We start from the raw sequence: 57,671 nt of genomic DNA, 5'->3' as shown, positions 1-57,671 counted from the left end.
TGCCTAATCCTCCGGCATGCAGGTCTGGGCGAGCGCATTGGCAAAAGGATCTGCGATGATGCTTGCATGCCTTTTTCCGTGACTTTTTTGAAGACCCCTCCGATGCAGTTGACCCGCCACCTTGATGCCAATGCCACGCTGGTTTCGCTGATCGAACCGCTGGCGCTCCGCGACGGTTACAGCCAGACCGGGCTGCCCGGTGTGCAGGTGTTGCGCGCCAGTTGTGACGTCGCGCGTGGCCCGCACATTTATGAGCCGAGCCTGATGATCATCGCCCAGGGCAGCAAGCTGGCGTTCCTCGGTCCGCGCACTATGGAATATGGCGCCGGGCACTACCTGATTCAGGCGCTGCCGGTGCCATTCGAGTGCGAAACCTTTGCCTTGCCGGATGCGCCGTTGCTGGGGGTGTCGGTAGCGATCGACCGGGTGCTGCTCGGCGAGCTGGTACTGACCATGGGGCTGGCGCCCGGGCGGCATATCCCGGCGCAAACGCCGGAGTCGATGACCTCGGTGGTGCTCGACGATGACATGCGCGGCTGCGTCGAACGCTTGTTACGCTGCCTGCACGATCCGCTGGAGCGGCAGATTCTCGGGCCGGCGCGGGTGCGTGAATTGTTGTTCACTGCGTTGCGCGGGCCGCAGGCCGATGTGTTGCGCGCGCTGGTCGAGCAGCAGGGACAGTTCGCCCGGGTTGCGGCGTCGATCAGTCATCTGCATGCGCATTACACCGAGCCGCTGAATGTCGAGACCCTGGCCAGTTGCGCCAACATGAGTGTTTCGACCTTCCACGAGCACTTCAAGCGCAGCACGTTGCTGTCGCCGGTGCAGTACCTGAAGCGCTTGCGGTTGCTCAAGGCGCAGACCTTGCTGATCGCCGAGGGGCTGGGCGTGGCGCAGGTCGCGCATCGGGTGGGGTATCAGAGCACGTCGCAGTTCAGTCGCGAGTACAAGCGCTACTTCGAGCGCAGCCCGGGTGACGAACGCGTTGCCTGAGTCTGCACAAATCCTTTGTAGGAGTGAGCCTGCTCGCGATAGCGGTGTGTCAGTCAACGATGATGCTGGCTGATACAACGCTATCGCGAGCAGGCTCACTCCTACAGTAGTTTTGTGGTGAAACAAAAAGCTATGAGCAACAAAAAGGCCCCCAATTCGGGAGCCTCGTTGTTCAGCTATACGACTTACATGTTCGGGTAAGTCGGGCCGCCGGCGCCTTCCGGCGTGACCCAGGTGATGTTCTGCGAAGGATCCTTGATGTCACAGGTCTTGCAGTGCACGCAGTTCTGAGCGTTGATCTGGAAGCGCTTCTCGCCGTCTTCCTTGGTGATCACTTCGTACACACCGGCCGGGCAGTAGCGCTGCGCCGGTTCGTCGTACAGCGGCAGGTTCTTGCTGATCGGGATGCTCGGGTCGGTCAGCTTCAGGTGGCAAGGCTGTTCTTCTTCGTGGTTGGTACCGGAGATGAACACTGAGCTCAGTTTGTCGAAGCTGAGTTTGCCGTCCGGCTTCGGATAGTCGATTTTCTTGCAGTCGGCCGCGAGCTTGAGGCAAGCGTAATCCGGCTTGGTGTCGTGCAGGGTGAACGGCAGTTTGCCGCCGAAGATGTTCTGGTCCAGCCAGTTGAAACCACCGCCGACGATCGCGCCGAACTTGTGGATCGCCGGGCCGAAGTTGCGGCTGGCGAACAGTTCGTCGTAGAGCCAGCTCTTTTTGAACGCGTCGACGTAGGACGTCAGCTCTTCAGTGCCGTCCTTTTCAGCGAACAGAGCGTCAGCTACCGATTCTGCGGCAAGCATGCCGGACTTCATCGCGGTGTGGCTGCCCTTGATCTTGGCGAAGTTCAGGGTGCCGAGGTCGCAGCCGATCAGCGCGCCGCCCTTGAAGACCATTTTCGGCAGCGAGTTCAGGCCACCTTTGCAGATTGCGCGAGCGCCGTAGCTGATGCGCTTGCCGCCTTCCAGGTACTGAGCCAGCACCGGGTGATGCTTGAGGCGCTGGAACTCGTCGAACGGCGACAGGTAAGTGTTGCTGTAGGACAGGTCAACGATCAGACCGACCACGACCTGGTTGTTTTCCAGGTGATAGAGGAACGAGCCACCAGTGTTCTCGGTGCCCATGATGTCCAGCGGCCAGCCGGCGGTGTGCACCACCAGGCCTGGCTGATGTTTGGCCGGGTCGATTTCCCAGATTTCTTTCAGGCCGATGCCGTAGTGCTGGGCGTCGGCATCGCTGTCGAGGTTGTAGCGCTTGATCAGTTGCTTGCCGATGTGGCCACGGCAGCCTTCGGCGAACAGCGTGTACTTGCCACGCAGTTCCATGCCCGGGGTGTACAGGCCTTCTTTCGGGTTGCCTTCACGGTCGACGCCCAGATCACCGGTGATGATCCCGCGCACGATGCCACTTTCGTCGATCAATGCTTCCTGAGCGGCGAAGCCCGGGTAGATTTCCACGCCCAGGTTCTCGGCCTGCTGAGCCAGCCAGCGGCACAGGTTACCCAGGGAAATAATGTAATTGCCTTCGTTGTGCATGGTCTTGGGCACAAAGAAGTCAGGGATTTTCTGCGCGCTTTCGGCGTTTTTCAGCACGAAAATATCGTCGCGGGTGACCGGAGTGTTCAGCGGGGCGCCGAGTTCTTTCCAGTCCGGGAACAGTTCGTTCAGAGCGCGTGGTTCGAATACGGCGCCGGAAAGGATGTGTGCGCCGACTTCGGAGCCTTTTTCGACCACGCAGACGCTGATTTCCTTACCGGCTTCGGCGGCCTTCTGCTTCAGACGGCAGGCGGCGGACAGGCCAGCGGGGCCGGCACCGACGATGACCACGTCGAATTCCATGTATTCGCGTTCCACAGGCTATCTCCTACTCAAGGCTCAACAGTTTTTTTTCTAATTTGGAGGTTCGGTGTCGCATCCGTTATTGCCTTTACGTTAACGTCAAGGGTAATAATGGGCAAACCAACTTTCTCTCTAGGCGGCGCATTATATCTACACCACTCCGAGCGTCCAATACAAACGTTTGTTTGAATTGGCTCCAGCCCAGAGAAATCAAAGAAGCGCGGCTTATGAACGACCATTTTGCCGTATTGACCGGAATAGGCGTTCCGGTCAAGATACGGGCGGTTTTGCGCTCGTCGTAGGCAGACTGGCGGTTTCAAGAGCACCTCTAAAGACAGGGCACAGGCAGTTGAAGGTGATGCGCAGCGCAGGTCCGGCGCGCAGTTTACACACCGTGCAGATCCATGACTTGTTGGTCACCACTGACGAACGGTCATCGCCCCCAGCCGGCGTTTTTAGAGGTGCCCTTGTGCCCGATGAGCATCAACCGCCAGGTTCGCCTAGGCGACTTTCTTTTCACCGGAGAGTAACGAGGAATCCATGAAGGTTCTTGTAGCTGTCAAACGCGTTGTGGATTACAACGTCAAGGTTCGCGTCAAGGCGGACAATTCCGGCGTCGATCTCGCCAACGTCAAGATGTCGATGAACCCGTTCTGCGAAATCGCAGTGGAAGAAGCCGTACGCCTGAAAGAGAAAGGTGTTGCGACTGAAATCGTCGTCGTCTCCATCGGCCCGTCCACCGCTCAGGAACAGCTGCGTACCGCACTGGCTCTGGGTGCCGACCGCGCCATCCTCGTCGAATCCGCTGAAGACCTGACTTCGCTGGCCGTGGCCAAGCTGCTCAAGGCAGTGGTCGACAAGGAACAGCCTCAACTGGTGATCCTGGGCAAACAGGCCATCGACAGCGACAACAACCAGACCGGTCAGATGCTCGCTGCATTGAGCGGCTACGGTCAGGGCACTTTCGCCTCGAAAGTCGAAGTCTCCGGCGACAGCGTTGCCGTGACCCGCGAAATCGACGGCGGCGCGCAGACCGTTTCGCTGAAACTGCCGGCCATCGTCACCACCGACCTGCGTTTGAACGAGCCGCGCTACGCGTCCCTGCCAAACATCATGAAAGCCAAGAAGAAGCCTCTCGAAGTGCTGACTCCGGACGCGTTGGGCGTTTCCACCGCTTCCACCAACAAGACCCTGAAAGTCGAAGCGCCGGCTGCACGCAGCGCGGGCATCAAGGTCAAGTCGGTGGCTGAACTGGTCGAGAAACTGAAAAACGAAGCGAAGGTAATCTAAATGACTATCTTGGTTATTGCTGAACACGACAACAAAGTGCTGGCCCCGGCCACGCTGAACACTGTTGCTGCTGCTGCCAAAATCGGCGGCGACATCCACGTGCTGGTTGCAGGTCAAGGCGCTGGCGCCGTGGCTGAAGCTGCGGCAAAAATCGCTGGTGTGAGTAAAGTCCTGAATGCTGACAATGCCGCTTACGCGCATCAGTTGCCAGAAAACGTTGCTCCGCTGGTTGCTGAGCTGGGCAAGGGTTACAGCCACATCCTGGCTGCCGCCACTTCCAACGGCAAAAACATCCTGCCGCGCGTAGCCGCTGCACTGGACGTTGACCAGATCTCCGAGATCATCTCGGTGGAAAGCGCTGACACCTTCAAGCGCCCGATCTACGCCGGTAACGCCATCGCTACCGTGCAGTCGACTGCTCCAATCAAAGTGATCACCGTACGTGCCACCGGTTTCGACCCGGTTGCTGCTGAAGGTGGTTCGGCTGCTGTTGAAGCGGTTGCTGCTGCGCACGACGCCGGCACTTCCAGCTTCGTCAGCGAAGAACTGGCCAAGTCCGATCGTCCTGAACTGACTGCTGCCAAGATCGTCGTTTCCGGCGGCCGCGGCATGCAGAACGGCGACAACTTCAAACACCTGTACGCCCTGGCCGACAAGCTGGGCGCTGCCGTCGGTGCTTCGCGCGCCGCGGTCGACGCAGGTTTCGTTCCGAACGACATGCAGGTCGGTCAGACCGGCAAGATCGTTGCGCCTCAGCTGTACATCGCCGTCGGTATCTCCGGCGCGATTCAGCACCTGGCCGGCATGAAAGACTCCAAGGTGATCGTTGCGATCAACAAGGACGAAGAAGCGCCGATCTTCCAGGTGGCCGATTACGGCCTGGTGGCGGATCTGTTCGAAGCAGTCCCTGAGCTGGAGAAGCTGGTCTAATCCGGCGGCTTCACTTATAAAGAGCCCGGCCTTCTGGTCGGGCTTTTTTTTGTTTCGGATTTGAGTGGAGCGTGTTGCCATGGATCTGCGCCGCAGGTTGTTATTGGGATTGATCCTCTTGCCGGGGATGGCTGCGGCTGCCGGCAAATGCGAGCGCCTCGTCGTTACCGGCAGCCCGGACGCACCGCCGTACCTGTGGCAGGACCCGCAGAACCCTAAACAGTTGATCGGCGCCAGTGCCGACCTGTTGCAGCAAGTGGCCAAGGACCTCGGCATCAAGGTCGAGCTGCTTTACGCCGGCAAACGCGCGCAGGCCCTCGATGAGGTGCGCAGTGGGCGCATGGACATGCTGGCCGACACGCCGCTGATGTTCAACGAGCTGGAAAACCTCGACTACATCTATCCGCCACTGCTGGAAAACGACTACCTGGTGTGGACGCGCAAAGGCTCGACGCTGATCTACCGCGAAGCCAAAGACCTGCACGGGCACACTGGCGGACTGTCGGAAAAGTCTCGAATGACTCACGAATTCGGTACTTTCGCCGAGCAGAATCTGACCCTGACGCGCACGGCAAACATCACTCAGGCCTTTCAGAAACTTCTGCTGGGTGAAGTGGAATATGTACTCGCCGGGCGCTACTCGGGCATGGCTGCCGCGCAGGCATTGGGCATGGCCAATGACCTGCTGGCCTTCGAGCAACCGATCGACCGACCGGGCCTGTTCCTCGCGGTTTCGCACAACTCGGCCTGCAACGATCCGTGGTTGCGCGGACAGCTCGCTAAAAAGATGACAGAATTGCCCGCGTCCGGACTGACCGAAGCCGCGCTGCAACGCAACATCGAGCGCTGGAAGGCGCAGCAGCAACAGCCGCAGCCATCTGTCAGTGCCCCAAAACAGTAGGGATTCTTAGTGAGTATTCGACCTCTTTTCGCGGCCATGGCCGTTCTGGCCCTGGCCGGCTGCGCCAACGATCCGGCACCCAATGAACAAATGCGTCTGACCGAGCAGGCCATCGCCCAGGCCAAGGCCGTGGGTGCGACCGCCGATGAAATGCCGGAAATGAAACTGGCCGAAGACAAGTTCAACCGGGCCAAGGGCAACATGGCCGATGAGTCGTTCAAGAACGCGCGCATGCGTTCCGAGCAGGCCGAGCTGGATGCGCGTCTGGCCGAAGCCAAAGTGCTGACGCAAAAGAGCGAAGAGCAATTGAATGTGCTGAACACCCGCATCATCCGTCTGCGCAAGCAACTGGGAGATGCCCAATGAACCTCAAGTCAAAAGCCCTCGGCGGACTGATTCTGGCCGGTTGCGCGAGCCTCTACGGCTGCGCCGGCCAACACAGCGAAGCCGCCCTGCAGCAGGCCAGCAGCGACTTCCAGAAGGTCAAGGAAGACTCCAACGTGCTGCGCATCGCGCCGAAAGACGTGATCCGCGCGGGTGAGTCGCTGGCCCGGGCCGATCGGCTGTCGACCTATTGGGGCAGCGGCTGGGACGTTGCGCATTACGCTTACCTGAGCCAGCGCTACAGCGAAATCGCCCGCGAGCACACCACTCTGGTGCTCAACGAAGAGCGTGCGGCGAAGCTCGAGCTGGAACGCCAGCGCCTGCAACTGGCCCTTCGCGAGTCCAAACTGCTGAGCGTGCAGCAGCAGGGCAAGTGGCTCGAAGAGCAGATCGTCGCGCTGGCCACTACTCAGACCGATCGCGGCCTGGTGATGACCCTCGGCGATGTGCTGTTCGACACCGGCGAAGCGGAGCTGAAGAACTCGGCTAACCGCGTAGTGTTGAAAATTGTGCAGTTCCTGCAGCTCAACCCGAAACGCGTGGTGCGTATCGAGGGCTACACCGACAGCACCGGCGGCAAACAGGAAAACCTCAAGCTGTCGCGTGATCGCGCACAAGCGGTGGCCGATGTGCTGATGGACCTCGGCATCGAGGACAAGCGCATTCAGGTCGAAGGTTACGGCGACGAGTACCCGGTGGACGCCAACGCTTCCGAGCGCGGGCGGGCACAGAATCGTCGGGTGGAAATTGTGTTCTCCGACGAAAAAGGCCAGCTCGGCGCCGCCCGCTGAGGGCTGCGTCTCTGGAAAGCCCGGGCTGTCATGCAGCGCCGGGCTTTTTTACGTCTGTCGATTGGCGCGCAAATCCATACAGTTGTAGCTGACACCGCACTGTATGGTTGACTAAAGTGGCAACTGTCCCAGTACACTTCTAAACTGTTCCGGTATTGTTTCATACAAGAATAAAATGCCCGTGAAATCGAGTGCTGCGTCATGACCAATCTCTTGCTCTACCAACGTATTGCTCAACAACTGGCTGAAGACATCCGCCGTGGCGTCTATCAGCCCGGGGAACGCGTGCCGTCGGTGCGCAAGATGAGTTCGCAGCTCAATGTCAGCCATGCGACGGTGTTGCAGGCTTACGCCAATCTCGAAGACCAGGGCCTGATCCGTGCGCGGCCGCAGTCCGGTTACTACGTGCACCAGACACCGGCGCTGACGGCGCCGACGCCGGATATCGCCCGGGTCGAACGGCCAGGGCTGGTCACTCGCGCCAGCATCATTCAGCAAGTGTTGGTCGAATCGCGTCGCGAAGGCGTATTTCCCTTGGGCGCGGCGGTGCCGAGTGTCGAATATTTGCCGGTTCGCGCCCTGCATCAGCAATTGGCCAAAGTCACCCGTTTCCATAGCCCGCGGGCATTCAGTTACATGTTCAGCCCCGGTTTTGAACCGTTGCGCCGGCAAGTGGCTATCCGCATGCGCGACGCCGGCGTCGTGGTCGATCCGTCAGAAGTGGTGATTACCCACGGTTGTGTCGATGCGTTGCAGATGTCGTTGCGCGTGTTGACCCGTCCGGGTGACCTGATTGCCGCCGAGTCGCCGACCTATTACGGCTTGCTGCAACTGGCCGACCTGCTGGGCCTGAAAGTGATCGAGATTCCCAGCGATCCAGCCACCGGCATGAGCCTTGAGGCTTTGCAACTGGCCGCCAACCAATGGTCGATCAAGGCGCTGGTGCTGACCACGCGACTGAGTAATCCACTGGGCGGCACCATGCCCGAAGAGCGGCAGAAACAATTGCTGCGTCTGGCCTCGGACTTCGATATCCAGATTGTCGAAGATGACATCTATGGCGAATTGATGTTCGAACAGGGCCGCACCAAAGCCCTGAAAGCCTATGACCGGCTCGACCGGGTGATCTACTGCTCGAGCTTCTCCAAAACGTTGTCGCCGGGAGTGCGTGTCGGCTGGATGATTGCCGGCAAGTATCAGCAGGAAATCCAGCGCCTGCAGACGTTCACCACGCACTCGGCGTGCAGCGTGACGCAAATGGCGATAGCCGCTTATCTGGAAAATGGCGGTTATGACCGGCATTTACGGTACATCCGCCAGGAATACCGAAAAAACCTCAGCGCCTTCCAGCTGGCGGTGCAGCAGTACTTCCCCGAAGGCACGCAAATGACCCGGCCCACCGGCGGTTTCATCCTCTGGGTGAGTCTGCCGGGCAGGGTCAATACCCAGGAATTGCACGTGCGCGCATTGCAGCAGGGCATCAGCATCGCGCCGGGGCTGATCTTCAGTAATACCGAGCAGTTCAATCACTGTATCCGCCTCAATTGCGGCACACCGTGGAATCGCGAGGCGGAAAGGGCGCTGATGACCCTCGGTTTACTGGCGACTCAACTGTGCCAGGAAACTGCTGGCGGATTTTGAACGAGCGGTGCGTCGTGCTTGTCTTGTGACGCTCAACAAGCGAGCATATGGCCCTCTGCCGTTAGTGTTGTTGGGTTCATGAAAGCGATTTTTCCTGCCGCCTGGATTTTGCTTGGTGTGTTGACGATGGGCCACGTGCCCGGTGTCTTGGCAGCCGCCGTTCAGGAAAAAACCGCAACGTCTGCCCCGGTGAGCAAAGCGGTCGCCAGCAAAAAAGCCGCAGCAGATAAGAATGCTCAGGATAAAAAGGCCCAGCAGAAGAAAACCGCCCCGGTGAAGAAACGGCCTCCGGTCGCTTCCAAGTCGAAACCGGCCAGTGAGGTGGTGAAAACCAGATTGCCGCCAGCCAAGCTGGATCTGAGCCTGCCCAAGGACATGGTCCAGCAGCTCAAACCGGCCGGTACCGTGCCGATGCCCAAACACGACGCGATCCTGCCGCAGATGTTTGGCGAGAAGAACAGCGGATTCCAGCTCAACGGCCGTCTGCTCAGCAACGAAATGCAGTTGCAACTGCGCAACGAAGAACGCCGCGAAGTCGAAGGCGCAGCGCTGGATTTCGAGTTCAAGCAGTAAATTCAATCGATCCGTGACCCGCAGACCAGACGCTTTGTCGGAGACTGGTCAGTCACATTCAGTTATCGGTAAAAACCCCGGTTCAGGGAATTTGAAACAACCGTTTTAGCGGTTACTCTGTCCGTGTCTCTTTAACACATTGCCCGTCGCGAGGACTTGCTCGTCATGAAATGCCGTGAAGGCTGTGGCGCTTGCTGTATTGCCCCTTCCATCAGTTCTGCCATTCCGGGCATGCCCAATGGCAAACCCGCCGGCGAACGTTGCGTGCAGCTGTCGGTCGAAAACCTGTGCAATATTTTCGGTCAACCGGAGCGTCCGGCGGTCTGTTCCGGCTTCGCGGCTGATGTCGAAGTCTGTGGCAGCAGCTCGGAAGAAGCGATCAAACTGATCGGCTGGTGGGAGCAGATGACAGCGGCGTGATGTGTCAAACGAACGGAACTTCAACAATAAGGAATAAGACTATGGGTTCGCTGCATCGTATCGCTGTGTTGTGTGGTTTGACGGCCGTGCTGGCCACTTCGGTTGCTCAGGCCGAGGACTGGAAAGTCGCCAAGGAGCAGGACGGGATCAAGGTCTCGCTGGCCGAAGTGCCGGGTTCCGATTACAAGTCCTATCAGGGTGTTGCCCTGATGAAGACCACCGTTGCCAAACTGCGTGCCTTGCAGGAAGACGTGTCCGCAGCTTGCGCCTGGATTCACGAGTGCAAGACCCAGAAGCTGCTCAAGCATGAAGGCGATCAGAGCTGGACCTACACCCAGTTCAATACGCCGTGGCCAGTGACTCCGCGTGATTCGGTGCTGCACATCACCACCGTTGAAGGTGCCGATGGCAGCCTGACCCGCAACCTCGAAGGCGTACCGAAGTACATTCCCGAAGAGAAAGGCTTTGTCCGTGTCGCCCAGGTCAAAGGTTTCTGGAAGTTCGTGCCCAAAGGTGATCAGGTCGAAGTGACTTATCAGGTACACACCGAGCCAGGCGGCAGCGTGCCGAGCATGATTGCCAACAAGTTTGTGGTCGACGCGCCGTTCAACACCCTTAAATCCCTGAAAGAACGCGCCGAGAAGTAATCCTCGCGCTTTGCGCAAAACGCCCCGATCGATTCGGGGCGTTTTTGTTTTGTCGCTATATTGTGTTTCCAGATATGCGTTGAACGAAATTTTCACAAAGCGTTCCAGACAATTCGCCCGCGCAATTCACGTCGTCCCTATGCGGCAGCCGGTATGAAAGAGTCGGGCAGTGGGGCAGTAATCAATGGCAATGCTGCCGTTGATCGTGCAACATTTGCGCACCGCGCACGCCCCGGGGCCTGGATAGGCCAATAGAGGGCATGGCGCAGCTGTATTTTGCAACTTCAACTTCCAATGGGTCCTAAAACGACATGGCAAACCCGGACGCCCTGAATCAGCAGCGATCTTCCACTCGCCTGCTGCAACCGACCGTCAAATCGCATCTGGCCTACACACTGTTGTGTGCCCTGGTCATGATGGTGATGTTTTCCGTGCTGCGCCTCGCGCTGCTGGTCTACAACCGCGAGATGATCCTCGACACCCCGGCTTCGACCTTCCTCGAAGCCTTCGCCAACGGCCTGCGTTTCGACCTGCGCCTGGTGGTCTACATCTGCGTTCCGCTGCTGCTGGCACTGTTCAGTGCGCGGGCGATGGCTGCTCGCGGCTTCTTCCGTCTGTGGCTGACCGTTGCATCCAGTATCGCGCTGTTCCTCGGCCTGATGGAAATGGACTTCTACCGCGAGTTTCACCAGCGCCTCAACGGCCTGGTGTTCCAGTACGTGAAGGAAGACCCGAAAACCGTAATGAGCATGCTCTGGTACGGTTTTCCGGTGGTGCGCTACCTGCTGGCGTGGGCCGTTGGCACTGTGATCCTGACCCTGGCCTTCAAGGGCGCCGACCGCGCGACCCGTCCACGCGGTCCGTTCAGTGGCGGCAACGTCGGCACCCGTCAGGTGGCGCCGTGGTACACCCGCCTCGCGGTGTTCGTGGTCTGCCTGCTGATCTGCGTGGTGGCTGCCCGTGGCACCCTGCGTCAGGGCCCGCCGCTGCGCTGGGGTGACGTGTACACCACCGAATCGAACTTCGCCAACCAGCTCGGCCTCAACGGCACACTGTCGCTGATTGCGGCCGCCAAGGACCGCATGGGCGAAGATCGCAACAACATCTGGAAAGCCACGCTGCCGCAGGAACAAGCGCAGAAAGTCGTGCGCGAGATGCTGGTGATGCCGGACGACAAACTGGTCGATGCCGACATCGCTGCCGTGCGTCGTGACTACACGCCACCTGCCGACAAGACCCTGCCGATCAAGAACGTGGTCGTGATCCTGATGGAAAGCATGGCCGGTCACTCGGTGGGCGCCCTGGGCGCGCCGGGCAACATCACGCCGTACCTCGACAAACTGTCGAAGGAAGGCCTGCTGTTCGACCGTTTCTTCTCCAACGGCACCCATACCCACCAGGGTATGTTCGCTACCATGGCGTGCTTCCCGAACCTGCCGGGTTTCGAATACCTGATGCAGACCCCGGAAGGCAGCCACAAGCTCTCCGGCCTGCCGCAACTGCTCAGCGCGCGCAAGTATGACGACGTCTACGTCTACAACGGTGACTTCGCCTGGGACAACCAGTCGGGCTTCTTCAGCAACCAGGGCATGACCAACTTCGTTGGCCGTAACGACTTCGTCAACCCGGTGTTCTCTGATCCGACCTGGGGCGTGTCCGACCAGGACATGTTCGACCGCGGTCTGGTGGAACTGAAGGCGCGGGAAAACGGCAAGCCGTTCTACGCGCTGCTGCAAACCCTGTCCAACCACACGCCGTACGCCTTGCCGACGCCATTGCCGGTCGAGCGCGTGACCGATCGCGGCACGCTCAACGAACACCTGACCGCCATGCGTTACGCCGACTGGGCACTGGGTCAGTTCTTCGAGAAGGCGCGCAAAGAGCCGTACTTCAAGGAAACCCTGTTCGTGATTGTCGGCGACCATGGTTTCGGCAACGAGCGTCAGATCACCGAAATGGACCTGGGCCGCTTCAACGTGCCGATGCTGATGATCGCACCGGGCATTCAGGAGAAGTTCGGTACCCGTGACCACACCGTGGGCACCCAGATCGACATCGTACCGACCATCATGGGCCGTCTCGGCGGCGAAGTGCGTCATCAGTGCTGGGGCCGCGACTTGCTCAACCTGCCGGCAGGCGACACCGGTTTCGGTGTGATCAAGCCGTCGGGCAGCGAGCAGACCACGGCCATCGTGACTGCCGACCAGATCCTGGTGCTGCCGAAAGAGAAGGAAATGGCGCCGAAGATCTATCAGTACCAACTGGGCGCGAACCCTTCTGCCGAGATCATTCCGGACGCCCCGCGTACCGCAGAATTGAAGCTCAAGCTTGAAGCGTTCCTGCAAACAGCGACCAAGAGCCTGATGGACAACACCGCCGGTGTGGTCAACGGCAAGCCAGACTGATAAACCGCTGCATGAAAAAGAGGCCCCTGAGGGCCTCTTTTTTTGTCTTGGGGTTTTATATCCTGCCCAGTAACAGCAAGACCAACAGCACCACCAATACCACGCCGATAATGCCCGACGGGCCATAACCCCAACTTCTGGAGTGCGGGAAGACCGGCAGACCACCGATCAGCAACAGGATCAGGATAATGATAAGAATTGTGCCCATGTCGATTTCCTTGTTGATAGTGTTCGAGAAGTCTTGGTATTCAAGGGCGACTGGAGATTAATTAAATCCAGACGGCTTACAAATTCCGACTGGCACGAATGACAGAAAATTCAAAGTTTTTTTAATGTATTTAGGCCGCAGGTTTATTTCCTTTTTCCCGCCTCGCAAGTTCAGAACTCTGTCGCTTCAAACGAATCCAACGCGCCACGGTTTGCCCCCACCATTCAGCAATCTGATGGAGCGTGGGTGGTCGCGGATCCTTCGCTACACTCCGCGCATCTCCTACGGAACAACAAGGCTGTCTGCTATGCAAAATCGCATGATGATCACTGGCGCGGGCTCAGGTTTAGGTCGCGAAATCGCGCTGCGCTGGGCCCGTGAAGGCTGGCAACTGGCCTTGTCCGACGTCAGCGAGCCTGGCCTGCAGGAAACCTTGAAGCAGGTGCGCGAGGCCGGTGGCGACGGTTTCACCCAGCGTTGCGATGTGCGCGACTACAGCCAGCTCACCGCGTTTGCCCAGGCCTGCGAAGTGAAGCTGGGCGGCATCGATGTCATCGTCAACAACGCGGGTGTGGCGTCCGGCGGGTTCTTCAGCGAACTGTCGCTGGAGGACTGGGACTGGCAGATCGCAATCAACCTGATGGGCGTGGTCAAGGGTTGCAAGGCGTTCCTGCCGCTGCTGGAGCAGAGCAAAGGCAAGATCATTAACATCGCCTCGATGGCGGCGTTGATGCAAGGCCCGGCCATGAGTAATTACAACGTGGCCAAGGCCGGTGTGGTGGCATTGTCCGAAAGCCTGCTGGTCGAACTGGCGCAACAGGAAGTTGGTGTGCATGTGGTCTGCCCGTCGTTCTTCCAGACCAACTTGCTCGATTCGTTCCGTGGCCCGACCCCGGCGATGAAAGCGCAGGTTGGCAAGTTGCTGGAAAGTTCGCCGATCAGCGCAGCCGACATTGCTGACTACATCTACCAGCAAGTGGCCGCCGGCGAGTTCATGATTCTGCCGCACGAGCAGGGGCGTATGGCCTGGGCGATCAAGCAGAAGAACCCGCAACTGATCTACAACGAAATGACCACCATGGCCGATAAAATGCGCGCCAAGACCAAACAAACCAACGGCTGAACTTGCCCAGTGGGTGTCGCGTCGTTAGGGTGGCCGCAATGGTCACCCTGTCGAGACGCATCAATGCTCAATTACCTGTGGTTCTTCCTCGCGGCGCTGTTTGAAATCGCCGGTTGTTTCGCTTTTTTCATGTGGCTGCGCCAGGGCAAAAGTGCCTTGTGGGTCATTCCAGCGCTGCTCAGCCTGACCCTGTTCGCCCTGTTGCTCACCCGTGTTGAAGCGGCTTACGCCGGTCGCGCCTATGCCGCGTATGGCGGGATCTACATCGTGGCGTCGATCGGCTGGCTGGCGGTGGTCGAGCGCGTGCGCCCGCTGGGTTCGGACTGGATCGGCGTGGCGCTGTGCGTGATCGGGGCGAGCGTGATTCTGTTCGGTCCGCGTTTTTCCGCCGCTTGAGACGAGACTGTTTAGCGATTTGCAGGAAATGTCTGACGGGCGCAGCGCTTTAGGGTGTAGGGCAAGACTGAATTGCTCGCCACGCATTGTCGAGCGGGCGCCGACCGCGCATCTTCAGGGCTGGCTAACCCTGAAGGACGAACTCCATGCTTGTACTCAGCCGTGTTGTGGGCGAGTTGATTTCCATCGGTGACGACATTTCCGTGCGCGTTTTGTCGGTCAACGGTTCCAGCGTGCGCTTTGGTGTCGAAGCACCGCAGAAGGTCAATGTGCACCGCTCTGAAGTCTACGAGCGGATTCAGCGCAAACAGGCCACTGAAAAAGTCCGCTGAAGTCTCAGTCGAACAGATGCTTGGGCACGTCATGTTTGAGCATCAATTGGCATTGCTCGCTTTCCGGGTCGAACACGATCAGTGCCTGGCCTTTGGTCAGTGCCTGGCGCACGCGCAGCACGCGGGTTTCCAACGGTGTGTCATCACCGTTGTCGGTGCCGTCGCGGGTGACGAAGTCCTCGATCAGACGGGTGAGGGTGTCGACTTCAAGAGCGTCGTAGGGGATCAGCATGGGCACCTCGGTTCAATCAATGTCGGGATGCTACGGCGATTGCCGGTTGGCTGCCAGTTTTTGCGTTGACCGCACCAGCCTCTTCGCGAGCAAGCCCGCTCCCACATGGGAACGCATTCCAAATGTGGGAGCGGGCTTGCTCGCGAAGAGGCCGGTACAGACAACAATTATCTATCTAGTCGGAACGCTGCCCGACCAGACTGTCCACCGGCGGCACCCGCGTATCGCTCTCCATCTGCGTGTCGTGTTCAATCTGATGACTGAAGCGATCCAGCGAAGCATTCGCCGGCGCTGCATCGCTGGCGAACACCGGCGGACTCAAAATGTAGGCGCCCAACAACCGGCTCAACGCCGCCAGACTGTCGATGTGCGTGCGCTCATAGCCATGGGTTGCATCACAACCAAACGCCAGCAGCGCCGTACGAATATCGTGCCCGGCGGTCACCGCCGAGTGCGCATCGCTGAAGTAGTAGCGGAACAGGTCACGGCGCACCGGCAGCTCGTTTTCACTGGCCAGGCGCAGTAAATGCCGCGACAGGTGATAGTCGTAAGGCCCGCCGGAATCCTGCATCGCCACGCTCACTGCGTGTTCGCTGGAATGTTGGCCCGGCGCGACCGGTGCAATGTCGATGCCGACGAACTCGCTGACATCCCACGGCAAGGCCGCCGCTGCGCCGCTACCGGTTTCTTCGGTGATGGTGAACAGCGGATGGCAGTCGATCATCAATTCCTGACCGCTGTCGACGATGGCTTTGAGCGAGGCGAGCAACGCCGCGACCCCTGCCTTGTCATCCAGGTGACGGGCGCTGATATGACCGCTGTCGGTGAACTCCGGCAGCGGGTCGAACGCCACCACATCGCCGACGCTGATGCCCAGTGAGTCGCAATCGGCCTTGGTTGCGCAGTACGCGTCCAGGCGCAATTCGACGTGATCCCAACTGATCGGCATCTCGTCCACAGCGGTATTGAACGCGTGCCCGGAAGCCATCAGCGGCAGCACGCTGCCGCGAATCACGCCGTTGTCGGTGAACAGGCTGACCCGGCTGCCCTCGGCAAACCGGCTCGACCAGCAGCCGACCGGGGCCAGAGTCAGGCGGCCGTTGTCCTTCACCGCACGCACGGCGGCACCGATGGTGTCCAGGTGCGCGGAGACGGCGCGGTCGGGGCTGTTCTTCTTGCCCTTGAGGGTGGCGCGGATCGTGCCGCGACGGGTCATTTCGAAGGGAATGCCGAGTTCCTCCAGACGCTCGGCGACGTAGCGCACGATGGTGTCGGTGAACCCGGTGGGGCTGGGAATGGCGAGCATTTCCAGGAGGACTTTCTGCAGGTAGTTCAGATCCGGTTCGGGGATTTGCGTGGTCATGGAAACTCCTGATGGGTTGAGCACTGATCGTTCCCACGCTCTGCGTGGGAATGCAGCCAGGGACGCTCTGCGTCCCAAGAGCGGACGCAGAGCGTCCAGTGAGGCGTTCCCACGCAGAGCGTGGGAACGATCAGGAAAGGGTTAAATGGCCGGCTGACTGTGCGGAAACAACAAATCGACAAACCGCTCTGCCGTCGGCTGCGGTTCGTGGTTGGCCAGTCCCGCGCGTTCGTTGGCTTCGATAAACACGTACTCCGGCTGATCCGCCGCCGGCACCATCAAGTCGAGGCCAACCATCGGAATGTCCAGCGCCCGCGCCGCCCGTACGGCGGCATCGACCAGGGTCGGATGCAGAATCGCCGTGACGTCCTCCAGCGTGCCGCCGGTGTGCAGATTGGCGGTGCGGCGCACGAACAGATGCTCGCCGGCCGGCAGGATGCTGCTGTAGTCATACCCGGCCGCGTGCAGGGTGCGCTGGGTTTCCTGATCCAGTGGGATCTTGCTCTCGCCACCAGTGGCAGCTTGCCGGCGTCGGCTCTGGGCCTCGATCAGCGCGCCAATCGAATGGTGCCCGTCGCCGACCACTTCAGCGGGACGGCGAATCGCCGCCGCTACCACCTCAAAACCGATCACCAGAATTCGCAGGTCCAGCCCTTCGTGGAAACTTTCAAGCAGCACACGGCTGTCAAAATGTTTGGCGGACTCGATGGCCTGCTGCACCTCCTCGATGCTCTGCAGATCCACCGCCACACCTTGACCCTGTTCACCATCCAGTGGCTTGACCACCACCCGCTGATGCTCGTCGAGAAACGCCAGGTTGTCGTCGGCATTGCCTGCCAATTGCTGCGAGGGCAGCTTGAGGCCGGCGGCCTTCAACACTTTGTGGGTCAGGCTTTTGTCCTGACACAAACTCATGCTGATCGCACTGGTCAGGTCGCTCAGCGATTCGCGGCAACGCACCCGACGCCCGCCGTGACTGAGGGTGAACAGCCCGGCATCGGCGTCATCCACTTGCACATCGATGCCACGGCGATGCGCTTCTTCGACAATGATCCGTGCATACGGATTGAACTGCGCCTCCGGCCCCGGGCCGAGGAACAAAGGTTGGTTGATGCCGTTCTTGCGCTTGATGGCGAAGGTCGAGAGGTTGCGAAAACCGAGCTTGGCGTAGAGGTTCTTCGCCTGACGGTTGTCGTGCAGCACCGACAGGTCCAGATAGCTCAGACCGCGGCTCATGAAGTGCTCGATCAAGTGCCGCACCAGCACTTCGCCGACACCGGGGCGCGAGCATTGCGGATCGACCGCCAGGCACCACAGGCTGCTACCGTGTTCCGGGTCATTGAACGCTTTCTGATGATTGAGGCCCATGACGCTGCCGATCACCGCGCCGCTGTCTTCGTCTTCGGCCAGCCAGTACACCGGGCCACCCTGATGATGCGGGGTCAGCCGCGTGGCGTCGATCGGCAGCATGCCGCGAGCTTGATACAACTGATTGACGGCCTGCCAGTCCGCTTCGCTCTGCGCCCGGCGAATCCGGAAGCCGCGAAACACCCGGGTGGCCTGTCGGTAATCGCTGAACCACAGGCGCAGGGTGTCGGACGGATCGAGAAACAACTGAGCCGGTTCCAGGCCCAGAATCTGTTGCGGCGCGGCGACGTACAGGGCGATATCGCGCTCGCCGGGCTGCTCGTTGAGCAGTTCCTGCGCAAGCGTCGCCGGGTCAGGAAAGGTGTGGCCGATCAGCAGCCGGCCCCAACCGCAATGCACGGCGATGGGGTCGGCGCCGAGTTCGCTGCCGTCTTCGGCCAGACGCGCCTGCAAGCGTTCATACGACGGTGTCTGACCGCGCAACAGGCGTTGGCTGATAGCCGTGGCGTGAGGTTTCATCGATCAGATTCCTTGTTCACTGAGCCACAGGTTCAGGGCTGCGAGTTGCCACAGTTTCGAGCCGCGCAACGGCGTCAATTGGCCTTGTGGATCCGTCAGCAGTCTGTCGAGCATGGCCGGGTTGAACAGGCCGCGATCCTGGCTCGGATCCAGCAGCAGTTCACGCACCCAGTTCAACGTGTCGCCCTGCAAGTGCTTGAGGCCGGGTACTGGAAAGTAGCCTTTCTTGCGGTCGATCACTTCACTTGGAATCACCAGGCGTGCCGCTTCTTTCAGCACCTGTTTGCCGCCATCGGGCAGCTTGAACTGCCCGGGAATCCGCGCCGAGAGTTCCACCAGGCGATAGTCGAGAAATGGTGTGCGTGCTTCCAGACCCCAGGCCATGGTCATGTTGTCGACGCGTTTGACCGGGTCATCCACCAGCATCACCGTGCTGTCCAGCCGCAGGGCTTTGTCCACCGCGGCATTGGCGCCGGGTTGGGCGAAATGTTCCTTCACGAAGTCGCCGGCCGCGTCATTGGCGGTCAGCCATTTCGGCTGGACGGTGGCGGCGTAGTCGTCGTAGCTACGGTCGAAAAACGCCGCGCGATAGGCCGCGTACGGATCGGCCGCGCCATCGACCTGCGGGTACCAGTGATAGCCGGCAAACAGTTCGTCGGCACCCTGGCCGCTTTGCACCACCTTGCAGTGCTTGGCCACTTCGCGGGACAACAGGTAGAAGGCGATGCAGTCGTGGCTGACCATCGGCTCGCTCATCGCGCGGAACGCAGCGGGCAGTTGCTCGATGATCTCTTTTTCGTCGATGCGCAACTGATGGTGCTGGGTGCCGTAGTGCTTGGCGATCAAGTCCGAATACTGGAACTCGTCACCGCGCTCGCCGCCAGCGTCCTGGAAACCGATGGAAAAGGTCGACAGGTTTTCCACGCCGACTTCACGCAACAGCCCGACCAGCATGCTCGAATCGACACCGCCGGAAAGCAGCACGCCGACATCCACCGCCGCCCGTTGACGGATCGCCACGGCTTCGCGGGTGCTGTCGAGCACGCGGTCACGCCAGTCTTCGAGGGTCAGGTTTTTCTCGTCGTCGTGTGGGCCGTAGGGCAGGGTCCACCAGGTTTTCTGCTCGGTGCTGCCATCGGCTTCAACGCGCATCCAGGTCGCAGGCGGCAGCTTTTCGATGCCCGCGAGCAAGGTGCGTGGAGCGGGCACCACAGCGTGGAAATTCAGGTAGTGATTGAGCGCCACCGGATCGAGGATCGGGTTGATGTCGCCACCCTTGAGCAGTGCCGGCAGGGCTGAGGCGAAACGCAAACGCTGACCGGTGCGCGACAGGTACAACGGCTTCACGCCGAGCCGGTCGCGAGCGATGAACAGGCGCTGGGCATCGCGCTCCCAGATGGCAAAGGCAAACATGCCGTTGAGTTTCGGCAGTAGTGCTTCGCCCCAGGCGTGGTAGCCCTTGAGCAGCACTTCGGTGTCGCCACCGGAATAGAAGGCGTAACCGAGCGCTTCGAGTTCGCCGCGCAGTTCCGGGAAGTTGTAGATCGCGCCGTTGAAGGCCAGGGACAAGCCCAGTTGGCTGTCGATCATCGGCTGCGCCGAGCCGTCCGACAGGTCCATGATTTTCAGGCGACGATGACCCAGGGCAATCGGCCCTTGGGCATGAAAGCCCCACGCGTCGGGGCCACGAGGGGCCAGGTGATGGGTGATTCGCTCAATGGCTGCAAGGTCTGCAGGTTGATGATCAAAACGTAACTCGCCAGCTAATCCGCACATAAAGTCCTTACCGGTTTTTCCGTTGGGGATGGGTGATTCCGCGTCCGGCCAAAATGGCCGGTACTCAGAAACTGACCCGCTGCAGATGTGGGAGTTTTAGAACGATGAGTTATAAGTGGGCGCGACTGACCAGCGGCCAGCCACGATTTTTCACTTGCCGCGAATCAACTTGCGCAGCGCGAAACGGTTGGGATGGCAGGCCTCGGCGACGCTCCTGGGCAGTGGCAGCGGCTCGTTGTCCAGCCACGCGGCCAACAGCTCACCGGACAGCGGCGCGGTGATCAGCCCGCGTGAGCCGTGGCCACTGTTGATGTACAGACCGTCGAGCCACGGGCAGGTAATGTCCGGCACTTGTCGCGCATCCTTGCTCAACGTCGCGTAGGCCTGATCGAACGCTTCGCGATCCGCCAGCGGGCCGACAATCGGCAGATAATCAGGGCTGGTGCAGCGGAAGGCGGCACGGCCCTCCAGTGTTTCTGCAGACAGTTCGGCGATGTGCAGACGCGCCAGCAGATCGCCGGAAATTTCTTCGAGCATCGCCAGATTGCCCAGATGTTCGGCGGTGGTCGGGGTCAGGTCATCGCTGGTGAAGTCGAAGCTGGCGCCGAGGGTGTGTTCGCCAAGGCGTGCCGGCGCCACATAACCTTCGGCGCAGACCACGGTGTTCAGCGCCTGACTCTCGGCGGTTTGTGGCAGGCGCGTGATCTGTCCGCGAATGCGCTTGAGCGGCAGTTCGGCACTTTGCACAAAGCGTTTGATCTCCGCTGCGCCGGCCAATACCACCACCGGAGCGCTGGCGAGCAGGCGGTCGCCAGCGAAGGCGTGCCATTGGCCCTCGACCTGGCGCAGTTCCAGCGCGTCGTGATGCTTGAGCAATTCGATGTTCGGTTGCGCGGCTTGCGCCCGGCACAGCGCCGGCGGATGCACCCAACCACCTTCTGGGTAGTACAAGCCGCCGTGGGCCAGACCAATGCCGGCCTGAATCTCGGCTTGCGGTTGATCGAGCCAGTGCACCAGATCTTCCGGGAACGCCGCGGCCAGTTGCGCTTGACGCTCGGCTTCCTTGGCATTGAAGGCCAATTGCAGCACGCCGCAATCGTCCCAGTCCCTGCCGCGTTGCAGGGTTTGCAGCAGACGGCGGGTGTAGCCGAAACCGCTGACGATCAGTTGCGACAACGCAGTGCCGTGGGCCGACAGCTTCAGGTACAGCACACCCTGTGGATTGCCCGACGCCTCCTGCGCCACGTCGGCATGCCGTTCCAGCAGGCTGACCTGCCAGCCGCGCGCCGCGAGACTGGCGGCGGTGGCGCAACCGGCCAGCCCGGCGCCGATCACCAGCGCCCGACGTTCACTGGTCAGCGGGGCAGGGCGGGCGAACCACGGTTTGTTAGGCAGCGGTGGCGCGACGTCCTGCGGCCAGCCGAGAAACTCGCCGCGCAGGATTTCCCACTTGTGGCCGATGCCCGGCGTGCGTTTCATCTTGAACCCGGCCGCATTGAGCAAACGCCGTACCCAACCAGTGCTGGTGAAGGTGCTGATGGTCGAGCCGGGCGCGGCCAGCCGCGCCAGCTCGATGAACAGTTCGGCGGTCCACATGTCCGGGTTTTTTGCCGGGGCGAAACCGTCGAGAAACCACGCGTCGATCTGCGCATCGAGCTGCGGCAGTTGCTCCAGCGCATCGCCGATCAACAACGTCAGCGTCACTCGACCGTCAGCGAGCATGATCCGCTGAAAGCCTTGGTGGATGGCCACGTAATGGGTCAGCAACTGATCGGCCAGCGGCTTGAGCTCCGGCCACAAGGCCAAGGCTCGTTGCAGGTCGGCCGGAGTCAGCGGGTACTTTTCGACGCTGACAAAATGCAGACGGGCGCCGGCCACCGCCTGTTGCTCGAACAACTGCCAGGCGCAGAGAAAATTCAGCCCGGTGCCAAAGCCGGTTTCGCCGATCACCAGTCGCCCGTGTGCCGGTAGCGCGGCAAAGCGCTCGGCCAGACGGTTCTGCTCGAGGAACACATACCGCGTTTCTTCCAGGCCCGACTGGTCGGAAAAATACACGTCATCGAACACTCGCGAACGCGGGCGTCCGTGGTCATCCCAGTCGAGTTGGGCGTGGGGCAATACAGGTTTCATGGCAGGCTCGGCAACGACAAGGCGGCCATTCTAGCCGATCGCGGGGAGGCTGCTTGATCCATGGCAAGGCTGGGTTGTGCCGTCTCGAAGACAATCGATGATTTGGGCGCTGATCAGAGCAACCTGTGGCGAGGGGATTTGTCCCCGATCGACTGCGTAGCAGTCGCAATCCCGCTACCGGCATGCATCTGAGCGTTGAATGGCTTTGGGGCCGCTGCGCTGCCCATCGGGGATAAATCCCCTCACCACAGAGTTTTTCTTGAAGCCAAAAGGAGCGGAATTTCTCTGCCGCGCCCATGCCCAATCCGCTAGTCTTGCTGAATCCTGGAAGGAGCCGTCCCCATGTTTGAATCCGCTGAAATCGGTCACGCCATCGACAAAGAGACTTACGAGGCCGCCGTTCCTGCCTTGCGTGAAGCATTGCTGGAAGCCCAGTTCGAGTTGCAGCAGCAGAAGCGTTTCCCGGTGATCATTTTGATCAACGGCATCGAAGGCGCGGGCAAGGGCGAAACCGTCAAGTTGCTCAACGAGTGGATGGACCCGCGCCTGATCGAGGTCCGCACCTTCGATCAGCAGACCGACGAAGAGCTGGCGCGACCACCTGCCTGGCGTTACTGGCGGATGCTCCCGGCCAAGGGGCGGATGGGGGTGTTTTTCGGCAACTGGTACAGCCAGATGCTCCAGGGGCGAGTCCACGGTTTGTTCAAGGATCCGCGTCTGGATCAGGCAATCAACGCCGCCGAGCGTCTGGAAAAGATGCTCTGCGATGAAGGCGCGCTGATCTTCAAGTTCTGGTTTCACCTGTCCAAGAAACAGATGAAGGCCCGCCTCAAGGCGCTGGCCGACGACCCGCTGCACAGCTGGCGCATCAGCCCGCTGGACTGGCAGCAATCTGAAACCTACGACAAGTTCGTCAAATACGGCGAGCGTGTGCTGCGCCGCACCAGCCGCGATTACGCGCCGTGGCACATCATCGAAGGCATGGACGCCAATTACCGCAGTCTGGCGGTCGGCAAGATTCTGCTCGAAGGTTTGCAGAATGCCTTGAAACGCCCGGATGTTCATACCGAGGAAGTCAACGCCGCACCGCTGGGCACCGCAGTCGATCAACTGAACCTGCTCGACAGTCTCGACCTGAACCGGCAGTTGGAAAAGAAAGACTACGAAGAACAACTGATCACCGAGCAGGCGAGGCTGTCCGGGTTGATGCGCGACAAGCGCATGCGCCGCCACGCCTTGGTGGCAGTGTTCGAAGGCAATGATGCGGCGGGCAAGGGCGGGGCAATTCGCCGTGTCGCCGCGGCGCTCGATCCGCGCCAGTACAGCATCGTGCCGATTGCTGCGCCAACCGAAGAGGAGCGCGCGCAGCCGTACTTGTGGCGTTTCTGGCGGCATCTGCCGGCGCGGGGCAAGTTCACCGTGTTCGATCGCTCCTGGTATGGCCGGGTGCTGGTGGAGCGGGTCGAGGGCTTTTGCAGCCCGGCCGACTGGCTGCGGGCCTACAGCGAAATCAATGACTTCGAAGAGCAGATCGCCGACGCCGGGGTGATCGTCGTCAAGTTCTGGCTGGCGATCGACAAGGACACGCAGATGGAGCGGTTCCAGGCCCGGGAACAGATTCCGTTCAAGCGCTTCAAGATCACCGAGGACGACTGGCGCAACCGCGACAAGTGGGACGCTTATCGTGCGGCCGTGGGCGACATGGTCGACCGCACCAGCACCGAGATTTCGCCGTGGACACTGGTCGAGGCCAATGACAAGCGCTGGGCGCGAGTCAAGGTGCTGCGCACGATCAACCGCGCCCTCGAAGAGGCGTTCGAGAAGTCCGACAAGCGCGCGAAAAAGCACAAGGACTGAACCGATGGACACGCATACGCGGGGTGAATGATTGTCGCGGTCGGCGGCGGGGTGGACTTATCCTCGGTTCACTCTCCTGCGACAACAACAATTGAGGTATGCCATGCGTGAAGTGGTGATCGTCGACAGCGTGCGGACCGGCTTGGCCAAGTCCTTTCGCGGCAAGTTCAACCAGACCCGTCCCGACGACATGGCGGCCCATTGCGTCAACGCGCTGCTGTCGCGCAACGACATCGACCCGGCCAGCGTCGAGGACTGCATCGTCGGTGCCGGCTCCAACGAGGGCGCGCAGGGTTACAACATCGGCCGCAACGTGGCGGTGCTCTCGCGCCTGGGCACGAATGTGGCCGGCATGACCCTCAATCGCTTTTGCTCTTCGGGTCTGCAGGCGATTGCGATTGCTGCCAACCAGATCGCTTCCGGTTGCAGCGACATCATTGTTGCCGGTGGCGTCGAGTCGATCAGCCTGACCCTGAAAAGCGTCAACACCGATCACCTGATCAACCCGCTGCTCAAGCAGCAGGTGCCGGGCATCTATTACACGATGGGCCAGACCGCCGAAGTGGTCGCGCGCCGTTATGACGTCAGCCGCGAGGCACAGGACCGCTACGCGCAGCAAAGCCAGCTGCGCACCGCCCAGGCGCAGGCCGCCGGGCTGTTCAATGATGAAATCGTGCCGATGGCGGTCAAGTACCGGGTCGAGGACAAAAACAGCGGTGAGGTGCAGATCCTCGACAGCATCGTCGATCACGACGACTGCAACCGGCCGGACACCACCTACGAAAGCCTCGCTGGACTGAAACCGGTGTTTGCCGAGGACGGTTCAGTGACGGCCGGCAACTCGTCACAGCTGTCTGACGGTGCGTCGATGACCCTGGTGATGAGCCTGGAAAAAGCCCTGCAACTGGGACTCAAGCCCAAGGCGTTTTTCCGCGGTTTCACTGTGGCTGGCTGCGAGCCGGACGAGATGGGCATCGGTCCGGTGTTCTCGGTGCCGAAACTGCTCAAGGCCAAAGGCCTGCAAGTGGCGGATATCGACCTGTGGGAACTCAACGAGGCGTTTGCTTCGCAGTGTCTGTACGCCCGCGACCGTCTGGAGATCGATAACAACCAATACAACGTCAACGGCGGCTCGATTTCCATCGGCCACCCGTTCGGCATGACCGGGTCGCGGCAGGTCGGGCATCTCGTGCGTGAGTTGCAGCGGCGCAATTTGCGCTACGGCATTGTGACCATGTGCGTGGGGGGCGGGATGGGGGCGACGGGGTTGTTTGAGGCGGTGCGCTGACCCTGCAGATTTGTATTGCCTGTCAGGACGCCTTCGCGAGCAAGCCCGCTCCCACATTAGTACGGTGTACACCGATCAAAATGTGGGAGCGGGCTTGCTCGCGAAGGCTTCAACTCGGTTCATCGGTTGGAATCCAGAACCTGCATCCGCGCGATATACGCCTTTATTTCCTGCTCGGCTGTCTCCGGCCTGTCGAACGGCCCCTCAAGGGTGTTCTCCCGCGTGCAGAAAAACAGTTCGCCATTGACCCGACACATCCGGTCGCTGCGAAAGTGCGTGGCGGGGGCGCTGTCCTGGGCGCGCATTCCGTACATGATCGGCCTCCTTGAGTGATGCGCTGAAAGGGTTTCAATGAGCTTATGCCTGAAGCACTTGGCACGCCCGGGCAAGCGATCAACGGTGATTCGTCAATTTAATGCTGCGACCTGCACAGTTTCATTCGCGGCCTGGCCCGAACTGTCCCTGTGTTGCGCCTGCGTGCGGGCCTAGAATGACCGCTCTTGTCAGCAGGCATTGGGGTTCGCATGCACATTTCATCCGGTCGCTGGGTCTACGGTCTGTTCCTGGCGCTGCTGACGGCGTTTCTGTGGGGCATCCTGCCGATCAAGCTCAAGCAAGTGCTGCAGGTGATGGACCCGATCACGGTGACCTGGTTTCGCCTGTTGGTCTCCGGCGGTTGCCTGTTCATATATCTGGCCTCGGTCAAGCGCCTGCCGAGCCGTAAAGTGCTCGGCCCCCGGGGCGGCTGGCTGGTGCTGATGGCGGTGCTCGGGCTGGTGGGCAACTACGTGCTGTACCTGATGGGCCTCAACCTGCTCAGCCCCGGCACCGCGCAACTGGTGGTGCAGATGGGGCCGATCATGTTGCTGATCGCCAGCCTGTTCGTGTTCAAGGAGCGTTTCAGCATCGGTCAGGGGATTGGTCTGGCGGTGCTGCTGATCGGTTTTGTGCTGTTCTTCAATCAGCGGCTGGCGGAGCTGCTGACCTCATTGTCGGATTACACCGCAGGCGTTTTGCTGGTGCTGTTGGCGTCGACGGTGTGGACCTTCTACGCGCTGGGCCAGAAGCAATTGCTCACGGTGTGGAATTCGCTGCAGGTGATGATGGTGATCTATCTGTTCTGCGCGCTGTTGCTGACGCCGTGGGTGCATCCGCTCGAAGCGCTGGAACTGAGCCCGGTGCAAGGCTGGCTGCTGCTGGCGTGCTGCATGAACACGCTGATTGCCTACGGCGCATTTGCCGAAGCGCTGGCACATTGGGAAGCGTCACGGGTCAGTGCGACATTGGCGATCACGCCGTTGGTGACGTTTGGCGCGGTGGCGATTGCGGCGGGGATCTGGCCCGAATATGTGCATGCCGAGCAGATCAATGGGCTTGGGTATGGTGGGGCGGTGCTGGTGGTGTTGGGGTCAGCGCTGGTGGCGTTGGGGCCTTCGTTGATTGCCGGGTTGAAAGCGCGGCGAATGAAGATGGCAGCCAGTTAGACCGCGTCATCGTTCTTCGCGAGCAAGCCCGCTCCCACATTGGATCGCATTCCCCACATGGGATTGCGGTCAACTGTGGGAGCGAGCCTGCTCGCGAAGACGGACTTTCAGGCGCTACAAATCTCAGCCCTTGGCGCCGGCCTCGATCATGTTCTCCGGCCGCACCCAGGCGTCGAACTCTTCATCGGTCAGATACCCCAACGCCAACGCCGCCTCACGCAAGGTCAGGCCTTCGCTGTAAGCCTTCTTGGCGATTTCTGCCGACCTGTCGTAACCGATGTGCGGGTTCAACGCCGTCACCAGCATCAGTCCGCGTTCCAGGTGTTTGGCCATGACTTCGGCGTCGGGCTCAAGACCGGCGATGCAGTGCTGCTGGAAGTTGCTGCAACCGTCGGCGAGCAGGCGGATCGATTGCAGCAGGTTGTGGATGATCACCGGTTTGAACACGTTCAGTTGCAGGTGGCCCTGACTCGCGGCGATGCCGATGGTGACGTCGTTACCCAGCACTTGGCAGGCGAGCATCGACAGCGCTTCGCACTGGGTCGGGTTGACCTTGCCGGGCATGATCGAGCTGCCTGGCTCGTTCGCCGGCAGTCGCACTTCGGCAAAACCTGCCCGAGGGCCGGAGCCGAGCAAGCGCAGGTCGTTGGCGATTTTCATCAGGGCCACGGCGAGGGTCTTCAGGGCGCCGGACAGGCTGGTCAATGGTTCATGTCCGGCCAGTGCGGCAAACTTGTTCGGCGCGGTGACGAACGGGAGGCCGGACAGGGCGGCGAGTTCTGCGGCAATCGCTTCGCCAAAACCGTGCGGCGAATTCAGACCGGTGCCGACCGCGGTGCCGCCCTGCGCCAGTTCGCACACCGCTGGCAGCGCTGAGCGGATCGCCCGCTCGGCGTAATCCAGCTGCGCGATAAACCCGGACAGTTCCTGACCGAAGGTGATCGGCGTCGCGTCCATCATGTGCGTGCGGCCGGTCTTGACCAGTTTCATGTGGCGTGCCGCCAGTTCGGCCAGACCGCCGGACAGCTCGGCGATGGCCGGCAGCAATTGCTCCTGCACGGCTTTGGCGGTGGCGATGCTCATGGCGGTGGGGAAGCAGTCGTTGGAGCTTTGTGAGCGGTTGACGTGATCGTTGGGGTGCACCGGCGTCTTGCCGCCGCGCGGGTTGCCGGCCAGTTCGTTGGCGCGGCCGGCGATCACTTCGTTGACGTTCATGTTGCTTTGGGTGCCGCTGCCGGTCTGCCAGACCACCAGCGGGAACTGGTCGTCGTGCTGGCCGTCGAGGACTTCGTCGGCGGCTTGTTCGATCAGGCGGGCGATGTCGGCGGGCAGGTCGCCGTTGCGGTCGTTGACCCGGGCGGCGGCTTTCTTGATCAGGGCCAGGGCGTGCAGTACCGGCAGCGGCATGCGTTCCTGACCAATGGCGAAGTTGATCAGCGAGCGTTGCGTCTGAGCACCCCAGTAGGCGTCGTCCGGGACTTCGATCTGGCCCAGGCTGTCGGTTTCGATACGGCTCATCGTGCACACTCCTGTTGGTCTGTTTGCGCAGTTTAGGCCCGGTCAGGCCCAGGTGGTTCCCTCGAACCGATTGTTGACCGGTAAAACCCCGTCAATCAAGCACGGCAAGGGCTGGGGGTTGAGCCACGAGGTTTTTTAGGCGCAGAATGGTCGCCCTTGGGGTTTTACCTCGCCTAGCTGAAAAGGAAACTCGATGACTCGTCTTCGTGCCATCTGCACCGCGGTTGCACTGGTTTGCGCCAGCGGCCAGGTGCTTGCCGATACCGCCAGCCACAACGCCAGTGCTGAAGCTTTCTTGACCCTGGCGCACGCTGACAAGCTGGGCACTCCGGTGTACATGCAAGTGCAGCAAATGTTCGCTCAGCGTTTTGAGCAGACCAAAGCCCCGGAAGCCAAGAAAGCCGTACTGGAAACCTATCAGGCCAAGGCCAACGCTGCGCTGGACCAAGCCATTGGCTGGAACAAGCTGAAACCGGACATGGTCAAGCTCTACACCAGCAACTTCAGCGAATCCGAGCTGAAGGATCTGGTCGCGTTCTACCAGTCGCCACTGGGCAAGAAAGTCCTCGAAAAAATGCCGCAGCTGACTCAGCAATCGGCCCAGATGACCCAAGCCAAACTGGAAAGCGCCGTGCCGGTCGTCAACAAGCTGCTCGACGACATGACCAACGAGCTGGCACCGAAAGGCGCTGCACCGGCCAAGAAGAAGTAAGCGGAGTTCGTGATGACCATGCAACAACGCATCGAATCGACGCTGGCGCTGCTTCAGCCCGAACATCTGCAAGTGCTGGATGAAAGCCACATGCACAGTCGCGGGTTACAGACCCACTTCAAGGCTGTGGTGGTCAGTGCGCAGTTCGATGGCCTCAATCGGGTCAAGCGCCACCAGAAAGTCTACGGCACGCTTGGCGAGCTGATGGGCGAATTCCATGCGTTGGCGCTGCACACCTACACGCCGCAGGAATGGGCAGAGATCGGCGCCGCTCCGGCGTCGCCGACCTGTGCCGGCGGAAGCAAACATTAAGATCAAAAGATCGCAGCCTGCGGCAGCTCCTACAGGAGACTGCCGCTGGTGGTGATGTTTTTGCTAGAATCCGCAACGCGCCGCTCATCCGGCGCGTTTTTTTTTGAATCCGGTTCACCCTTTGCGAGGGTAGCCACCTGGAGAAATACCCATGACACAACCGATTGTCGTGGCGGCACTGTATAAGTTCGTCACCCTCGAAGATTACGTCAACCTGCGCGAGCCACTGCTGCAAGCGATGGTCGACAATGGCATCAAAGGCACCCTGCTGATCGCCGAAGAAGGCATCAACGGCACGGTGTCCGGCAGCCGTGAAGGCATCGATGGCCTGCTCGCCTGGCTGAAAAACGACCCGCGCATGATCGATATCGACCACAAAGAGTCGTACTGCGACGAGCAGCCGTTCTACCGCACCAAGGTCAAGCTGAAGAAAGAGATCGTCACCCTCGGCGTCGAAGGCGTGGACCCGAACAAAAAGGTCGGCACCTACGTTGATCCGCAAGACTGGAACGCGTTGATCAGCGACCCCGAAGTGCTGTTGATCGACACGCGCAACGATTACGAAGTGTCGATCGGTACCTTCGAAGGCGCCATCGATCCGAAAACCACCAGTTTTCGTGAATTTCCCGACTACATCAAAGAGCACTTCGACCCGGCCGTGCACAAGAAGGTCGCGATGTTCTGCACCGGTGGCATTCGCTGCGAGAAAGCCTCGAGCTACATGCTGGGCGAGGGTTTCGAAGAGGTTTACCACCTCAAGGGCGGCATCCTGAAGTACCTCGAAGAGGTGCCGCAGGAAGAAACCAAATGGCAGGGCGACTGCTTCGTGTTCGACAACCGCGTGACCGTGCGTCACGACCTCAGCGAAGGCGACTACGATCAATGTCATGCCTGCCGCACACCGGTCAGTGTTGAAGATCGCGCCTGCGAGCACTACGTCGCCGGCATCAGCTGCCCGCATTGCTGGGACACGCTGAGCGAGAAAACCCGCCGCAGCGCCATCGATCGGCAGAAGCAGATCGAACTGGCCAAGGCGCGCAACATGCCGCACCCGATCGGCTACAACTATAAGCAAGCATCCACCGAGGTCTGATCATGTCTGCGCGCCTGCTCTATGTGATGGATCCGATGTGTTCCTGGTGCTGGGGGTTCGCTCCGGTCGCCAAGGCATTGGTCGAGCAGGCGCAGGCAGCCGGGGTCGAGCTGCACCTGGTGGTCGGTGGGTTGCGCACCGGCAGCGGTGCGGCGCTGGAACCGACCACGCGGCGCTACATCCTTGAGCACTGGCAGGCGGTCACCGAGGCCACCGGTCAGCCGTTCAAGTTCGACGGCGCGTTGCCCGACGGTTTTGTCTATGACACCGAGCCTGCCTGCCGGGCGATCGTCACCGCGCGCAGCCTCGCGCCGGATTGCGCGTGGACACTGGTCGGCCTGATCCAGCAGGCGTTCTACGCTGAAGGTCGCGATGTGACCCAGGCCGGTGTGCTGGTGGAACTGGCAGAGCAGGCAGGCGTACCACGTATCGAATTTGCCGCGCTGTTCGATCATGCCGATCAGCACAAGGCGACTCAGGCCGATTTCAGTTGGGTGCAGGATCTGGGCATCGCCGGTTTCCCGACCTTGCTCGCCGAACGCAACGGCCAACTGGCGCTGCTGACCAACGGCTACCAACCACTCAGTGAACTCTCGCCGTTACTCGGTCGCTGGCTGGAGCGCGCAGCCTGTGCCTGACCGGGCCGATGACACGCCAGCCGTAAAGCGTGTCGACCGGCTGAGCTGGGCAGAAGTCCGGCGACTGGCACTGCATCACAAAAAATCCCTGTGGATCGCCAACGGCGTCGCCGTCCTGGCGACGCTGTGCAGCGTACCGATTCCGTTGTTGTTGCCATTGCTGGTGGACGAAGTCCTGCTCGGGCATGGCGATGCTGCACTGAAAATCATGAACCACGTGTTGCCGTCGATGTGGCAGCAGGCAGCGGGTTACATCGGCCTGATGCTGGTGGTCACCCTGACCCTGCGCTGCAGTGCCCTGTGCTTTGGCGTGTTGCAGGCGCGACTGTTTGCACGGTTGGCCAAGGACATCGTCTACCGCATTCGTGTGCGTCTGATCGAGCGCCTCAAACGTATCTCCCTCGGTGAATACGAAAGTCTCGGCAGCGGCACCGTGACCACGCACCTGGTCACCGATCTGGACACTCTCGACAAGTTCGTCGGCGAAACCCTCAGCCGTTTTCTGGTGGCGATGCTGACCCTGGTCGGTACCGCGAGCATCCTGATGTGGATGCACTGGAAACTGGCGCTGCTGATCCTGCTGTTCAACCCGTTGGTGATCTACGCCACGGTGCAGTTGGGCAAGCGGGTCAAGCACCTGAAGAAACTGGAAAACGACAGCACCTCGCGCTTCACTCAGGCCCTGAGCGAGACCCTCGATGCGATCCAGGAAGTGCGCGCCGGCAACCGTCAGGGCTTCTTTCTCGGGCGACTCGGATTGCGCGCGCAGGAAGTGCGCAATTACGCAGTCAACTCGCAGTGGAAGACCGATGCGTCGAACCGCGCCAGCGGTCTGCTGTTTCAGTTCGGTATCGACATCTTTCGCGCCGCAGCCATGCTCACGGTGCTGTTCTCCGACCTGTCGATCGGCCAGATGCTCGCGGTGTTCAGTTACCTGTGGTTCATGATCGGCCCGGTCGAACAACTGCTCAATCTGCAATACGCCTACTACGCAGCGGGCGGTGCGCTGACGCGGATCAACGAACTGCTGGCGCGCGCCGATGAGCCGCAATATCCCGGCGGCGTCGATCCGTTCAAGGGCCGCGAGACCGTGGGCATTCAGGTTCAGGGTTTGAGCTTCGGGTATGGCGATGAGCTGGTGCTGGATCAACTGGATCTGTCGATTGCACCCGGTGAAAAAGTCGCAATTGTCGGCGCCAGTGGCGGTGGTAAAAGTACCCTTGTGCAGTTGCTGTTGGGGCTCTATACGCCAGTGTCCGGGACTATCCGCTTCGGTGGTTCGACCCAGCAGGAAATCGGCCTGGAGCTGGTCAGGGAAAACGTCGCCGTGGTGCTGCAACACCCGGCGCTGTTCAACGACACCGTGCGCGCCAACCTGACCATGGGCCGCACCCGCAGCGACGATGCCTGCTGGCAGGCACTGGAAATCGCCCAGCTGGAACCGGCAATTCGCGCACTGCCGGACGGCCTCGACAGCATTGTCGGCCGCTCCGGTGTGCGCCTTTCCGGTGGTCAGCGCCAGCGCCTGGCGATCGCGCGGATGATCCTTGCCGAGCCGAAAGTGGTGATCCTCGACGAAGCCACCTCGGCCCTCGATGCCGCCACCGAGTACAACCTGCATCAGGCCATGGCACGCTTTCTCAATGGCCGCACCACGCTGATCATTGCCCACCGCCTCTCAGCGGTGAAGCAGGCGGATCGGGTGCTGGTGTTCGATGGCGGGCAAGTGGCCGAGGACGGCGACCATCAGCAACTGATCGCTGATGGCGGCTTGTACGCCAAGCTGTACGGGCATCTGCAGCGCCTTTAGGTCAGCCCCACAAAACCTGCAGGGCATCGGCCGCGCCGTCGTAACCAAACTCCTTGATCACCACTGAACACGATTCGCACGGGCGCATGGTCGTCGCGATGTCGACTGCGCGTATTTCTTTCGGGTCCGGGTATTTTTCGCGAATCACTCTGATCAACTTGCTTTCGCTGTCCAGTGAAGTGGGGCGGCTGGTCTGGGTCGGCTGATAGGTTTTCAACTCCTTGATGGTCAGCGGCACCGCCAACAGTTGACCCTGTTCGGTCACCTCCAGCGAAGTGCGCGGGAAGGCCGGGTTGTAATCGATGTTGATGTAGGTGGTCTGACCGATCCGCACGTGATTGGCGCCCATGTGCCGAAACAGCGGCAGGCGCTGCGTGCTGCCTTGCGCGCCGGAGACGCTGACGTAGATTTCACGCTGGCCGCTGGCGGTGGTGACTTCGGCGAACGCGATGTTGCGTGCGTTGACCGGGCGCTCGCGCACGGGCAGCAGGTTCTGCAATTTCTGCATGGCGCCATCGATGCGCAGCGCCGCGTTGGCATTGGCCGGCTGCACGGTGGGTGACAGGAACAGTGTGTCGAAAATTTCCGCGGTTTTTTCTCGAAAGGCCTGCGGTGCTTCTTTGCTGCGTGCCCAGGTGGCGGCACCTTCGGGCAGGCGCGTGACGATCATCCGGGTGGAGTGATCGAACATCAGCGCCTCGCCCGGACTGGTGTCGACTTTCAGCCATTTCATGTTGTTCGCAGGGTTTGCCTGGGTGCCGATGGGAATCGCGATCTGTTCCATGGTGTGCATGGCGCGTTGCACGGCTTCGAGGCCATGGATATGCGCGACATTGTTGGCATGCAGCGAACCGGTGTAGACGGTCAGCAGTTCCGCGCCCAACGTGCCGTCGGCCAGTTCGGCAGGTGTCAGGCGTGTGAAGGTCAACGGGTTGCCGGGAATGTCGCCCTTGGCAATGCTGGCGAGGTAGTACTCATGGTGGTTCACCCGAAAGAACACGTGAGCGCAGGACTCGTCGAGGGCCGGCACGAGCACCGCACCGACCTGATGCGAATCGTTGATTCCATCGTAGGTGCCACCCGTCTTGATGCGGGCGAAAATCCCTTTGCGAAACTGTAGCGTGGCCTGAATCTGTTGCCGCGGCACCAGCCTGCCACGACTGAACCCCAGGCGATACAGGTCACCGGTGAACAGTGTCGGGCGGTTGTCGACGATGCGATAGAGCTTGGCGTCGACGGCCAGGAACGTTCCATTTTGCCGGGGCAGCGGGGCCGGTTCCGAGACTCGCTCGCCGAACCATGGTGCATAGCCTTTTTCCTTGTCGATCGTGCCAAGGGGCGGTGTTGGTGCCGGCTCTGCGGTGATATAGCTGACGCGGCAGTCGCCTGCTGGCCCGGGTGCGCGCCGGATACGGCATGGCAACAGCTTCCAGTGCTGACTCTCGTCGAGAAGATCGACGCGGCGCAGTTCATCGCCGTCGAGTCGATAGGGCACGTCGTCGATCAGCACCGTGGTCCGTCCACTCATTTCGGGCAGATGTTCCACACGGGTGTTCTGCGGCAGATCGATGACGATTTGATCGTCGGTTTTCGTCACCCCACGGTAGTACGAGCGCCCGAGTGAAAACTCATGTTCCTGCGCTATCAGTCGCGGCCCATAGGGGCGGTTGGAGAATGGGTCGAGCAGGTGATGCCGGATCCCGCTGACGGCAACGTTGCGCACCGGTACATCGTCAATGCCCCTGACCACGGCCAGGTGATCGGCCGGGCTCAGGGGTTTCCAGCTTCCGGCATCCAGCGTTTGCGGCAGGCTGTGCAGCAAATCGTATTCACCGCTTCTGCCGGCCAGTCTTTTCAGGCGCAATAGCGCACGGTTTTCCAGGTGTGCAGCGGCCCGCACCGCGCTGATCACGCCGCGGCCACCGAGCTTGAACAAGGCCGGCGCCGCGTCCAGCGGGTTGAGATTTCTCAGGCTGGCAACCACCAGGTTTTTCGACAGTTGCGCCATGCGCGGCAGGGCGACACGAATCGCCATTTTTCCTGCCACCGCGGCCAGGCGAATGCTGCCGGCGATGAACTTGCCCAATGGAATCGCGAATGAAACGATGTCGAGCAGCAGCCCGAGCACGCCCATCAAGCGTGTGCCGGGGCTGTTTGATTGCAGGTCGTCGAGACTGCCCCAGAACGGGATGAATGCCTTGAGCCCGAAGATCCAGTGTTGCTTGTTGTATTCCCGCTCGAAGCGGGTTTCGCCCCAGGCTTCGCGGCGCAGCGCCTGTTCATCGACATAGAACAACCGGGTGGCGACGAAAGAGGCGATCTGTCCGGTTCGCGCCGAGGTGAAGTTCAGGTTCGGTACGCCTGGGTGAAGGACCGACGGCAGCGTTGACGGTGCGAGTGCATTGCCCAACGGTTCGAGGATGGCGACGCACCTGGCCTGCGGTTTGGGTATTGAGCCGTTCCGGTGTGCATCGTGATCGAACGGCAGCGGGCGAGCGGCGATACGACTGATGCTCTGGCCCTTGGTTCTCCCGCGTTTTGGTGGCAGTGGCGGCAACAGAAACCCGCCGACATGCCCGACTGTCAGGTCCGAACGTTTGCGGATCATGCCGGCGCGCGGCAGGCACTCGTAGAAGCTCGATGTCCCCTCATAAGTGGCCTGTAACACAAACCCCATGCGTGTCCTGTGGGGCAGGATGTTTTCCGGTGTTTCCAGATGAGCCTCGATGTGACGGGTCTGCTTCCTGAGGCTCAGGATTCTCACTTCACCCTGTTCCAGCGCCTGACGATCAGCCGATGGCAGTGTGACCAGTTGACTCTTGATCAGGTACTCATAGGCACTTTTGGTCTTGGCCAGATAGGTATCGAACTGCGAGTCGAACACGGTCTTGATATCGGGCAAAGTGCAATCGGTCGGGAACCTCGACAACCGTCGGCCAGGGGGTTGGCTCGGGCCTGTGCTGTCGACAAATCCGCTTTGCAGTTTGCGTTGTGCACTCAGGCTGATCCATTCGCTGGCACGCCTGCCATCGTCGCTGACGTACCAGCGGGCATCGGCGGTCAGCCCGCCGCCGGCATACACCTCCAGCAACGGCCAAGTGGGTAGCGCGACGTCGGGGGTGTCGAGAATGTTGCGTCGATGACGGCTGGCGGATTGATGATGGTGGCGCTTGAGGTGGATTTTCCTGTGGTCGTAAAGGTCATTGGCCAGCGCGCGCTCCAGCAACTGTCTGGCCAGTGGCAGGCGTTGCGGTGGCTCGACATCCAGTTGCAGGATTGCCTTGTTCAGTTGCGCCTCGTGATCCTCCAGCGCTTGCATGGCAGGCTGCACGGTTTGTGGCTCGTCCGAGGGCGTCAATGCGCCCGTCGCCAGCGCCCAGGTTTGCGCCGCTGGCGCACGCGTCGCGGCAATCAGGGCTTGCAAGTCGGCGCTGGCGTTTGCGCTTTTCGTCAGGGGCAGGTCAAGCAACTGTTGAAACGTCAGATAACGCAGCAGCTCTGGATCAAGGGCGTGGGCGAGGTGGGTGCCATGCACGAAGTTCACCCAGACCGTCGAACTGGCATAGGGCAAGTCTTCAGGAATGTCGCGGACTTGAAACTCCAGTGGGAAGCGCGTCAGACATATCCATCCCAGCAGGTGTTTCTCAATCGCCGTCGACGTGCGGCGGGAGTCTTCCAGATGTTGCAGGAAATCCCGGCGAAGGGTGGTGTAGCTCCTTCCGTAGTGAGCCCGTTGTTCAAGTGCAAAACCAGCCACTGTGGTCGAGCTGCCGTCGTGGGCCGCCTCGTACCACAGGCACAATGCTTCAAGTAGCAGGCGTGCGCCGACGTCAGGAAGAGTCTGCTCATCAGGCTGTGCGCCATACCACTGCAGTTTTTGCAGAATACGCAGGCCCAGATCCTGCGCCTTGGGCGTATCGAGCAGGCGTTCCAGGCACGTGGCAGGCTGATCCTCCAACTGCTTGCGGGTAAACGCAGGCGTGACCTCAGCGGCCAGGCTGTCGATGGCCGACAGGGTTTTGCCGGTGAGCCAGTCGCCAATCAGGTCCTGGACTGCGGCTTTTTCGTCGTCGCTCATCAGTAGCGTCAGCGCCGGGTTCTGACGCAGATTCAGTCGGTGGCTGGCGCGGTGTTCTTCTACCTCGTTGATCAGTCGGCCCAGGCTCGCGGCGTCAGGCGTGCTGGGCAATGTGAACCCGGACTCACGCAGCAGTTGTGACAGCGGCAACACTCTGTCGGAACGCAAGTGTGCGCCTATACTCAGCAACGCTAGCTGAAACTCTTGAATTCTGGCGGATGCCTTTTTGACATCCTCGATGGTGTGGTGGGCGACGCTGTCATCGCGACGGCTGAACGTAAAGCTACACTGATCGCCCACGGCACTGACTTGTAACAGCCGGTCTTTGGAGGCTTGCAAATACTCGCTCAATGGCCGATTGCCCGCCTCTTCGAACAGCGCTTGCAGAAGGGTTTGCGTCCGCTCGTACGCCGTGCCGAGGCGCGAATGCGCTTGGGGTGACAGGTAGTAGCTGTCCAGCGAGGTCGAGGCCGCGAGAACAGCGCGAAGTGCGGTGTTCATCGAGCGGTATTCAGCCTGTTGGGCAATATGCCGTTGCAGCGTGGATATCGGTGATTGCATGGGGGAGATGGCTCTGAAATGATCGGAAGCCGTCAGTGTCGAAGCATCGAGAACCCGGGGTGCGGTATATAGGTATCGCAGGTTGAAAGTATCCTGGCTTGCCGGAAGGGGGATCGCCCCCTAGGCTAGCTCCAGCGGTCTCCTCTTGATGATGGCAGTGCGTGCACTAAGGACCTCATGAAGCAAAAAAGGACTCTCGGAACGCCACGGCTGTTGGGCATCGTCTGGCCATTTATTGCCGTCGTGTTATTTCAGGCGTTATTGGGGGGCGTGAGTCTTTACGTCTTGTCGGCCGTGCGTGGCTATGTCGCCGGTGAGAGTCTCTGGTCCAAGGGCCAGAAAGACGCGATCTATTATCTGAATCTCTACGCTGACAGCCGCGACGAGGCAATCTTTCTCAAGTACAAGCAAGCGATTGCCGTGCCACAGGGCGGGCATGAGTTGCGTCTGGCCCTTGATCGACAGCCACCGGATCTGCAGGCGGCGCGGGACGGAATTCTGAAGGGCGGCAACCATCCCGATGACGTCTCCAGCCTGATTTGGCTGTATCTCAATTTTCGTCATTTCAGCTATCTGGAAACCGCGATCGATCGCTGGACGATTGGTGATGGCTATCTGGTTCAGCTGGATAACGTCGCGCGCGAGATGCATCAGCGCATCAGCGAAAACGTCGCGACACCGGCTGATATTCAATATTGGAAAGCGCGGATTTTCGCCATCAACGACGGTGTGACACCAGCGGCCAAGGCGTTCAGCGATGCCCTGGGCGAAGGCTCGCGGATGATTCTGCGTCTGCTGCTGTTCACCAACCTTGCCACGGCGCTCGGGCTGATCGTGCTGGCCCTGTTGCGCACGCACAAGCTGCTCAAGCAGCGCCATGCCTTTGCCCAGGCGCTGCAGTTGGAGAAAGATCGGGCGCACATCACCCTGCAATCGATCGGCGACGGGGTCATCACCACCGATGTCGACGGGGCCATCGAATACATGAACCCGGCAGCCGAAGCCATGACCCACTGGAAGGCCGAGCACGCGGCAGGTCTGCCGCTGGCGGCGTTGTTCAATCTGCTGGATGACAATGCCCAGGCTGAAGGACTGACGCTGATCGAACATATTCTCAGCGGCAAACTGGTCGGTGGCAGCGAGCACTCGAAGCTGATTCAGCGCCTGGACGGCAGCACGGTTTCGGTGACACTGGTGGGCGCGCCGATCCGCAATGCCGAAAAGATCAGTGGCACGGTGCTGGTGCTGCATGACATGACCCAGGAGCGGCAGTACATCGCCAACCTGTCGTGGCAGGCGACCCACGATGCCCTGACGGGTCTGGCCAACCGCCGCGAATTCGAATATCGCCTGGAGCAGGCTCTGCACAATCTGACGCGGCAGCCCGGGCGGCATGCGCTGATGTTCCTTGACCTGGACCAGTTCAAGCTGGTCAACGACACCTGCGGTCACGCCGCCGGCGATGAGTTGTTGCGCCACATCTGCACGTTGTTGCAATCGGGCTTGCGCGAGGGCGACACCCTGGCGCGGCTGGGCGGGGACGAGTTCGGTATCTTGCTGGAGAGTTGCGCTCCGGAGGCTGCGGAGAAAATCGCCGAGAGTCTGCGCCAGACCGTGCAGAACCTGCATTTCGTGTGGAAGGGGCGACCGTTCCTGACCACCGTGAGCATCGGCCTGGTGCACATCGCCCAGACTCCGGCCACCCTCGAAGCTTCGCTGCGCGCCGCCGACATGGCCTGCTACATGGCCAAGGAAAAGGGCCGGAACCGCGTGCAGGTCTACCATGCCGATGATTCCGAACTGTCCTTGCGCTTTGGCGAGATGGCCTGGGTGCAGCGGCTGCACATGGCGCTGGAAGAAAACCGTTTCTGCCTCTACGCCCAGGAAATTGCCCCGCTGAGCCCTGCTGCGAGTGGCGCAGGACACATCGAAATACTCCTGCGCCTGCATGATGAGTCCGGACGGATGATTCTCCCGGACAGTTTCATTCCGGCTGCCGAACGTTATGGCCTGATGAGTCAACTCGACCGCTGGGTAGTCGAGAATGTTTTTAAAGTCATTGCCCAATGTATTGCCGAACAACATGAAGGCCCGTTGGCAATGTGTGCGATTAATCTTTCAGGCATTACTATCGGAGATGAGGCGTTCTTGCACTTTCTGCGGGAACAGTTTGTTAGTTACTCCATACCACCTGAAATGATTTGTTTTGAAATTACCGAAACCAGTGCAATTGCAAATCTTGGGAGTGCAATTCGATTTATTAATGAACTCAAAGGCTTAGGATGTTACTTCTCACTTGATGATTTTTGTGCCGGAATGTCTTCATTCGCTTATCTGAAACATTTGCCTGTAGACTTCCTGAAGATCGACGGGAGTTTCGTAAAGGATATGCTGGACGACCCGATTAACCGCGCAATGGTCGAAGTGATCAATCACATCGGGCATGTCATGGGTAAGCAGACAATTGCCGAGTTTGTTGAAACAACCCAGATCGAGCAGGCATTGCTTGAAATCGGGGTGGATTACGCTCAGGGTTATGTCATCGAACGCCCGCAATTGTTTACCTGTGACAGTTTGCAAAGTCGGCCCGCCAGGCCGCAGCCGTTGTTGTTCAAGGCGCCTGGCACGTTCCGTTGAAATCTCTTGCCGATCCTTACAATCACAAATCAAAAGGAGCCGAACAGTGATCGACACATTCAACCGAACCGGACCACTCATGGAAGCTGCAAGTTATCCTGCCTGGGCACAACAGCTCATTGTGGATTGCAGCGAGAGCAAGCGCCGGGTTGTCGAGCATGAACTGTACCTGCGCATGCGCGATAACAAGCTCAGCGCCAAGACCATGCGTCAGTACCTGATCGGGGGCTGGCCGGTCGTTGAACAGTTTGCGTTGTATATGGCGCAGAACCTGACCAAGACCAAATTTGCCCGCCATCCTGGGGAGGACATGGCGCGCCGCTGGCTGATGCGCAACATCCGCGTCGAGCTCAACCATGCCGACTATTGGCTGAACTGGAGCCGCGCGCATGGGGTGAGCCTGGAGGATCTGCAGGCCCAGCAAGTACCGCCCGAGCTGCATGCCCTGAGTCACTGGTGCTGGCATACAAGTTCGGCGGATTCGCTGATCGTTGCCATTGCCGCCACCAACTATGCAATCGAAGGCGCGACCGGGGAATGGTCGGCACTCGTCTGCTCCACTGGCGTATACGCCGCGGCGTTCCCTGAAGAGGAGCGCAAGCGCGCCATGAAGTGGCTGAAGATGCATGCCCAGTATGACGACGCCCATCCCTGGGAAGCGCTGGAAATCATCTGTACGCTGGCGGGGATGAACCCGAGCAAGGCATTGCAGACCGAACTGCGTCAGGCGGTCTGCAAGAGCTACGACTACATGTACCTGTTCCTTGAGCGCTGCATGCAACTGGAAACCTCGGAGCGTCTGTTGGTCGGCCGAGAGCGTCGGGTTGTAGTCGAGAGCTGATCAAGCGGCGAAACACAAAGCAAAAATGTGGGAGCGGGCTTGCTCGCGAAGGCGGACTTTCAGTCAACTGGATGTTGAATGTCAGATCGCATTCGCGAGCAAGCCCGCTCCTGCATTTGTTTTGCGGTGGTCAACAGACGTTAGCCAGCCATCGCCAGGCGATTACGACCTTCGCGCTTGGCCACATACAACGCGCTGTCGGCGCGGCGCAGCAGGCTGTCGGCCGATTCCCCCGGCAGCAGGGTCGAGCATCCGAGGCTCACGGTCAGGTCAATCAAATGGCCGTCAGCGAAGTATTCCGCGGCTTGTGCGGCATGGCGCAGGCGCTCGCCGACCATTGCTGCCGCCTCCCGCCCGGTGTTGGACAGCAGGATCAGAAACTCTTCCCCGCCATAGCGAAACACCATGTCGACGTTGCGCAACTGGCCCTTGATCGACGCTGCCACCGCCTTGAGCACGTCGTCCCCGGCACTGTGTCCGTGGCTGTCGTTGACTCGTTTGAAGTGGTCGATGTCGAGCATCAGCACCGACAACGGTTGCAGGTGCCGCCGGGACATGTCGATCTCGCGTTGCAGGGTCTGTTCCATGGCGATCCGGTTGCCGGTTCCGGTTAACGGGTCGCGCAGTGCGCTTTGCGTCGCGGCGCGGTAGAGCAGGGCGTTGCGCATCGGGAACAATAGCGACGACAACAGCGATTCGAGGTTGCCCTGTTCCTGCTCGCTGAAGCGCTGGTTGCGGCGAAACACCAGCTCGCCCAGATGCTCGCCTTCATGGCTGAGGCTGTAGCTGACCGAGTGGTGACCGCGGGCGCCGAACTCCAGGCGCAGGTCGCTGCCCTGATGCACATAGCTCAAGGCGTCGAGCGGCACGAGACGCTGAACTTCGCGAAAGAACAGACCGAGGATGCGTTGCGGTTCAAGACTGGTTTGCAGTTGCAGGCTCATTTGCTGGCGCAATTGCGCCAGACTGGCCGGGCGTTCCAGAAGTGGAGGCAGCAGACCAAAGCCCAGGCGTTGCAATTTGGCACTGTCAAAGTCAATTGCATTGGTCTGGGAGGGTGATTTCATATGGCGTGAGCCCCTAAGCAGTAAGTCTGTCTTACAGGCTGGGTGAGAGCGGCTATGGGCTGCGCGTCATACTGATCCATCAGTCCCGTAGGACATTTGGCGTAAGTTTAGTCTGCCTGATGACGATTAGTCAGCTATCGAAATCGGCCTGGCCCCAGTGCTTTCACACGGCATGCTTTGAGGAAAATTAGAGCGAAAGTCATGCCATTCGGTTCATGTAAATTTAAACCGTTGTAAATCAATGGGATGGCGTTTTGCTTTGAGCTTGGGTGGCGGATATTTGACTGAAGTGTGATGACGGGAAGCGGCAATTGTGTGCCGCGACGGTAATCCGCCACGGCAACAAAAGCGACGTATGGCAGTTATTGCGCGTTGAATGCCTGGCCATTGATGCCCGTGCTGTCCGGGCCCATCAGGTACAGGTACAGCGGCATGATCTCTTCCGGGGTCGGATTGTTCAGCGGATTTTCTCCCGGGTAAGCCTGGGCACGCATGCTGGTGCGGGTGCCGCCTGGGTTGATGCTGTTGGAGCGTACCGGTGCCACGCCGTCGACTTCATCGGCCAGGGTTTGCATCAGGCCTTCGGTGGCGAACTTCGATACCCCATAGGCACCCCAGTAGGCCCGGCCCTTGCGTCCGACGCTGCTGGAGGTGAACACCACCGAGGCGTCCTGCGACAGCTTGAGCAACGGCAGCAGGGTGCTGGTCAGCATGAACATGGCGTTGACGTTGACGTGCATGACCCGCATGAAGTTCTCGCCCGACAGCTGTTCGATCGGCGTGCGCGGACCAATGATCGAGGCGTTGTGCAGCAGGCCGTCGAGATGGCCGAATTCGGTCTCGATCATCGCCGCCAGCTCATCGTACTGATGGGGCAGAGCGGTCTCGAGGTTGAACGGGATCACTGCCGGTTGCGGATGGCCTGCCGCTTCGATCTCGTCGTAGACCTGCGTCAGATTGGCTTCGGTCTTGCCCAGCAACAGCACCGTGGCGCCGTGGGCGGCATAGGTTTTCGCGGCCGCCGCGCCGATGCCGCGACCGGCACCGGTGACCAGAATGACCCGGTCCTTGAGCAATTCGGGACGAGCGGAGTAATCAAACATAAAAACCTCACAATCCATTCATGAAGACCTGCTTCCCTGTGGTGAGGGGATTTATCCTCGACCGGCTGCGAAGCAGTCGTGAAACCTGCATATCGAATCGACCTGAAAGAATGCGGGGGCTGCTTGGCAACCCATCGGGGATAAATCCCCTCGCTACAACGGCCGTTTTCAGCAGCTGCAGAGCGCGCTATCAAGCACCTTGCGCAATTCCAGCGGATGATCCACCACCACATCTGCGCCCCAGTACCGCGGGTTGTCGTCCGGATGGATGTAGCCGTAGGTCACGGCGGCCGTTTTAGTGCCGGCATCGCGCCCGGATTCGATATCGCGCAGATCATCGCCGACAAACAGAACGGTCGATGGATCCAGATCAAGCATCTTGCACGCGAGGATCAACGGTTCCGGGTCCGGCTTGCTGTTCTTCACGTGATCCGGGCAGATCAGCAGCGCCGAACGCTCGGCCAGCCCCAGCTGTTGCATGATCGGCTCGGCAAAGCGCAGCGGCTTGTTGGTGACCACGCCCCAGATCAGGTTGGCCTTTTCGATATCTGCCAACAGTTCGCCCATGCCGTCGAACAGTTTGCTGTGCACCGCACAACCCACTAGATAGCGCTCGAGAAAATCCAGGCGCAGTTCCTCGAACCCCGGCGATTCCGGGTCCATCGAAAAGGTCACGGCGACCATGGCTTTGGCGCCGCCGGAGATCTCGTCGCGGATGTGCTGGTCATTCATCGGCGGCAAGCCACGATCCGCGCGCATCGCCTGGCAAATGGCGATGAAATCCGGCGCGGTGTCGAGCAGGGTGCCGTCCATGTCGAAAAGAACTGCTCTGATGGCCATCGGCTTACTCCTCGCGCAGGGTCTGGATCATGTAGTTGACGTCAACATCGTTGGCCAGCTTGTAGTGCTTGGTCAGCGGGTTGTAGGTCAGGCCGATGATGTCCTTGACGGTCAGGCCGGCGATGCGGCTCCAGGCGCCCAGCTCGGAAGGGCGGATGAATTTCTTGAAGTCGTGGGTGCCGCGCGGCAGCAGCTTCATGATGTATTCGGCGCCGACGATGGCGAACAGATACGCCTTCGGGTTGCGGTTGATGGTCGAGAAGAACACCTGGCCACCCGGCTTGACCATGCGGAAGCAGGCGCGGATCACCGACGACGGGTCCGGCACGTGTTCCAGCATTTCCAGGCAAGTCACGACGTCGAACTGCTCGGGCATTTCCTCGGCCAGGGCTTCGGCGGTGATCTGGCGGTATTCGACGCTGACGCCGGATTCCAGCTGATGCAACTGTGCGACCGCCAGTGGCGCTTCGCCCATATCGATACCCATCACGGTTGCGCCGCGTTGAGCCATGGCTTCGCTGAGGATGCCGCCGCCGCAACCGACGTCGAGGACCTTCTTGCCGGCCAGATTGACCCGCTCGTCAATCCAGTTCACCCGCAGCGGGTTGATGTCGTGCAGCGGTTTGAACTCGCTTTCGCGGTCCCACCAGCGATGGGCCAGGGCTTCGAATTTGGCGATTTCGGCGTGGTCGACGTTGCTCATGATGTATTCCTCTAAAACTTGAAAAAGGCTGTAGCCCCGGAGTCTGCGCCGGGGTGTTTACGATTCGGTATGGCCGCTGATGCGCTGGCCCCAGGCTCGGGCGGTAGCGCCCAGCTGTTGTTCATCCAGGCGGGTCAGGCGCCGGTCGTCGAGTAACTGTTTGCCGGCGACCCACAGGTGTTTCACGCAATCGCGGCCGGTGGCATATATAAGCTGCGAGACCGGGTCGTAGACCGGTTGCTGGGCCAGGCCGGACAGGTCGAAGGCGACGATGTCGGCGGCTTTGCCAATCTCCAGCGAGCCGACCTGCGCTTCGATGCCCAATGCGCGGGCGCCGTTGAGCGTGGCCATGCGCAGCGCGCGATGGGCGTCCAGCGCAGTGGCCGAACCGGCGACGGCTTTGGCCAGCAGGGCGGCGGTACGGGTTTCGCCGAGCAGGTCGAGATCGTTGTTACTCGCCGCGCCATCGGTGCCGACTGCCACATTGACCCCGGCCTGCCACAGGCGCTCCACCGGGCAGAAACCGCTGGCCAGCTTGAGATTCGACTCGGGACAGTGGATCACGCTGGTGTTGCTTTCTACCAGCAATGCGAGATCGTCATCGCTGATCTGGGTCATGTGCACCGCCTGGAAGCGCGGACCGAGCAAGCCCAGACGACCGAGACGGGCCAGTGGCCGCTCGCCGCGCTGTTCCAGCGATTGCTGCACTTCGAAGGCGGTTTCGTGGACATGCATGTGGATCGACGCGTCCAGCTCTTCGGCGATCACGCGGATTTTTTCCAGGTTCTCGTCGCCCACGGTGTAGGGTGCATGAGGGCCGAAAGTGATCTTGATCCGGTCGTGATGCTTCAGATCGCCGAACAGCTCGACGCCCTGACGAATGGCCTCATCGGCACTGCTGGCGCCCGGGATCGGGAAATCGAGGATCGGAATCGCGATCTGCGCGCGAATACCGCTGTTGTGCACGCGCTCGCTGGCGACTTTCGGGAAGAAGTACATGTCCGAAAAACAGGTGATGCCACCCTTGATTTGCTCGGCAATCGCCAGATCGGTGCCATCACGCACGAAATCTTCATCGACCCATTTGGCCTCGGCCGGCCAGATGTGGTTTTCCAGCCAGGTCATCAGTGGCAGATCGTCGGCCAGGCCACGGAACAGGGTCATCGCCGCATGGCCGTGGGCGTTGATCAAACCTGGGGCGAGGAGCACGTCCGGCAATTCACGGATTTCAGTGGCGTTACACTTCAGTGCTTCGGCGCGTGGGCCGATAAACACGATGCGACCGTCGCGGATGCCCAGGCCGTGCTCCTTGAGCACAACGCCTGCGGGTTCGACGGGTACCAGCCAGGTTGGCAGCAATAGTAAGTCGAGCGCAATGGCAGGTTTCGGCATCGAGGGTCGGTTCCAGTGCTTTTGTAAAGGATGGCGAAGTATACCCGAGCGTCTTCGCGGGGGGATCGCTATAATCGGCGGCTTTTGTTCATGAGTGCGGGGTGAGGGATGCGCGATCGACTGTTGGCTGCGGAGAAAGTAAAGGCCATCGATTGGCGAGATGGCGCGCTCCACCTGCTGGATCAGCGTATTTTGCCGTTCGAGGAAACCTGGATTGCCTACACCAGCGCTGCCGGCGTGGCTGAGGCGATTCGTTCGATGGTGGTGCGAGGCGCGCCGGCCATCGGCATCAGTGCGGCCTATGGCATGGTGCTGGCGGCCCGAGCCCGCGTGGCGCAAGGCGGGGACTGGTACGCGGCGCTGGAAGAGGATTTCGCGCTGCTGGCGGATTCCCGCCCGACCGCGGTCAACCTGTTCTGGGCACTGAATCGTATGCGCGACCGACTGGATCGACTGAAGGGCAACGCCGATCCGTTGGCGGCGCTGGAAGCCGAGGCCATCGCCATTCATGAAAGCGACCGCGAAGCCAACCTGACCATGGCCCAGCTTGGTGTCGATCTGATCCGCAAGCATCAGGGCAATGCCCAGGCGATCCTGACCCACTGCAACACTGGCGCGCTGGCCACTGGCGGTTTCGGTACGGCGCTGGGGGTGATTCGCGCGGCTTACCTTGAAGGCATGGTCGAGCGGGTCTATGCCGACGAAACCCGGCCGTGGCTGCAGGGCTCGCGTCTGACTGCGTGGGAACTGGCGAACGAAGGCATTCCGGTAACGCTCAATGCCGACTCCGCCGCCGCGCACATCATGAAAACCAAGGGCGTGACCTGGGTGATCGTCGGCGCTGACCGCATCACCGCCAATGGCGACGTGGCGAACAAGATCGGCACCTATCAACTGGCAGTCAACGCCATGCACCACGGCGTGCGGTTCATGGTGGTGGCGCCGAGCTCGACCATCGACATGAACCTGGCCAGTGGCGACGAGATCCCGATCGAGGAGCGTGACGGTGCCGAGCTGCTGGAAGTGGGTGGCAAGCGGGTCGGCGCGGATGTCGAGGCATTCAACCCGGTGTTTGACGTGACCCCGGCGGATCTGATCGATGCGATCGTGACGGAGAAGGGCATCGTCGAGCGTCCGGATACGGCGAAAATGGCCCAGTTGATGTGCCGTAAGCGCCTGCATTGACGGGCTTGAATCCTGCGTCGCCCCCTTCGCGAGCAGGCTCGCTCCCACAGGTTTTGTGACCGCCACAGAACATTGTGGGAGCGAGCTTGCTCGCGAAGGGTCCCTAAAAGTCAATAAACATCGGTAAATTAACCCCCGATTCTGCATTCGCAGCGGCTCTGAGCCTCTCTCGTCCCCTTTACGCCTGTCATCGGTCAACTAACTATGCTCCATGCGCATCTGGGGGATAGGTGCGTGGCGGCTCTTGTGATAACATCCGGCGTTTTCCGAGGCAGCTTCACGGAGCTGTCTTTACTGCGCAAATCCACGGTTCAACCAGTTGATTTGTCGTAAGTCGGCGCACGGCACTCAGCCTGCCCCGACGAGCTTCGTTCATCCCATATGGACATGACGAAGTTTCACCAGAAAAAGGAATCAGGCTTCTCATGGGCGAACTGGCCAAAGAAATCCTCCCGGTCAATATCGAAGACGAGCTGAAACAGTCCTACCTCGACTACGCAATGAGCGTAATCGTCGGCCGTGCACTGCCGGATGCGCGCGATGGCCTCAAGCCCGTGCACCGTCGCGTACTGTTCGCGATGAGCGAGCTGGGCAACGACTTCAACAAGCCGTACAAGAAATCTGCCCGTGTTGTCGGCGACGTGATCGGTAAGTATCACCCGCACGGTGATACTGCGGTGTACGACACCATCGTTCGTATGGCTCAGCCTTTCTCCCTGCGCTACCTGCTGGTCGACGGTCAGGGCAACTTCGGTTCGGTCGACGGCGACAACGCTGCGGCCATGCGATACACCGAAGTGCGCATGACCAAGCTGGCGCACGAGCTGCTGGCTGACCTGCACAAAGAAACCGTGGATTGGGTGCCGAACTACGACGGCACCGAAATGATCCCGGCGGTCATGCCGACCCGTATCCCCAACCTGCTGGTCAACGGTTCCAGTGGTATCGCCGTGGGCATGGCGACCAACATTCCGCCGCACAACCTCGGTGAAGTCATCGACGGTTGCCTGGCCCTCATCGACAACCCTGAGCTGACCGTCGATGAGCTGATGCAATACATCCCCGGTCCGGACTTCCCGACTGCCGCGATCATCAACGGTCGTGCCGGCATCATCGAAGCCTACCGCACCGGTCGCGGGCGCATTTACATGCGTGCCCGCTCGATCATCGAAGACATCGACAAAGTCGGTGGCCGTCAGCAGATCGTCATCACCGAGCTGCCTTACCAACTGAACAAGGCGCGTCTGATCGAGAAGATCGCCGAGCTGGTAAAAGAGAAGAAGCTCGAAGGCATCACTGAACTGCGCGACGAGTCCGACAAGGACGGTATGCGCGTCGTGATCGAACTGCGTCGCGGTGAAGTGCCTGAGGTGATCCTCAACAACCTCTACGCCCAGACCCAGCTGCAATCGGTATTCGGCATCAACATCGTGGCGCTGATCGACGGTCGTCCACGCATCCTTAACCTCAAGGATCTGCTGGAAGCCTTCGTCCGTCACCGTCGCGAAGTGGTTACCCGCCGTACCGTGTTCGAACTGCGCAAGGCTCGTGAGCGTGGTCACATTCTCGAAGGCCAGGCCGTTGCCCTGTCGAACATCGACCCGGTCATCGCCCTGATCAAGGCTTCGCCGACCCCGTCGGAAGCAAAAGAAGCGCTGGTCAGCACGCCGTGGGAATCCTCGGCCGTGGTGGCGATGGTGGAACGTGCCGGTGCCGATTCGTGCCGTCCGGAAAACCTCGATCCGCAATACGGTCTGCGCGAAGGCAAGTACTTCCTGTCGCCAGAGCAGGCGCAAGCCATTCTGGAACTGCGTCTGCACCGTCTGACCGGTCTGGAACACGAGAAGCTGCTGGCCGAGTATCAAGAGATCCTCAACCAGATCGGCGAGCTGATCCGCATCCTCAACAGCGCTGTGCGTCTGATGGAAGTGATCCGCGAAGAACTGGAAGTGATCCGTGCCGAATACGGCGACGTGCGTCGCACCGAAATTCTCGATGCGCGTCTCGACCTGACCCTGGGTGACATGATCCCGGAAGAAGAGCGCGTCGTGACCATTTCCCACGGTGGCTACGCCAAGACCCAGCCGCTGGCTGCGTACCAGGCTCAGCGTCGTGGCGGCAAGGGCAAGTCGGCGACCGGCGTCAAGGATGAGGACTACATCGCTCACCTGCTGGTTGCCAACAGCCACACCACGCTGCTGCTGTTCTCCAGCAAGGGCAAGGTTTACTGGCTCAAGACCTACGAAATTCCGGAAGCATCCCGTGCTGCCCGTGGCCGTCCGTTGGTCAACCTGTTGCCGTTGAGCGAAGGCGAATACATCACCACGATGCTGCCGGTCGATCTCGAAGCCATGAAGCGTCAGGCTGACGAAGAAGAGGCTGAAGGTGCCGAGACTGACGTAGAAGAAATCGAAAACAGCAACGAGACCGACGAAGAGCGTCGTGCGCGTATCAAGGCTGCTGACCGCAAGAAGGCTCCGTTCATCTTCATGTCGACCGCTAACGGTACCGTGAAGAAGACTCCTCTGGTGGCCTTCAGTCGTCAGCGCAGCGTCGGTCTGATCGCGCTGGAGCTGGACGAAGGTGACATCCTGATTTCCGCAGCCATCACTGATGGCGAGCAGGAAATCATGCTGTTCTCCGATGGCGGTAAAGTGACGCGCTTCAAGGAATCTGAAGTTCGTGCCATGGGTCGTACCGCTCGCGGTGTGCGTGGCATGCGTCTGCCGGAAGGGCAGAAGCTGATCTCCATGCTGATCCCGGAAGAAGGCAGCGAGATCCTCACCGCTTCCGAGCGCGGTTATGGCAAGCGTACAGCCATCACCGAGTTCCCTGAATACAAGCGTGGCGGTCAGGGCGTTATCGCCATGGTCAGCAACGAGCGTAACGGCCGTCTGGTCGGTGCGGTTCAGGTGCAGGACGGCGAAGAAATCATGCTGATCTCCGATCAGGGCACCCTGGTGCGTACCCGTGTCGACGAAGTGTCGAGCCTGGGTCGTAACACGCAGGGCGTGACCCTGATCAAGCTGGCCAAGGATGAAACCCTGGTCGGTCTGGAGCGGGTTCAGGAGCCTTCGGAAGTCGAAGGTGAAGAGTTTGAAGGTGAAGAGGGTGAGGAATTCGAAGGCTCTGTCGTGAACGACGATGCTGCCGAAGACCAGCAACTCGACGCCGCAGCTGACGAAGAGCCGCAGGAATAAGCGGATAAGCGAGGGGGCGGATGAAAATTCGCCCCCTTGTTATTTGTCCGGTATGAAACATCGGAGATCTCTTGTAGGAGTGAGCCTGCTCGCGATGCAGGCGCCGCGGTGCATCTGAAACACCGCAGTGATGCAATCGCGAGCAGGCTCACTCCTGCAGGGGGATGCGCTTCAGTGCCGTTCCGGTGTCGACGATTAATGCGATTTAATGCGTGATATCAAATCAGAGCGAGATTGGATGTGAGCAAGCGAGCCTATAACTTCTGCGCCGGTCCTGCGGCGCTTCCTGAAGCTGTCCTGCAACGTGCTCAAGGTGAACTCCTTGATTGGCACGGCAAAGGTTTGTCGGTCATGGAAATGAGCCATCGCAGCGATGAGTTCGTGTCCATTGCCACCCAGGCCGAGCAGGATCTGCGTGACCTGCTGAATATCCCGTCGAACTATAAAGTGCTGTTTCTGCAAGGTGGCGCCAGCCAGCAATTTGCGCAGATTCCACTGAACCTGCTGCCGGAAAACGGTTCTGCCGATTACATCGACACCGGTATCTGGTCGCAGAAAGCCATTGAAGAAGCCTCGCGTTACGGCCGCGTCAACGTCGCCGCTACCGCCAAGCCTTACGATTATTTCGCCATCCCGGGCCAGAACGAGTGGAACCTGTCGAAAGACGCCGCTTATGTTCACTACGCGCCAAACGAAACCATCGGCGGTCTGGAATTCCAGTGGATCCCGGAAACCGGTGATGTGCCGCTGGTGGCCGACATGTCCTCGGACATTCTCTCGCGTCCGGTCGATATCTCGCGTTTCGGCATGATCTACGCCGGCGCGCAGAAGAACATCGGCCCGAGCGGCATCGTCGTCAACATCATCCGCGAAGACCTGCTGGGCAAGGCGCGTGCGCTGTGCCCGACCATGCTCGACTACAAAGTCGCGGCCGATAACGGCTCGATGTACAACACCCCGCCGACCCTGGCCTGGTACCTGTCCGGTCTGGTCTTCCAGTGGCTGAAAGAGCAGGGTGGCGTCGAAGCGATCGCCAAACTCAATGACGCCAAGCAGCGCACGCTGTACGGCTTCATCGACGCCAGCGGCCTCTACAGCAACCCGATCAACAAGTCGGATCGCTCGTGGATGAACGTGCCGTTCCGTCTGGCTGACGATCGTCTGGACAAGCCGTTCCTGGCCGGTGCCGACGCGCGCGGTCTGCTCAACCTCAAGGGCCACCGCTCCGTGGGCGGTATGCGCGCCTCCATCTACAACGCCGTCGACATCAACGCCGTCAACGCGCTGGTGGCGTACATGGCTGAATTCGAGAAGGAACACGGCTGATGTCCGAGCAAGAACTCAAGGCACTGCGCGTTCGCATCGACGCTCTGGACACCAAAGTCCTCGAGCTAATCAGTGAGCGTGCGCGTTGCGCCCAGGAAGTCGCGCGAGTAAAGATGGCCTCGCTGGCCGAAGGCGAAGTGCCGGTGTTCTATCGTCCCGAGCGCGAAGCTCAGGTGCTCAAGCGCGTGATGGAGCGTAATCAGGGGCCGCTGGGTAACGAAGAGATGGCGCGGTTGTTCCGCGAAATCATGTCTTCGTGTCTGGCGCTGGAGCAGCCGCTTAAAGTGGCTTACCTCGGCCCTGAAGGCACCTTCACCCAGGCCGCGGCCATGAAGCACTTCGGTCACGCGGTGATCAGCAAGCCGATGGCGGCGATCGACGAAGTCTTCCGTGAAGTGGCAGCCGGTGCGGTGAATTTTGGCGTGGTGCCGGTGGAGAACTCCACCGAAGGCGCGGTCAATCACACCCTCGACAGTTTCCTCGAGCACGACATGGTGATCTGTGGCGAAGTCGAGCTGCGTATTCACCATCACCTGTTGGTTGGTGAAAACACCAAGACCGACAGCATCAGTCGTATCTATTCCCACGCCCAGTCGCTGGCCCAGTGCCGCAAGTGGCTGGATGCACATTATCCGAATGTCGAGCGCGTGGCGGTGTCCAGCAACGCCGAAGCGGCGAAACGGGTCAAGGGTGAGTGGAACTCGGCGGCGATTGCCGGCGACATGGCCGCAGGTTTGTATGGCCTGACGCGTCTGGCCGAGAAGATCGAAGACCGTCCTGACAACTCGACGCGCTTCCTGATGATCGGCAACCAGGAAGTGCCGCCGACTGGCGACGACAAGACCTCGATCATCGTCTCGATGAGCAACAAGCCTGGCGCGCTCCACGAGTTGCTGGTGCCGTTCCACGACAATGGCATCGACCTGACTCGTATCGAAACCCGTCCGTCGCGCAGTGGCAAATGGACGTATGTGTTCTTCATTGACTTCGTCGGCCACCACCGCGACCCATTGGTCAAGAGTGTGCTGGAAAAGATCAGTCAGGAAGCGGTAGCACTCAAAGTGCTGGGTTCCTACCCGAAAGCAGTTCTCTAAGGGGCGGTAGCAAATGAGTGGCAACTTCCTCGCTCTGGCACAGCCGGGCGTGCAACAACTTTCGCCGTACGTTCCGGGCAAGCCTGTGGACGAGCTGGCGCGCGAGCTGGACCTGGATCCGGCCAAAATCGTCAAACTGGCGAGCAACGAAAATCCGCTGGGCGCCAGCCCGAAAGCGCTGGCGGCAATCCGCGAAGCGCTGACCGAGCTGACCCGCTATCCGGACGGCAACGGCTTCGCGCTGAAATCCCTGCTGGCCGAGCAGTGCCGCGTCGAGCTGAATCAGGTGACTCTGGGTAACGGTTCCAACGACATTCTCGAGCTGGTGGCGCGCGCCTATCTGGCGCCGGGCCTGAACGCGGTATTCAGCGAGCATGCGTTCGCCGTTTACCCGATCGCGACCCAGGCGGTGGGTGCTGAGGCCAAAGTGGTTCCGGCCAAAGATTGGGGGCATGACCTGCCGGCAATGCTCGCGGCCATCGATGCCAACACCCGCGTGGTGTTCATCGCCAACCCGAACAACCCGACCGGCACCTGGTTCGGCGCCGAAGCGCTGGACGAGTTCCTGCAGGACGTACCGGAGCACGTGCTGGTGGTGCTGGATGAGGCGTACATCGAGTACGCCGAAGGCAGTGACCTGCCGGACGGTCTGGACTTCCTCGCGGCGTATCCGAACCTGCTGGTTTCGCGCACTTTCTCCAAGGCTTATGGTCTGGCGGCGTTGCGCGTGGGTTATGGTCTGTCGACTCCGGTTGTTGCTGACGTGCTGAACCGCGTTCGTCAGCCATTCAACGTCAACAGTCTCGCTTTGGCGGCAGCCTGCGCGGCGTTGAAGGACGAAGAGTATCTGGCGCAAAGCCGTCAGCTCAACGAATCGGGCATGCAGCAGCTGCAAGCCGGTTTCCTCGAGCTGGGCCTGAGCTGGATCGAGTCCAAAGGCAACTTCATCTGCGTCGACCTCGGTCAGGTAGCTGCGCCGGTTTTCCAGGGCCTGCTGCGCGAAGGCGTGATCGTGCGTCCGGTGGCCAACTACGGCATGCCGAACCATTTGCGGGTGACCATCGGTCTGCCGGCGGAAAACAGCCGCTTCCTCGAAGCGCTGCGTAAGGTTCTGGCTCGTGGGTGATGTCACTGCTCTGCAATCTGCTGCACCTATGATCGGTCGCCTTGTGGTGGTCGGTCTGGGGTTGATCGGTGGTTCGTTTGCCAAAGGCTTGCGTGAAAGCGGTATCTGCCGCGAAGTGGTCGGGGTCGATCTCGATCCGCAATCGCGCAAGCTGGCAGTCGAGTTGGGTGTGGTGGATCGTTGTGAGGACGACCTGATCGCTGCCTGTCAGGGCGCCGACGTGATTCAACTGGCGGTGCCGATCCTGGCCATGGAGAAAGTGCTGGCCCGTTTGGCGAGCGTTGATCTGGGTCAGGCGATTCTGACCGATGTCGGCAGCGCCAAGGGCAATGTGGTGCGTGTGGCGACCGAAGCGTTCGGCGGCATGCCGGCGCGTTTCGTCCCGGGCCATCCGATTGCCGGCTCCGAGCAGAGCGGGGTGGAAGCTTCCAACTCCGAGCTGTTCCGTCGGCACAAGGTGATTCTGACGCCGCTCGAGCAAACCGACCCGGCCGCACTGGCGGTGGTTGATCGCTTGTGGCGCGAATTGGGCGCCGACGTCGAGCACATGCAGGTCGAGCGTCACGATGAAGTGCTGGCTGCGACCAGCCATTTGCCGCACCTGCTGGCTTTCGGTCTGGTCGACTCGTTGGCCAAACGCAATGAAAACCTTGAGATCTTCCGTTACGCTGCGGGCGGTTTCCGCGATTTCACAAGAATCGCCGGAAGCGACCCGGTGATGTGGCACGACATCTTCCTCGCCAATCGCGAGGCTGTCCTGCGCACACTCGATACATTTCGCAGCGACCTCGACGCCTTGCGCGACGCGGTCGATGCAGGGGATGGGCACCAATTGTTGGGCGTCTTCACGCGCGCCCGGGTTGCCCGCGAGCATTTCAGTAAAATCCTGGCCCGCAGGGCCTATGTGGACGCTATGAATTCCAACGATCTGATTTTCCTGGCTCAACCTGGTGGCCGCCTGTCCGGTCGGATTCGCGTACCAGGTGACAAATCGATTTCCCATCGCTCGATCATGCTCGGCTCACTGGCCGAAGGCGTGACCGAAGTCGAAGGTTTCCTTGAGGGCGAAGACGCTCTGGCGACCTTGCAAGCGTTCCGTGACATGGGCGTGGTCATTGAAGGTCCGCACCACGGTCGCGTGACCATTCACGGTGTCGGCCTGCACGGTCTGAAACCTGCGCCGGGCCCGATCTATCTGGGCAACTCCGGCACCTCGATGCGTCTGCTGTCCGGCCTGCTGGCTGCACAGAATTTCGACAGCGTTTTGACTGGCGATGCCTCGCTCTCCAAGCGTCCGATGAACCGCGTGGCCAATCCACTGCGCGAAATGGGCGCCGTGATCGAAACTGCTGCCGAAGGTCGTCCGCCGATGACCATCCGCGGCGGCCACAAGCTCGAGGGCCTGACCTACACCATGCCGATGGCCAGTGCGCAGGTGAAATCCTGCCTGCTGCTCGCCGGTCTGTACGCTGAAGGCAAGACCACCGTGACCGAGCCGGCTCCGACTCGCGACCACACCGAACGCATGCTGCGTGGCTTCGGCTACCCGGTCAGCGTTGAAGGCGCTACGGCTTCGGTTGAAACCGGCGGCAAACTTACCGCAACTCACATTGAAGTGCCGGGCGACATCTCGTCGTCGGCGTTCTTCCTCGTCGCGGCCTCGATCGCCGAAGGTTCGGAACTGGTGCTCGAGCACGTCGGCATCAACCCGACCCGCACCGGCGTCATCGACATCCTGCGTCTGATGGGCGCTGACATCACTCTGGAAAACCAGCGTGAAGTCGGCGGCGAGCCGGTGGCTGACCTGCGCGTGCGAGCAGCTAAACTCAAAGGTATCGAGATTCCTGAAGAGCTGGTTCCGCTGGCTATCGACGAATTCCCGGTGCTGTTCGTGGCTGCTGCCTGTGCTGAAGGACGTACCGTACTGACTGGCGCCGAAGAGTTGCGGGTCAAGGAATCGGATCGTATTCAGGTGATGGCGGACGGTCTGTTGGCGCTGGGCGTGAAATGCCAGCCAACCCCGGACGGTATCATCATCGACGGCGGCCAGATTGGCGGCGGCGAAGTGCATGGTCATGGCGATCACCGTATCGCGATGGCATTCAGTGTGGCCTCCCTGCGTGCCACCGCACCGATCCGCATCCATGATTGCGCCAACGTCGCGACGTCGTTTCCGAACTTCCTCGCGCTGTGCGCGCAGGTCGGTATTCGTGTGGCGCAAGAGGCTCAGTCGTGAAAAACATTGCACCGGTCATCACCATTGATGGGCCAAGCGGCTCGGGCAAAGGCACCGTAGCCGGGATTCTGGCCAAGCGTCTGGGCTGGAACCTGCTGGATTCCGGTGCGTTGTACCGCTTGCTGGCATTTGCTGCGCACAACCACGGTGTGGATCTGACCAATGAAGAGCTGCTGAAGAAACTCGCCGCTCATCTGGATGTTCAGTTCATTGCGGCGACCGAAGGTCAGTTGCAGCGAATCATTCTGGAAGGCGACGAAGTCAGCGATGTCATCCGCACCGAAAGCGTCGGCTCCGGCGCCTCGCAAGTGGCTGCATTGCCCGCCGTGCGCGAGGCGCTGCTGCAGCGCCAGCGTGCTTTTCAGGAAGCGCCGGGCCTTGTAGCCGACGGTCGCGACATGGGAACGGTGGTTTTTCCTGATGCGCCGCTGAAGATTTTCCTGACCGCCAGTGCCGAGGAGAGGGCGCGCCGTCGATATTTGCAGTTGAAGGGCAAAGTCGAGGGTGTTAGTCTGTCGAGTCTGCTAGATGAGATCCGTGCACGCGACGAGCGTGATACCCAGCGCGCAGTAGCCCCGCTCAAGCCGGCGGCTGATGCGATACAGCTGGATTCCACGGAGTTGTCCATCGATCAGGTGCTTGAACGCATCATGAGCGAGATCGCCATTCGCGATATCGCCGGGTGACCAAGAAGGCCGCAGGGGACCAGTCATAGTCCTGCAGCGCTTCTTTTATATGAAACTAACCCACACCGTCTGGGGTGTGGAGATGGGCGTATCCTTCGCCCTCATTTACAGGAATTAAAATGAGCGAAAGCTTTGCGGAACTCTTTGAAGAAAGCCTAAAAACCCTGAACCTTCAGGCAGGCTCCATCATCACCGGTGTTATCGTTGATATCGATTACCAAGCTCGCTGGGTAACCGTTCACGCTGGCCTGAAGTCTGAAGCACTCATCCCGCTTGAGCAGTTCTACAACGACGCTGGCGATCTGACTATCAATGTCGGTGACGAAGTTCACGTTGCTCTGGACTCGGTTGAAGACGGTTTCGGTGAAACCAAGCTGTCCCGTGAAAAAGCCAAGCGCGCTGAATGCTGGATCGTTCTGGAAGCAGCCTTCGCAGCAGAGGAAGTGGTCAAGGGCGTTATCAACGGTAAGGTTAAAGGCGGCTTCACTGTCGACGTTAACGGCATCCGTGCGTTCCTGCCAGGTTCCCTGGTTGACGTCCGTCCAGTGCGCGACACCACGCACCTGGAAGGCAAAGAGCTGGAATTCAAGGTCATCAAGCTGGACCAGAAGCGCAACAACGTTGTCG

Annotated in this window: 47 protein-coding genes (1 of these 47 cut by a window edge); 32 read left to right on the top strand and 15 right to left on the bottom strand. The window is 60.4% G+C overall.

The annotated features are described in order from the left end of the window. Positions 1-102 precede the first annotated feature (102 nt). Positions 103-993, top strand: coding sequence for an AraC family transcriptional regulator (locus tag QMK55_RS05055; RefSeq protein ID WP_320328784.1), 891 nt, complete (start codon positions 103-105; stop codon positions 991-993). 185 nt (positions 994-1,178) lie between these two features. Here the strand turns inward: QMK55_RS05055 and QMK55_RS05050 are convergent, their stop codons facing one another. Then, positions 1,179-2,843 carry an electron transfer flavoprotein-ubiquinone oxidoreductase gene (locus QMK55_RS05050; RefSeq protein ID WP_102354117.1) on the bottom strand — a complete coding sequence of 555 codons (1,665 nt, stop codon included), beginning with the start codon at positions 2,841-2,843 and terminating at the stop codon, positions 1,179-1,181. A 525-nt stretch (positions 2,844-3,368) separates the two neighbouring features. Between QMK55_RS05050 and QMK55_RS05045 the strand changes: the two genes are divergently transcribed. The 10 genes from QMK55_RS05045 to QMK55_RS05000 all read left to right on the top strand — a co-directional run bounded on the left by QMK55_RS05045 (position 3,369) and on the right by QMK55_RS05000 (position 12,810). Next, positions 3,369-4,118, top strand: coding sequence for an electron transfer flavoprotein subunit beta/FixA family protein (locus QMK55_RS05045; protein ID WP_003226982.1), 750 nt, complete (start codon positions 3,369-3,371; stop codon positions 4,116-4,118). Then, on the top strand, positions 4,119-5,048 hold the full coding sequence (locus QMK55_RS05040; protein WP_086794169.1) for an electron transfer flavoprotein subunit alpha/FixB family protein: 930 nt from the start codon (positions 4,119-4,121) through the stop codon (positions 5,046-5,048). A gap of 79 nt (positions 5,049-5,127) precedes the next feature. Then, the gene (locus tag QMK55_RS05035; RefSeq protein WP_320328783.1) at positions 5,128-5,949 is read left to right on the top strand and encodes a substrate-binding periplasmic protein; all 822 of its coding nucleotides are present in this window, start codon (positions 5,128-5,130) and stop codon (positions 5,947-5,949) included. Between the two features lie 9 nt (positions 5,950-5,958). After that, complete coding sequence (locus QMK55_RS05030; RefSeq protein WP_174823771.1) at positions 5,959-6,315, top strand: DUF4398 domain-containing protein; 357 nt, start codon at positions 5,959-5,961, stop codon at positions 6,313-6,315. After that, positions 6,312-7,124, top strand: a complete 813-nt coding sequence (locus QMK55_RS05025; RefSeq protein WP_102354113.1) for an OmpA family protein — start codon at positions 6,312-6,314, stop codon at positions 7,122-7,124. The genes QMK55_RS05030 and QMK55_RS05025 overlap by 4 nt, the downstream gene beginning before the upstream one ends. Before the next feature lie 201 nt (positions 7,125-7,325). Next, a complete protein-coding gene (locus tag QMK55_RS05020; RefSeq protein WP_064588649.1) occupies positions 7,326-8,765 on the top strand; it encodes a PLP-dependent aminotransferase family protein in 1,440 nt (479 codons plus the stop codon). Positions 8,766-8,843: 78 nt separating this feature from the next. Continuing rightward, positions 8,844-9,338 (top strand): translation initiation factor 2, encoded by a 495-nt coding sequence (locus QMK55_RS05015; RefSeq protein ID WP_320328782.1) that lies wholly within the window; start codon positions 8,844-8,846, stop codon positions 9,336-9,338. A 165-nt stretch (positions 9,339-9,503) separates the two neighbouring features. Next, entirely contained in the window at positions 9,504-9,758 is a 255-nt protein-coding gene (locus tag QMK55_RS05010) for a YkgJ family cysteine cluster protein (protein ID WP_102354111.1), read from the top strand. A gap of 41 nt (positions 9,759-9,799) precedes the next feature. Further along, entirely contained in the window at positions 9,800-10,405 is a 606-nt protein-coding gene (locus QMK55_RS05005; RefSeq protein ID WP_102354110.1) for an START domain-containing protein, read from the top strand. 311 nt (positions 10,406-10,716) lie between these two features. Beyond that, a complete protein-coding gene (locus QMK55_RS05000) occupies positions 10,717-12,810 on the top strand; it encodes an LTA synthase family protein (protein ID WP_102354109.1) in 2,094 nt (697 codons plus the stop codon). 55 nt (positions 12,811-12,865) lie between these two features. On the opposite strand, the gene QMK55_RS04995 is transcribed toward QMK55_RS05000, so the two are convergent. Beyond that, a complete protein-coding gene (locus tag QMK55_RS04995; RefSeq protein ID WP_169432680.1) occupies positions 12,866-13,024 on the bottom strand; it encodes a DUF3309 family protein in 159 nt (52 codons plus the stop codon). Positions 13,025-13,325: 301 nt separating this feature from the next. Here QMK55_RS04995 and QMK55_RS04990 point away from each other — a divergent pair, with 301 nt between their 5' ends. The 3 genes from QMK55_RS04990 (at position 13,326) to csrA (ending at position 14,869) form a co-directional block, all read left to right on the top strand. Next, on the top strand, positions 13,326-14,141 hold the full coding sequence (locus tag QMK55_RS04990) for an SDR family oxidoreductase (protein WP_320328781.1): 816 nt from the start codon (positions 13,326-13,328) through the stop codon (positions 14,139-14,141). Positions 14,142-14,204: 63 nt separating this feature from the next. Beyond that, a complete protein-coding gene (locus QMK55_RS04985; protein ID WP_003226957.1) occupies positions 14,205-14,537 on the top strand; it encodes a YnfA family protein in 333 nt (110 codons plus the stop codon). 146 nt (positions 14,538-14,683) lie between these two features. After that, positions 14,684-14,869, top strand: coding sequence for a carbon storage regulator CsrA (gene csrA / locus QMK55_RS04980; protein ID WP_102354107.1), 186 nt, complete (start codon positions 14,684-14,686; stop codon positions 14,867-14,869). A gap of 4 nt (positions 14,870-14,873) precedes the next feature. On the opposite strand, the gene QMK55_RS04975 is transcribed toward csrA, so the two are convergent. The 5 genes from QMK55_RS04975 to mnmC all read right to left on the bottom strand — a co-directional run bounded on the left by QMK55_RS04975 (position 14,874) and on the right by mnmC (position 22,257). After that, positions 14,874-15,101 carry a YheU family protein gene (locus tag QMK55_RS04975; RefSeq protein WP_003192759.1) on the bottom strand — a complete coding sequence of 76 codons (228 nt, stop codon included), beginning with the start codon at positions 15,099-15,101 and terminating at the stop codon, positions 14,874-14,876. Positions 15,102-15,276: 175 nt separating this feature from the next. After that, on the bottom strand, positions 15,277-16,464 hold the full coding sequence (locus QMK55_RS04970; RefSeq protein ID WP_102354106.1) for an osmoprotectant NAGGN system M42 family peptidase: 1,188 nt from the start codon (positions 16,462-16,464) through the stop codon (positions 15,277-15,279). A gap of 141 nt (positions 16,465-16,605) precedes the next feature. Continuing rightward, positions 16,606-18,351 (bottom strand): N-acetylglutaminylglutamine synthetase, encoded by a 1,746-nt coding sequence (gene ngg, locus QMK55_RS04965; protein ID WP_102354105.1) that lies wholly within the window; start codon positions 18,349-18,351, stop codon positions 16,606-16,608. Positions 18,352-18,354: 3 nt separating this feature from the next. After that, a complete protein-coding gene (locus tag QMK55_RS04960) occupies positions 18,355-20,127 on the bottom strand; it encodes an N-acetylglutaminylglutamine amidotransferase (protein ID WP_320328780.1) in 1,773 nt (590 codons plus the stop codon). A 150-nt stretch (positions 20,128-20,277) separates the two neighbouring features. Next, complete coding sequence (gene mnmC, locus QMK55_RS04955) at positions 20,278-22,257, bottom strand: bifunctional tRNA (5-methylaminomethyl-2-thiouridine)(34)-methyltransferase MnmD/FAD-dependent 5-carboxymethylaminomethyl-2-thiouridine(34) oxidoreductase MnmC (protein ID WP_320328779.1); 1,980 nt, start codon at positions 22,255-22,257, stop codon at positions 20,278-20,280. 342 nt (positions 22,258-22,599) lie between these two features. On the opposite strand from mnmC, the gene pap reads away from it, so the two are divergent. Both pap and QMK55_RS04945 read left to right on the top strand, forming a co-directional pair. Further along, on the top strand, positions 22,600-24,114 hold the full coding sequence (gene pap, locus QMK55_RS04950) for a polyphosphate:AMP phosphotransferase (RefSeq protein ID WP_102354102.1): 1,515 nt from the start codon (positions 22,600-22,602) through the stop codon (positions 24,112-24,114). A gap of 103 nt (positions 24,115-24,217) precedes the next feature. After that, on the top strand, positions 24,218-25,402 hold the full coding sequence (locus QMK55_RS04945) for a thiolase family protein (protein WP_320328778.1): 1,185 nt from the start codon (positions 24,218-24,220) through the stop codon (positions 25,400-25,402). A 119-nt stretch (positions 25,403-25,521) separates the two neighbouring features. Here the strand turns inward: QMK55_RS04945 and QMK55_RS04940 are convergent, their stop codons facing one another. Continuing rightward, positions 25,522-25,716 (bottom strand): DUF6316 family protein, encoded by a 195-nt coding sequence (locus QMK55_RS04940; protein WP_102354100.1) that lies wholly within the window; start codon positions 25,714-25,716, stop codon positions 25,522-25,524. Between the two features lie 210 nt (positions 25,717-25,926). Between QMK55_RS04940 and QMK55_RS04935 the strand changes: the two genes are divergently transcribed. Beyond that, positions 25,927-26,886, top strand: coding sequence for a DMT family transporter (locus tag QMK55_RS04935; protein WP_320328777.1), 960 nt, complete (start codon positions 25,927-25,929; stop codon positions 26,884-26,886). A gap of 123 nt (positions 26,887-27,009) precedes the next feature. Here the strand turns inward: QMK55_RS04935 and QMK55_RS04930 are convergent, their stop codons facing one another. Continuing rightward, complete coding sequence (locus tag QMK55_RS04930; protein ID WP_320328776.1) at positions 27,010-28,404, bottom strand: class II fumarate hydratase; 1,395 nt, start codon at positions 28,402-28,404, stop codon at positions 27,010-27,012. A 193-nt stretch (positions 28,405-28,597) separates the two neighbouring features. On the opposite strand from QMK55_RS04930, the gene QMK55_RS04925 reads away from it, so the two are divergent. The 5 genes from QMK55_RS04925 to QMK55_RS04905 all read left to right on the top strand — a co-directional run bounded on the left by QMK55_RS04925 (position 28,598) and on the right by QMK55_RS04905 (position 32,969). Beyond that, on the top strand, positions 28,598-29,116 hold the full coding sequence (locus QMK55_RS04925) for a DUF2059 domain-containing protein (RefSeq protein WP_102354097.1): 519 nt from the start codon (positions 28,598-28,600) through the stop codon (positions 29,114-29,116). Positions 29,117-29,128: 12 nt separating this feature from the next. Continuing rightward, positions 29,129-29,428, top strand: a complete 300-nt coding sequence (locus tag QMK55_RS04920; protein ID WP_007908388.1) for a BolA family protein — start codon at positions 29,129-29,131, stop codon at positions 29,426-29,428. Between the two features lie 151 nt (positions 29,429-29,579). After that, positions 29,580-30,521 carry a rhodanese-related sulfurtransferase gene (locus QMK55_RS04915; RefSeq protein WP_320328775.1) on the top strand — a complete coding sequence of 314 codons (942 nt, stop codon included), beginning with the start codon at positions 29,580-29,582 and terminating at the stop codon, positions 30,519-30,521. A gap of 35 nt (positions 30,522-30,556) precedes the next feature. Next, positions 30,557-31,159, top strand: coding sequence for a DsbA family protein (locus tag QMK55_RS04910; RefSeq protein WP_320330243.1), 603 nt, complete (start codon positions 30,557-30,559; stop codon positions 31,157-31,159). Beyond that, positions 31,152-32,969, top strand: coding sequence for an ABC transporter ATP-binding protein (locus QMK55_RS04905; protein ID WP_102354094.1), 1,818 nt, complete (start codon positions 31,152-31,154; stop codon positions 32,967-32,969). Before QMK55_RS04910 ends, QMK55_RS04905 begins: the two co-directional genes overlap by 8 nt. A 1-nt stretch (position 32,970) precedes the next feature. Here QMK55_RS04905 and QMK55_RS04900 read toward each other — a convergent pair whose 3' ends face one another. Beyond that, complete coding sequence (locus tag QMK55_RS04900; protein WP_320328774.1) at positions 32,971-37,608, bottom strand: hypothetical protein; 4,638 nt, start codon at positions 37,606-37,608, stop codon at positions 32,971-32,973. Between the two features lie 177 nt (positions 37,609-37,785). On the opposite strand from QMK55_RS04900, the gene QMK55_RS04895 reads away from it, so the two are divergent. Together QMK55_RS04895 and QMK55_RS04890 are read left to right on the top strand one after the other, a co-directional pair. Further along, a complete protein-coding gene (locus QMK55_RS04895; RefSeq protein WP_102354092.1) occupies positions 37,786-40,245 on the top strand; it encodes an EAL domain-containing protein in 2,460 nt (819 codons plus the stop codon). 46 nt (positions 40,246-40,291) lie between these two features. Continuing rightward, positions 40,292-41,086 (top strand): TenA family transcriptional regulator, encoded by a 795-nt coding sequence (locus QMK55_RS04890; RefSeq protein WP_102354091.1) that lies wholly within the window; start codon positions 40,292-40,294, stop codon positions 41,084-41,086. Positions 41,087-41,226: 140 nt separating this feature from the next. On the opposite strand, the gene QMK55_RS04885 is transcribed toward QMK55_RS04890, so the two are convergent. The 5 genes from QMK55_RS04885 to QMK55_RS04865 all read right to left on the bottom strand — a co-directional run bounded on the left by QMK55_RS04885 (position 41,227) and on the right by QMK55_RS04865 (position 46,191). Then, positions 41,227-42,153 carry a GGDEF domain-containing protein gene (locus QMK55_RS04885; protein WP_320328773.1) on the bottom strand — a complete coding sequence of 309 codons (927 nt, stop codon included), beginning with the start codon at positions 42,151-42,153 and terminating at the stop codon, positions 41,227-41,229. 362 nt (positions 42,154-42,515) lie between these two features. After that, positions 42,516-43,256 (bottom strand): YciK family oxidoreductase, encoded by a 741-nt coding sequence (locus tag QMK55_RS04880; RefSeq protein ID WP_102354089.1) that lies wholly within the window; start codon positions 43,254-43,256, stop codon positions 42,516-42,518. Between the two features lie 168 nt (positions 43,257-43,424). After that, complete coding sequence (gene mupP / locus QMK55_RS04875) at positions 43,425-44,096, bottom strand: N-acetylmuramic acid 6-phosphate phosphatase MupP (RefSeq protein ID WP_320328772.1); 672 nt, start codon at positions 44,094-44,096, stop codon at positions 43,425-43,427. A 4-nt stretch (positions 44,097-44,100) separates the two neighbouring features. Next, a complete protein-coding gene (gene ubiG / locus QMK55_RS04870) occupies positions 44,101-44,799 on the bottom strand; it encodes a bifunctional 2-polyprenyl-6-hydroxyphenol methylase/3-demethylubiquinol 3-O-methyltransferase UbiG (protein WP_102354087.1) in 699 nt (232 codons plus the stop codon). Between the two features lie 57 nt (positions 44,800-44,856). Beyond that, positions 44,857-46,191, bottom strand: coding sequence for a TRZ/ATZ family hydrolase (locus QMK55_RS04865; RefSeq protein WP_320328771.1), 1,335 nt, complete (start codon positions 46,189-46,191; stop codon positions 44,857-44,859). A gap of 108 nt (positions 46,192-46,299) precedes the next feature. On the opposite strand from QMK55_RS04865, the gene mtnA reads away from it, so the two are divergent. From mtnA to rpsA, 8 genes are all read left to right on the top strand, one after another. Further along, on the top strand, positions 46,300-47,376 hold the full coding sequence (mtnA, locus tag QMK55_RS04860) for an S-methyl-5-thioribose-1-phosphate isomerase (RefSeq protein ID WP_320328770.1): 1,077 nt from the start codon (positions 46,300-46,302) through the stop codon (positions 47,374-47,376). A 425-nt stretch (positions 47,377-47,801) separates the two neighbouring features. Next, positions 47,802-50,576 (top strand): DNA gyrase subunit A, encoded by a 2,775-nt coding sequence (gene gyrA, locus QMK55_RS04855; protein ID WP_102354084.1) that lies wholly within the window; start codon positions 47,802-47,804, stop codon positions 50,574-50,576. Between the two features lie 240 nt (positions 50,577-50,816). Further along, positions 50,817-51,902, top strand: coding sequence for a 3-phosphoserine/phosphohydroxythreonine transaminase (gene serC, locus QMK55_RS04850; RefSeq protein ID WP_102354082.1), 1,086 nt, complete (start codon positions 50,817-50,819; stop codon positions 51,900-51,902). Beyond that, positions 51,902-52,996 carry a prephenate dehydratase gene (pheA, locus tag QMK55_RS04845; protein ID WP_025113086.1) on the top strand — a complete coding sequence of 365 codons (1,095 nt, stop codon included), beginning with the start codon at positions 51,902-51,904 and terminating at the stop codon, positions 52,994-52,996. Before serC ends, pheA begins: the two co-directional genes overlap by 1 nt. A gap of 13 nt (positions 52,997-53,009) precedes the next feature. Further along, on the top strand, positions 53,010-54,122 hold the full coding sequence (gene hisC, locus QMK55_RS04840) for a histidinol-phosphate transaminase (RefSeq protein WP_320328769.1): 1,113 nt from the start codon (positions 53,010-53,012) through the stop codon (positions 54,120-54,122). Between the two features lie 28 nt (positions 54,123-54,150). Then, a complete protein-coding gene (locus QMK55_RS04835) occupies positions 54,151-56,358 on the top strand; it encodes a bifunctional prephenate dehydrogenase/3-phosphoshikimate 1-carboxyvinyltransferase (protein ID WP_320328768.1) in 2,208 nt (735 codons plus the stop codon). Beyond that, positions 56,355-57,044, top strand: coding sequence for a (d)CMP kinase (gene cmk, locus QMK55_RS04830; RefSeq protein WP_064391442.1), 690 nt, complete (start codon positions 56,355-56,357; stop codon positions 57,042-57,044). The genes QMK55_RS04835 and cmk overlap by 4 nt, the downstream gene beginning before the upstream one ends. 119 nt (positions 57,045-57,163) lie before the next feature. Next, positions 57,164-57,671, top strand: the 5' end (the start) of a protein-coding gene (rpsA, locus tag QMK55_RS04825) for a 30S ribosomal protein S1 (protein WP_025113090.1). Its footprint extends 1,175 nt past the window's final position; only the first 508 of its 1,683 coding nucleotides appear in the window; its start codon is at positions 57,164-57,166; its stop codon lies beyond the right edge, outside the window.

Origin of the sequence: Pseudomonas sp. P8_229 (genome assembly GCF_034008635.1) — a bacterium.
Taxonomy (GTDB): domain Bacteria; phylum Pseudomonadota; class Gammaproteobacteria; order Pseudomonadales; family Pseudomonadaceae; genus Aquipseudomonas.
This window is presented reverse-complemented; position numbering and strand designations above follow the sequence as displayed.

Excerpts from the sequence above, each read along its gene's own strand:
- pheA (WP_025113086.1), top strand. The coding sequence starts at position 51,902 with ATGTCCGAGCAAGAACTCAAGGCACTGCGCGTTCGCATCGACGCTCTG.
- csrA (WP_102354107.1), top strand. The coding sequence starts at position 14,684 with ATGCTTGTACTCAGCCGTGTTGTGGGCGAGTTGATTTCCATCGGTGAC.
- mnmC (WP_320328779.1), bottom strand. The coding sequence starts at position 22,257 with ATGAAACCTGTATTGCCCCACGCCCAACTCGACTGGGATGACCACGGA.
- QMK55_RS05000 (WP_102354109.1), top strand. The coding sequence starts at position 10,717 with ATGGCAAACCCGGACGCCCTGAATCAGCAGCGATCTTCCACTCGCCTG.
- ngg (WP_102354105.1), bottom strand. The coding sequence starts at position 18,351 with ATGAAACCTCACGCCACGGCTATCAGCCAACGCCTGTTGCGCGGTCAG.
- QMK55_RS05005 (WP_102354110.1), top strand. The coding sequence starts at position 9,800 with ATGGGTTCGCTGCATCGTATCGCTGTGTTGTGTGGTTTGACGGCCGTG.
- QMK55_RS05040 (WP_086794169.1), top strand. The coding sequence starts at position 4,119 with ATGACTATCTTGGTTATTGCTGAACACGACAACAAAGTGCTGGCCCCG.
- QMK55_RS04975 (WP_003192759.1), bottom strand. The coding sequence starts at position 15,101 with ATGCTGATCCCCTACGACGCTCTTGAAGTCGACACCCTCACCCGTCTG.
- QMK55_RS04885 (WP_320328773.1), bottom strand. The coding sequence starts at position 42,153 with ATGAAATCACCCTCCCAGACCAATGCAATTGACTTTGACAGTGCCAAA.
- QMK55_RS05025 (WP_102354113.1), top strand. The coding sequence starts at position 6,312 with ATGAACCTCAAGTCAAAAGCCCTCGGCGGACTGATTCTGGCCGGTTGC.
- QMK55_RS05010 (WP_102354111.1), top strand. The coding sequence starts at position 9,504 with ATGAAATGCCGTGAAGGCTGTGGCGCTTGCTGTATTGCCCCTTCCATC.
- QMK55_RS04835 (WP_320328768.1), top strand. The coding sequence starts at position 54,151 with ATGATCGGTCGCCTTGTGGTGGTCGGTCTGGGGTTGATCGGTGGTTCG.
- QMK55_RS05035 (WP_320328783.1), top strand. The coding sequence starts at position 5,128 with ATGGATCTGCGCCGCAGGTTGTTATTGGGATTGATCCTCTTGCCGGGG.
- QMK55_RS04910 (WP_320330243.1), top strand. The coding sequence starts at position 30,557 with ATGTGTTCCTGGTGCTGGGGGTTCGCTCCGGTCGCCAAGGCATTGGTC.
- gyrA (WP_102354084.1), top strand. The coding sequence starts at position 47,802 with ATGGGCGAACTGGCCAAAGAAATCCTCCCGGTCAATATCGAAGACGAG.
- QMK55_RS04930 (WP_320328776.1), bottom strand. The coding sequence starts at position 28,404 with ATGAGCCGTATCGAAACCGACAGCCTGGGCCAGATCGAAGTCCCGGAC.
- QMK55_RS04865 (WP_320328771.1), bottom strand. The coding sequence starts at position 46,191 with ATGCCGAAACCTGCCATTGCGCTCGACTTACTATTGCTGCCAACCTGG.
- QMK55_RS05045 (WP_003226982.1), top strand. The coding sequence starts at position 3,369 with ATGAAGGTTCTTGTAGCTGTCAAACGCGTTGTGGATTACAACGTCAAG.
- QMK55_RS04920 (WP_007908388.1), top strand. The coding sequence starts at position 29,129 with ATGACCATGCAACAACGCATCGAATCGACGCTGGCGCTGCTTCAGCCC.
- ubiG (WP_102354087.1), bottom strand. The coding sequence starts at position 44,799 with ATGAGCAACGTCGACCACGCCGAAATCGCCAAATTCGAAGCCCTGGCC.
- QMK55_RS04900 (WP_320328774.1), bottom strand. The coding sequence starts at position 37,608 with ATGCAATCACCGATATCCACGCTGCAACGGCATATTGCCCAACAGGCT.
- QMK55_RS04940 (WP_102354100.1), bottom strand. The coding sequence starts at position 25,716 with ATGTACGGAATGCGCGCCCAGGACAGCGCCCCCGCCACGCACTTTCGC.
- pap (WP_102354102.1), top strand. The coding sequence starts at position 22,600 with ATGTTTGAATCCGCTGAAATCGGTCACGCCATCGACAAAGAGACTTAC.
- QMK55_RS04990 (WP_320328781.1), top strand. The coding sequence starts at position 13,326 with ATGCAAAATCGCATGATGATCACTGGCGCGGGCTCAGGTTTAGGTCGC.
- mtnA (WP_320328770.1), top strand. The coding sequence starts at position 46,300 with ATGCGCGATCGACTGTTGGCTGCGGAGAAAGTAAAGGCCATCGATTGG.
- QMK55_RS04895 (WP_102354092.1), top strand. The coding sequence starts at position 37,786 with ATGAAGCAAAAAAGGACTCTCGGAACGCCACGGCTGTTGGGCATCGTC.
- QMK55_RS04960 (WP_320328780.1), bottom strand. The coding sequence starts at position 20,127 with ATGTGCGGATTAGCTGGCGAGTTACGTTTTGATCATCAACCTGCAGAC.
- QMK55_RS04915 (WP_320328775.1), top strand. The coding sequence starts at position 29,580 with ATGACACAACCGATTGTCGTGGCGGCACTGTATAAGTTCGTCACCCTC.
- QMK55_RS04970 (WP_102354106.1), bottom strand. The coding sequence starts at position 16,464 with ATGACCACGCAAATCCCCGAACCGGATCTGAACTACCTGCAGAAAGTC.
- hisC (WP_320328769.1), top strand. The coding sequence starts at position 53,010 with ATGAGTGGCAACTTCCTCGCTCTGGCACAGCCGGGCGTGCAACAACTT.
- QMK55_RS04945 (WP_320328778.1), top strand. The coding sequence starts at position 24,218 with ATGCGTGAAGTGGTGATCGTCGACAGCGTGCGGACCGGCTTGGCCAAG.
- mupP (WP_320328772.1), bottom strand. The coding sequence starts at position 44,096 with ATGGCCATCAGAGCAGTTCTTTTCGACATGGACGGCACCCTGCTCGAC.
- QMK55_RS04935 (WP_320328777.1), top strand. The coding sequence starts at position 25,927 with ATGCACATTTCATCCGGTCGCTGGGTCTACGGTCTGTTCCTGGCGCTG.
- QMK55_RS04925 (WP_102354097.1), top strand. The coding sequence starts at position 28,598 with ATGACTCGTCTTCGTGCCATCTGCACCGCGGTTGCACTGGTTTGCGCC.
- QMK55_RS05055 (WP_320328784.1), top strand. The coding sequence starts at position 103 with ATGCAGTTGACCCGCCACCTTGATGCCAATGCCACGCTGGTTTCGCTG.
- QMK55_RS05020 (WP_064588649.1), top strand. The coding sequence starts at position 7,326 with ATGACCAATCTCTTGCTCTACCAACGTATTGCTCAACAACTGGCTGAA.
- QMK55_RS05015 (WP_320328782.1), top strand. The coding sequence starts at position 8,844 with ATGAAAGCGATTTTTCCTGCCGCCTGGATTTTGCTTGGTGTGTTGACG.
- QMK55_RS04985 (WP_003226957.1), top strand. The coding sequence starts at position 14,205 with ATGCTCAATTACCTGTGGTTCTTCCTCGCGGCGCTGTTTGAAATCGCC.
- QMK55_RS04880 (WP_102354089.1), bottom strand. The coding sequence starts at position 43,256 with ATGTTTGATTACTCCGCTCGTCCCGAATTGCTCAAGGACCGGGTCATT.